Annotated in this window: 47 protein-coding genes and 1 riboswitch; of the genes, 15 read left to right on the top strand and 32 right to left on the bottom strand. The window is 73.0% G+C overall.

Translation table 11 applies throughout. From position 1 onward, the window contains the following. Window positions 1-42: 42 nt before the first annotated feature. Window positions 43-453 (top strand): barstar family protein, encoded by a 411-nt coding sequence (locus ACFU5G_RS08700; RefSeq protein WP_377242784.1) that lies wholly within the window; start codon window positions 43-45, stop codon window positions 451-453. Window positions 454-470: 17 nt separating this feature from the next. On the opposite strand, the gene ACFU5G_RS08695 is transcribed toward ACFU5G_RS08700, so the two are convergent. Beyond that, window positions 471-1,808, bottom strand: coding sequence for a GntP family permease (locus ACFU5G_RS08695; RefSeq protein ID WP_377242782.1), 1,338 nt, complete (start codon window positions 1,806-1,808; stop codon window positions 471-473). Between the two features lie 285 nt (window positions 1,809-2,093). On the opposite strand from ACFU5G_RS08695, the gene ACFU5G_RS08690 reads away from it, so the two are divergent. After that, entirely contained in the window at window positions 2,094-3,263 is a 1,170-nt protein-coding gene (locus ACFU5G_RS08690) for a mandelate racemase/muconate lactonizing enzyme family protein (RefSeq protein ID WP_377242780.1), read from the top strand. Here the strand turns inward: ACFU5G_RS08690 and ACFU5G_RS08685 are convergent. The 14 genes from ACFU5G_RS08685 to ACFU5G_RS08620 form a co-directional block, all read right to left on the bottom strand. Continuing rightward, window positions 3,248-3,973: a FadR/GntR family transcriptional regulator gene (locus ACFU5G_RS08685; protein WP_377242778.1), complete on the bottom strand. Its 726-nt coding sequence runs from the start codon at window positions 3,971-3,973 to the stop codon at window positions 3,248-3,250. The genes ACFU5G_RS08690 and ACFU5G_RS08685 overlap by 16 nt on opposite strands. Window positions 3,974-4,034: 61 nt before the next feature. Continuing rightward, complete coding sequence (locus ACFU5G_RS08680; protein ID WP_377242776.1) at window positions 4,035-5,066, bottom strand: LLM class flavin-dependent oxidoreductase; 1,032 nt, start codon at window positions 5,064-5,066, stop codon at window positions 4,035-4,037. Between the two features lie 23 nt (window positions 5,067-5,089). Then, a complete protein-coding gene (locus tag ACFU5G_RS08675) occupies window positions 5,090-6,244 on the bottom strand; it encodes a YeiH family protein (RefSeq protein ID WP_377242774.1) in 1,155 nt (384 codons plus the stop codon). Continuing rightward, window positions 6,244-6,408 (bottom strand): hypothetical protein, encoded by a 165-nt coding sequence (locus ACFU5G_RS08670; protein WP_377242772.1) that lies wholly within the window; start codon window positions 6,406-6,408, stop codon window positions 6,244-6,246. The genes ACFU5G_RS08675 and ACFU5G_RS08670 overlap by 1 nt, the downstream gene beginning before the upstream one ends. Window positions 6,409-6,507: 99 nt before the next feature. After that, on the bottom strand, window positions 6,508-7,935 hold the full coding sequence (locus tag ACFU5G_RS08665; RefSeq protein WP_377242770.1) for an MFS transporter: 1,428 nt from the start codon (window positions 7,933-7,935) through the stop codon (window positions 6,508-6,510). A 32-nt stretch (window positions 7,936-7,967) separates the two neighbouring features. Continuing rightward, on the bottom strand, window positions 7,968-9,317 hold the full coding sequence (locus tag ACFU5G_RS08660; RefSeq protein ID WP_377242768.1) for an NtaA/DmoA family FMN-dependent monooxygenase: 1,350 nt from the start codon (window positions 9,315-9,317) through the stop codon (window positions 7,968-7,970). Further along, window positions 9,314-10,795 carry an LLM class flavin-dependent oxidoreductase gene (locus ACFU5G_RS08655; RefSeq protein ID WP_377242766.1) on the bottom strand — a complete coding sequence of 494 codons (1,482 nt, stop codon included), beginning with the start codon at window positions 10,793-10,795 and terminating at the stop codon, window positions 9,314-9,316. Before ACFU5G_RS08655 ends, ACFU5G_RS08660 begins: the two co-directional genes overlap by 4 nt. Continuing rightward, window positions 10,792-11,865, bottom strand: a complete 1,074-nt coding sequence (locus ACFU5G_RS08650) for an alpha-hydroxy acid oxidase (protein WP_377242764.1) — start codon at window positions 11,863-11,865, stop codon at window positions 10,792-10,794. The genes ACFU5G_RS08655 and ACFU5G_RS08650 overlap by 4 nt, the downstream gene beginning before the upstream one ends. Then, entirely contained in the window at window positions 11,862-13,562 is a 1,701-nt protein-coding gene (locus ACFU5G_RS08645; RefSeq protein ID WP_377242762.1) for a dipeptide ABC transporter ATP-binding protein, read from the bottom strand. Before ACFU5G_RS08645 ends, ACFU5G_RS08650 begins: the two co-directional genes overlap by 4 nt. Further along, window positions 13,559-14,428 (bottom strand): ABC transporter permease, encoded by an 870-nt coding sequence (locus ACFU5G_RS08640; RefSeq protein WP_377242760.1) that lies wholly within the window; start codon window positions 14,426-14,428, stop codon window positions 13,559-13,561. The genes ACFU5G_RS08645 and ACFU5G_RS08640 overlap by 4 nt, the downstream gene beginning before the upstream one ends. Further along, window positions 14,425-15,426: an ABC transporter permease gene (locus ACFU5G_RS08635; protein WP_377242758.1), complete on the bottom strand. Its 1,002-nt coding sequence runs from the start codon at window positions 15,424-15,426 to the stop codon at window positions 14,425-14,427. The genes ACFU5G_RS08640 and ACFU5G_RS08635 overlap by 4 nt, the downstream gene beginning before the upstream one ends. Then, entirely contained in the window at window positions 15,423-17,072 is a 1,650-nt protein-coding gene (locus ACFU5G_RS08630) for an ABC transporter substrate-binding protein (RefSeq protein WP_377242756.1), read from the bottom strand. The genes ACFU5G_RS08635 and ACFU5G_RS08630 overlap by 4 nt, the downstream gene beginning before the upstream one ends. A gap of 56 nt (window positions 17,073-17,128) precedes the next feature. Next, window positions 17,129-18,298, bottom strand: coding sequence for an LLM class flavin-dependent oxidoreductase (locus ACFU5G_RS08625; protein WP_377242754.1), 1,170 nt, complete (start codon window positions 18,296-18,298; stop codon window positions 17,129-17,131). Between the two features lie 27 nt (window positions 18,299-18,325). Further along, a riboswitch (SAM riboswitch) is annotated at window positions 18,326-18,437 on the bottom strand. Window positions 18,438-18,537: 100 nt separating this feature from the next. Beyond that, a complete protein-coding gene (locus ACFU5G_RS08620) occupies window positions 18,538-20,124 on the bottom strand; it encodes an alpha/beta hydrolase (RefSeq protein ID WP_377242752.1) in 1,587 nt (528 codons plus the stop codon). A 47-nt stretch (window positions 20,125-20,171) separates the two neighbouring features. Here ACFU5G_RS08620 and ACFU5G_RS08615 point away from each other — a divergent pair, with 47 nt between their 5' ends. Genes ACFU5G_RS08615 through ACFU5G_RS08605 form a run of 3 tightly spaced genes read left to right on the top strand, consistent with a single transcriptional unit; the run spans window position 20,172 to window position 22,786 of the window. Further along, a complete protein-coding gene (locus ACFU5G_RS08615; protein WP_377242750.1) occupies window positions 20,172-20,771 on the top strand; it encodes a TetR/AcrR family transcriptional regulator in 600 nt (199 codons plus the stop codon). A gap of 48 nt (window positions 20,772-20,819) precedes the next feature. After that, window positions 20,820-21,845: a proline racemase family protein gene (locus tag ACFU5G_RS08610; RefSeq protein ID WP_377242748.1), complete on the top strand. Its 1,026-nt coding sequence runs from the start codon at window positions 20,820-20,822 to the stop codon at window positions 21,843-21,845. Then, window positions 21,842-22,786: an ornithine cyclodeaminase family protein gene (locus ACFU5G_RS08605; protein WP_377242746.1), complete on the top strand. Its 945-nt coding sequence runs from the start codon at window positions 21,842-21,844 to the stop codon at window positions 22,784-22,786. The genes ACFU5G_RS08610 and ACFU5G_RS08605 overlap by 4 nt, the downstream gene beginning before the upstream one ends. 27 nt (window positions 22,787-22,813) lie before the next feature. On the opposite strand, the gene ACFU5G_RS08600 is transcribed toward ACFU5G_RS08605, so the two are convergent. The 5 genes from ACFU5G_RS08600 to ACFU5G_RS08580 all read right to left on the bottom strand — a co-directional run bounded on the left by ACFU5G_RS08600 (window position 22,814) and on the right by ACFU5G_RS08580 (window position 28,717). After that, window positions 22,814-24,250, bottom strand: coding sequence for a sulfatase-like hydrolase/transferase (locus tag ACFU5G_RS08600; RefSeq protein WP_377242744.1), 1,437 nt, complete (start codon window positions 24,248-24,250; stop codon window positions 22,814-22,816). Window positions 24,251-24,304: 54 nt separating this feature from the next. After that, window positions 24,305-25,192: a carbohydrate ABC transporter permease gene (locus ACFU5G_RS08595; RefSeq protein WP_377242742.1), complete on the bottom strand. Its 888-nt coding sequence runs from the start codon at window positions 25,190-25,192 to the stop codon at window positions 24,305-24,307. Next, complete coding sequence (locus ACFU5G_RS08590) at window positions 25,189-26,139, bottom strand: carbohydrate ABC transporter permease (protein WP_377242740.1); 951 nt, start codon at window positions 26,137-26,139, stop codon at window positions 25,189-25,191. The genes ACFU5G_RS08595 and ACFU5G_RS08590 overlap by 4 nt, the downstream gene beginning before the upstream one ends. Then, window positions 26,136-27,593 (bottom strand): ABC transporter substrate-binding protein, encoded by a 1,458-nt coding sequence (locus tag ACFU5G_RS08585; RefSeq protein ID WP_377242738.1) that lies wholly within the window; start codon window positions 27,591-27,593, stop codon window positions 26,136-26,138. Before ACFU5G_RS08585 ends, ACFU5G_RS08590 begins: the two co-directional genes overlap by 4 nt. Window positions 27,594-27,688: 95 nt before the next feature. Then, entirely contained in the window at window positions 27,689-28,717 is a 1,029-nt protein-coding gene (locus ACFU5G_RS08580; RefSeq protein ID WP_377242735.1) for a LacI family DNA-binding transcriptional regulator, read from the bottom strand. A 117-nt stretch (window positions 28,718-28,834) separates the two neighbouring features. Here ACFU5G_RS08580 and ACFU5G_RS08575 point away from each other — a divergent pair, with 117 nt between their 5' ends. The 9 genes from ACFU5G_RS08575 (at window position 28,835) to ACFU5G_RS08535 (ending at window position 36,186) form a co-directional block, all read left to right on the top strand. After that, window positions 28,835-29,506, top strand: coding sequence for a GntR family transcriptional regulator (locus ACFU5G_RS08575; RefSeq protein ID WP_377242733.1), 672 nt, complete (start codon window positions 28,835-28,837; stop codon window positions 29,504-29,506). After that, on the top strand, window positions 29,503-30,711 hold the full coding sequence (locus tag ACFU5G_RS08570; protein WP_377242731.1) for an MFS transporter: 1,209 nt from the start codon (window positions 29,503-29,505) through the stop codon (window positions 30,709-30,711). The genes ACFU5G_RS08575 and ACFU5G_RS08570 overlap by 4 nt, the downstream gene beginning before the upstream one ends. Before the next feature lie 52 nt (window positions 30,712-30,763). Beyond that, the gene (locus ACFU5G_RS08565; protein ID WP_377242729.1) at window positions 30,764-31,222 is read left to right on the top strand and encodes a hypothetical protein; all 459 of its coding nucleotides are present in this window, start codon (window positions 30,764-30,766) and stop codon (window positions 31,220-31,222) included. A 53-nt stretch (window positions 31,223-31,275) separates the two neighbouring features. Continuing rightward, window positions 31,276-32,121 carry an alpha/beta fold hydrolase gene (locus tag ACFU5G_RS08560; RefSeq protein WP_377242726.1) on the top strand — a complete coding sequence of 282 codons (846 nt, stop codon included), beginning with the start codon at window positions 31,276-31,278 and terminating at the stop codon, window positions 32,119-32,121. Between the two features lie 10 nt (window positions 32,122-32,131). Continuing rightward, on the top strand, window positions 32,132-32,731 hold the full coding sequence (locus ACFU5G_RS08555) for a pyridoxal 5'-phosphate synthase (RefSeq protein WP_377242724.1): 600 nt from the start codon (window positions 32,132-32,134) through the stop codon (window positions 32,729-32,731). Between the two features lie 123 nt (window positions 32,732-32,854). Continuing rightward, complete coding sequence (locus tag ACFU5G_RS08550; protein ID WP_377242722.1) at window positions 32,855-34,147, top strand: prolyl oligopeptidase family serine peptidase; 1,293 nt, start codon at window positions 32,855-32,857, stop codon at window positions 34,145-34,147. A 200-nt stretch (window positions 34,148-34,347) separates the two neighbouring features. After that, complete coding sequence (locus tag ACFU5G_RS08545; protein ID WP_377242720.1) at window positions 34,348-34,581, top strand: hypothetical protein; 234 nt, start codon at window positions 34,348-34,350, stop codon at window positions 34,579-34,581. Between the two features lie 41 nt (window positions 34,582-34,622). Next, a complete protein-coding gene (locus tag ACFU5G_RS08540) occupies window positions 34,623-35,402 on the top strand; it encodes a GNAT family N-acetyltransferase (RefSeq protein WP_377242718.1) in 780 nt (259 codons plus the stop codon). 61 nt (window positions 35,403-35,463) lie between these two features. Beyond that, window positions 35,464-36,186, top strand: a complete 723-nt coding sequence (locus ACFU5G_RS08535) for a PAS and ANTAR domain-containing protein (RefSeq protein ID WP_377242716.1) — start codon at window positions 35,464-35,466, stop codon at window positions 36,184-36,186. 18 nt (window positions 36,187-36,204) lie between these two features. Here ACFU5G_RS08535 and ACFU5G_RS08530 read toward each other — a convergent pair whose 3' ends face one another. From ACFU5G_RS08530 to ACFU5G_RS08485, 10 genes are all read right to left on the bottom strand, one after another. Next, window positions 36,205-37,215, bottom strand: coding sequence for a DNA topoisomerase IB (locus tag ACFU5G_RS08530; protein WP_377242714.1), 1,011 nt, complete (start codon window positions 37,213-37,215; stop codon window positions 36,205-36,207). 45 nt (window positions 37,216-37,260) lie between these two features. Beyond that, entirely contained in the window at window positions 37,261-38,358 is a 1,098-nt protein-coding gene (locus ACFU5G_RS08525; RefSeq protein ID WP_377242712.1) for a substrate-binding domain-containing protein, read from the bottom strand. Between the two features lie 71 nt (window positions 38,359-38,429). Beyond that, entirely contained in the window at window positions 38,430-39,101 is a 672-nt protein-coding gene (locus tag ACFU5G_RS08520) for a rhamnogalacturonan acetylesterase (protein WP_377242710.1), read from the bottom strand. Beyond that, window positions 39,098-40,897 carry a beta-glucuronidase gene (uidA, locus tag ACFU5G_RS08515; RefSeq protein WP_377242708.1) on the bottom strand — a complete coding sequence of 600 codons (1,800 nt, stop codon included), beginning with the start codon at window positions 40,895-40,897 and terminating at the stop codon, window positions 39,098-39,100. The genes ACFU5G_RS08520 and uidA overlap by 4 nt, the downstream gene beginning before the upstream one ends. A 49-nt stretch (window positions 40,898-40,946) precedes the next feature. Next, window positions 40,947-42,041: a hypothetical protein gene (locus ACFU5G_RS08510; RefSeq protein ID WP_377242706.1), complete on the bottom strand. Its 1,095-nt coding sequence runs from the start codon at window positions 42,039-42,041 to the stop codon at window positions 40,947-40,949. Next, complete coding sequence (locus ACFU5G_RS08505; protein ID WP_377242704.1) at window positions 42,038-43,348, bottom strand: ABC transporter substrate-binding protein; 1,311 nt, start codon at window positions 43,346-43,348, stop codon at window positions 42,038-42,040. The genes ACFU5G_RS08510 and ACFU5G_RS08505 overlap by 4 nt, the downstream gene beginning before the upstream one ends. Window positions 43,349-43,397: 49 nt before the next feature. Further along, window positions 43,398-45,671: a rhamnogalacturonan lyase gene (locus ACFU5G_RS08500; RefSeq protein ID WP_377242788.1), complete on the bottom strand. Its 2,274-nt coding sequence runs from the start codon at window positions 45,669-45,671 to the stop codon at window positions 43,398-43,400. A gap of 122 nt (window positions 45,672-45,793) precedes the next feature. Beyond that, window positions 45,794-46,741 (bottom strand): carbohydrate ABC transporter permease, encoded by a 948-nt coding sequence (locus ACFU5G_RS08495; protein WP_377242701.1) that lies wholly within the window; start codon window positions 46,739-46,741, stop codon window positions 45,794-45,796. Then, window positions 46,738-47,673 (bottom strand): carbohydrate ABC transporter permease, encoded by a 936-nt coding sequence (locus ACFU5G_RS08490; protein WP_377242786.1) that lies wholly within the window; start codon window positions 47,671-47,673, stop codon window positions 46,738-46,740. The genes ACFU5G_RS08495 and ACFU5G_RS08490 overlap by 4 nt, the downstream gene beginning before the upstream one ends. 26 nt (window positions 47,674-47,699) lie before the next feature. Next, complete coding sequence (locus ACFU5G_RS08485; protein ID WP_377242699.1) at window positions 47,700-49,010, bottom strand: ABC transporter substrate-binding protein; 1,311 nt, start codon at window positions 49,008-49,010, stop codon at window positions 47,700-47,702. Between the two features lie 190 nt (window positions 49,011-49,200). On the opposite strand from ACFU5G_RS08485, the gene ACFU5G_RS08480 reads away from it, so the two are divergent. Next, a complete protein-coding gene (locus tag ACFU5G_RS08480) occupies window positions 49,201-50,502 on the top strand; it encodes an NAD(P)/FAD-dependent oxidoreductase (protein WP_377242697.1) in 1,302 nt (433 codons plus the stop codon). 5 nt (window positions 50,503-50,507) lie between these two features. Here the strand turns inward: ACFU5G_RS08480 and ACFU5G_RS08475 are convergent, their stop codons facing one another. Both ACFU5G_RS08475 and ACFU5G_RS08470 read right to left on the bottom strand, forming a co-directional pair. Continuing rightward, complete coding sequence (locus ACFU5G_RS08475; protein WP_377242695.1) at window positions 50,508-52,157, bottom strand: FAD-dependent oxidoreductase; 1,650 nt, start codon at window positions 52,155-52,157, stop codon at window positions 50,508-50,510. Window positions 52,158-52,274: 117 nt separating this feature from the next. Continuing rightward, complete coding sequence (locus tag ACFU5G_RS08470; protein ID WP_377242693.1) at window positions 52,275-52,868, bottom strand: TetR/AcrR family transcriptional regulator; 594 nt, start codon at window positions 52,866-52,868, stop codon at window positions 52,275-52,277. Between the last annotated feature and the right edge of the window lie 48 nt (window positions 52,869-52,916).

Below are 52,916 nucleotides of genomic sequence, written 5' to 3'. Positions count from 1 at the left end.
GCGCACGGGTCCGGCCCGGAACGGGACGGATAGCCTCGAGACATGACCCGTGACCTGCCCGTGCTCGTCGTCGACGGATCGCGGTCCGGCGACCTCGACGGCTTCGCCCGCGAGTTCTCCCGCCTGCTGAGCGGGTACGTCTGGCGCGGCAACCTCGACGCCCTCAACGACGTGCTCCGCGGCGGGTACGGGACCCCCGACGGCGGCTGGGTCCTGCGGTGGACCGGCTCCGAGACGTCGCGGACGACGCTCGGGCACCCGGAGACCGCCCGCCGGCTGGAACGGCTGCTGCCCGACGTCGACCCGTCGAACCGCGCGGCCTTCACGGCCCGGCTCGACGCCGCGCGCCGCGGCGAGGGCCCGACGCTGTTCGACGAGATCGTCGCGATCATCCGCGAGCACGGGCCGGGCGGCCGGGAGTCGGCCGACGGGGTGCTGCTCGAGCTGGCCTGAGGGCCGTCCCACCGCCGTCAGACGAAGACGTCGGCGCCCAGTACGGCGAGCAGCGCGATCACCGAGAGCATCGACTGGCCCAGCGTGTACGTCTTGAGCGTGCCGCGGGTGGAGAGGCCGAACAGGCTGCGCAGCATCCAGAACGCGTTGTCGCTGAACTGACCGCCGAAGATGCCGCCCGCACCGGCGGCGAGGACCACGAGCACCGGGCTGAGGCCGAGCCCGTCGACCAGCGGGGCGATGATGCTGATCGCGGTGATGCCCGCCACGGTCTGCCCGCCGATGGCCATGCGCATGACCGCCGCGATGAACCACACGGCCAGCAGCGGGAGCGCCGAGTTCGCCTCGAAGAGGTTCGCCAGGACGTCCTGCATGCCGGTGCCGGCGATGATCTGACCGAGCGAGCCGGACACGGCGGTGACCACGAGGATGGTGCCGACAGTCTCGAGGGCCTTGTTCACCACGTCCGCCTGGCCGGCCAGACCCGACCGGAGCGCCGTGATGACCAGGGCGGTCAGGGCGCCGGCGAGCAGCGCGACGACCGGGCTGCCGACGAACTGCACGACGGCGTTCTCCACACCGGCAAGCGGCGCGGCGATCGCGGCGACGATGAGCACGAGCACCACGAGCACGGGCGCCAGCGCGACCGGCATGGACGGCAGCCGGGTCTCGTCGGGCTCGGCCTCGACCAGGACCTGCTCGTCGACGGCCTCCTCGTCCCGCGCGGGGTTCCACCACCGCAGGCGCTCCATCGCACCGACGTAGAGGAAGATCGCCAGGGCGACCGAGGGGACGGCGACGAGGAAGCCGGGGACCAGCAGGTCGCTCGGCGAGAGGGAGAGGGTGCCGAGGTAGGCGAGCATCGCGGCACCCGGGATCACCAGGGCGTTCCCGGCCGCGAGGCCCATGGAGACCGGCCCTGCCAGGGAGGCGACGGGCCGCCCGGTGATCCGGGCGACCCGGCGGGCGATCGGCGCGACGAGGACCAGCAGGACGTCGAAGTAGATCGCCGGGGTCACGGTCGAGAGCGTCAGACCGAAGGCGTAGGGCGACCCCCGCGTACCGAAGACCTTGAGGATGCCGCCCACGATCCGCTGGACCGCGCCGTAGCTCGACATGAGCAGGCCCATCACGACACCGAGCGAGATGAGCAGGCCGACCTCGGCCATGAGGGACCCGAAGCCCTCGTTGATCCCCGCGACCACGTCGTCGAGGGGGATGCCCGTGGTGATCCCCAGGACGATCGTCCCGAGGAGCAGCGCGAGCGCCGGGTTGAGCTTGAGCCGGACGATCAGCAGCGCGATCGCCACGAAGACCAGAACGAAGTCGATGATCAGCCATGCTGCCGACACCATCGCCACCTGCTTCCGTGGTGGGGGCCGCCCTCGGGCGCCCCGGTTGAGGGATCCGCTGAGGGTCGGGTGACGATGGCTGCCATCGGGCGATCCGCCATTGGACCCTGGTGACTCCTCAGATGACTTGCACCGTAGCCGCCGTCCGGGCAGAGCGTCAACTCACCATAAATCGCCAGATTGCAATGCCTGATGGGCGATTGACTGGCGATCGAAGTCCTCAGATGACCTGTTATCGTCGTTCCCAGGCCGGCGCGACGCCCGTCGGCCTCCGAGCAGAGGAGCGAGATGAAGATCGATCGGGTCGAGACGTTCGTGCTGAAGGTGCCCCTGGGGGCCGACCGCTTCTACTCCTCGCAGGCGGAGTTCCCCGAGCGCAACAGCCTGCTGGTACGCCTGACCACCGACGACGGCGTCGTCGGCTGGGGCGAGGGCGGGCAGTACGGTCCCGCCGAGCCGGTACAGGCGGCGATCGAGTCGGTCCTGGGCCCGCGACTGCTGGAGCTGGGTGTAACGGACCCCGCCGTGGTGTGGGAGCACCTGTACTCCGCCACGCGGGACTTCGGCCAGAAGGGCACCTACGTCGAGGCCATCAGCGCCATCGATATCGCGCTGTGGGATCTGACCGGCAAATACCTGGGGGCACCTGTCTCCACCCTGCTGGGTGGCCGGTTCCGGGAGCGCGTCCCCGCCTACGGCACCGGCGGCTACTACCGGCACACCGAGCTCGACCCCGCCCGCGACCTCTCCGCGCTGCGGGACGAGGTGTCCCGCTACGCGGAGTCCGGGTTCTCGATGCTCAAGATGAAGGTAGGGCTGCTACCTGTGCGCGAGGACGCGCGGCGCGTCGCCGCCGTCCGCGAGGCTCTCGGCGACGACTTCAGCCTGCTGGCCGACGCCAACCACGCCTACACGTCGAGCTCAGCGGTGGCCATGGGCCGTGTGCTGGAGGACGCCGGGTTCGAGTTCTTCGAGGAGCCCGTACCCCCGGAGGACCGTGCCGGGTACGCCCGTGTGCGGGCCGCGATCGACGTCCCCGTTGCGGGCGGCGAGGCCGAGTACACGCGCTTCGGGTTCCGGGACTTCATCGCTGACGGCTGCGTCGACATCGTGCAGCCCGACATCTGCGTGGCCGGCGGCATCTCCGAGGTGCAACGGATCGCCTCGCTGGCCTCCGCGTACAACCTGCGCACCGTGCCGCATGTCTGGGGCAGCGGCGTCGCGCTGAGCGCGGGGCTGCACGTGTGCGCCGCGCTTCCCCTCACCCCGTTCGCCTTCCGCGCCGTCCCGCTGCAGAACGAGCCCGTGATCGAGTTCGACCGTACGCCAAACCCGCTGCGCGACGACCTCCTCGTGGAGCCGTTCATGCTGACCGACGGTCATGTTGCCGTCCCCACCGGACCAGGGCTCGGCATCGAGGTCGACCTGGACGTCGTCGAGCGCTACCGGACGTCCTGAGCGGACGGCCCCTTCGCCTGCGGGGAGCCGGACTTGAGCTCCCGCTGGACGGTGCGGACGTGCTCGCCCGCGAGCCGACCTGCCCGCTCGGGGTCGCGGGCCGCGATGGCCTCCGCGATGGCGACGTGGTCGGCGTGCGCCCGCTCGCGGCGGCCCGGCATGCCGATCACCTTCAGCGAGTACTCCTCGTGCTGGGCCGCGAACGAGTCCCAGACCAGCAGGAGCAGCGGGTTGCCGCTGGCCTCCGCCACCTGCCGGTGGAAGCGGCCGTCGAGCCGGACGAACTCGTCCTGCGTGGTCTCGGGATCCCCCGCCGAGACCAGGATCGACTGCAGCAGCTCGTCGTGGTGGTCGGTCAGCCGGCGGGCCGCCAGCTCCGCGGTGGTGGTCTCGATGGCGATCCGGACCTCGAACAGGTCGCTCATCGTGTACCCGCCGGCCAGCGTCAGGTCGAGCGGACCGACCCGGCTGGACCGGTCGCTCGTGACGTACACGCCACTGCCGTGGGTACTGCGCAGGTAGCCCGCCGCCTCGAGCGTGCGGACCGCCTCGCGCATCGAGCTGCGGCCGACCTCGAAGCGGGCCGCGAGATCCGGCTCGGCCGGCAGCTTGGTGCCGACCGGGAAGTCTCCTGCGACGATCAGCGCCTCCAGCTGGTCCGCCACCCGGTCGGACAGCCTCTTGCGCGGGACCCGTTCACTCGTGGCCAACTCGGTTCGCTCCTGTACTCGACGACGCCTAGGTGAGTTTAGACGTTCCGCCAGGCCGCCGTCAGTCCGACGCCGCCCCCGGCGCCCAGCCCAGCAGCGGTCCCAGCCGCGTGGCCAGGTCGGTGAGGATCTGCACGTAGTCGGGCTCGTCGAAGGTGAACGGCAGCGCGAACGCGACCTCCTCGACCGCCTGGAACCCGGCGTGGGCGCTCAGCCGCTCGGCGAGCTGCTCGGCGGGTCCCACCAGGTCGGGCGCGAAGAGCATGCGCCGCGGCCCGGCCGCGACGGGCGCCTGCGTGCGCGGGAGCCGGGCCGCGGCGTACGCCTCGTAGCGGGCGACCTGCTCCGGCGTCGCGCCGTCGGTGGGGATGACCACGAGGCCCTGCGAGACCCGGGCCTGCTCCCCCGCCGGGTGGGCGGCACGGAACAGGTCGATCTGCTCGCGCTGGAGGGTCGCGAAGTCGGGGTCGGCGGCGTCCCCGGCGTCGAGCACCGAGGAGGTCAGCAGGTTCAGGCCCGCCGTTCCGGCCCACTGCGCCGACGACGCCGAGGCCGCGCCGTACCAGACGCGGTCCCGCAGCCCGGGCGAGTGCGGCTGGATGTGCGTCGAGTACGTCTCGATGCCCTCGGTGCCCTCGAACGTGGAGACCGCGCCGCCTGCGAGGTTGTGCAGCAGCCGCTCGACGCGCGCCTTGGAGAAGTCCTCGTGCTGCCACGTGGTCGGGTACAGGTGGTCGCGCAGGTGCTCCCAGTGGATGGGCGGGCCCACGCTGACGCCGGGGTTGAGGCGGCCGCCGGACAGCACGTCCACCGTGGCGAGGTCCTCGGCCAGCCGGAACGGGTTCTCCAGGCCCAGCGGGGTGACGGCGGTGCCCAGCTCGATGCGGCTGGTCCGCTGCGTCGCGGCGGCCAGCACCGCCACCGGCGAGGAGATGCCGTGCTGCAGGTGGCGGTGCCGCAGCCAGGCGCTGTCTAGGCCGAGCTGCTCCCCCAGCTCGATCAGCCGCAGGGTCGACTCGTGGCCCGCGCGCGGGTCGTCCGGGTCGAACAGGCCGATGGTCAGGAAGCCCAGCTTGCGCAGCGGTCGAGTCACGGGGTCAGTGAACCACGGCCCGCCTACACCTCGACGCCCGCGAACAGCACGCTGGACAGCGCCAGCCCGACCACGAGGTTGAACACCGCGGCGGCCCCGAACACGACCAGCGGGCGCCAGCCCGCCTCGCGCACGGCCGACACCTTGAACTCCAGGCCGATCGACACGAAGGCGATGATGAAGAACACCGTGCTGAGCGACTTCAGGACGGCGATGTTGTCCGCCGACGCGTCGGCGCCGACGGCGTTCACGTAGACGGTCGCCACGATGGACGCGAGGAGGAACCCGAGCACGAACTTCGGGAACCGCGTCCACAGCTCGGAGGCCCGCGGCCGCGGGGCACCCTCGGTGCGGTCCACCCGGTACGCGAACCAGGCGGTCAGTGCGATGGCGACGATCCCGATGAGCGCGTTCTGGGTGGCCTTGACGATCGCCGCCACGGCAAGCACGTCGTCGCCCGCGAGCGCCCCCGCCGCGGTGACCGCCGCCGTGGTGTCGATGTTGCCGCCGATCCAGGCGCCGGCCACCGCCGGGGACAGGTTCAGCGCCTCGGCCAGGGCCGGGAGCACGAAGATCGAGGGCAGCGCGAAGATGATCACGATGCTCGCCGTGTAGGCGAGCTGCTCCTTCTTGGCCTGCACGGCCCCGGCGGCGCTGATCGCCGCGCTCACGCCGCAGATGGAGACCGCGGAGGCCAGCAGGGCGCGCAGCTTCTGGTCGATCCCGAGCCGCCCGCCGAGCCACCAGGTGAACCCGAACACCAGCACGATGAGGCCGAACGCCTGCGCGATGGCCGGGCCGGCCGCCGTGACGATGAGTGCCAGGTTGACGGTGGCGCCGAGCAGCACCAGGCCCGTCTTGATGAAGAACTCGGTGCGGAACGCGGCGGCCAGCCGGTCCCGGACGCCGGTCAGGGACAGCACCAGGTTGCCGAGCAGCCCGAGCGCGATCGCGTAGACCGGGTACTCGACCGACTTGGCGATGCCGCCCAGCGCGGTGTCCTCCAGCCACACGGGGACGTTCTGCTCCAGGAAGCGGGTGAGCCACGCGATCCCGAGCAGGACCACGAGGCCGGCGACGACCCAGAGGGCGCCCTGGCGCCGGCCGGTCTGGACGGGCGAGCCGGCCAGGGCGGCGTCGCCCGGGTCGCTCGCCTCGGGGCGGGCCGTTGCGCTCATCAGGGCACCAGCCCTTCGGGGATGAGGCCGAGGAGGCCGAGGCCGACCAGGGCCAGGCCGACGCCGGTGGCGAGCCAGTCCTCGGACAGGTGGACGCGGCGGACCGACGCCACGGTGACGGGGCTGGTCTCGGGGCCGGGGCCGGGGGTGTTGTTGTCGGACATACGGAGGAGCTCCCTTCGGGAAGGACGACCGTCGCGGGGCGACGTGCCGCGGAAGGTAGCCAGACCCGACAAACCCGACAAGAGTGGTCGGACACCATCTCAGTGGGCGAGACGACGGCGGGCCACGACGGTGTCGGCGGCGCTCGCGGCGAGGGCCGCGGCCCCGAGCCCGACGACGACGGCGGTGGCGACGGCCAGCGCGGCCCGGTGCCCGCCGTCGGCGCCCGCTCCCCCCGGCCCCGACGCCGACAGCAGCACGTACGCGCCGGTCAGCGCCGCGATGCACACCGTGGCGCTGACCCGCTGGACGAGCTGGAGGGCACCGGCCGCGACGCCGTGCTGGCCCGCGGGGGCGTGCTCCAGCGTGAGCGCCTGGTTGGGCGACGCCGTCAGGCCGCTGAGCACGCCGGTCAGCACCTGGGAGGCCACGAGGACCGGCACGAGCGCGGGCTCCGGCACCGTGAGCACGGCGGCGAGCGTGCCGGCGGTCGCGACGAGCTTGACGGTGAAGACAGCGGTCACGCCCGGGCGCCCCCAGCGCCGCAGCAGGCGCCAGGACACCGCGCCGGCCAGGCCGGACAGCAGAGCGCCCGGGGTGACGACCAGCCCGGCCGCCAGGGCGCTGAGCCCGGCGCCGTCCTGCAGGAAGAGCATGAGCACCGCCGAGTAGCCCAGGGCCTGTCCGAACGTGCAGGTCGCGACGAGGCAGCCGAGCACGAACCCGGGCGAGCGCACCAGGGCGGGGGCGAGCACCGGCGTCCGGCCGCGCCGGGCGTAGCCCCGCTCCCAGGCGAGCAGCGCGGGGACCACCACGAGCAGCGGGGCCGCGACCGCCGCGCGCTGCCACCAGGGGACGTCCTGGAGCAGGAACGGCGTGAGCAGCGCGAGGACGGCCAGGGTGATCAGGGTCAGGCCCACCAGGTCCAGGCCCGGGCGGGCGACGCCCGGCGCCCCGGTGGCCCGGCCGCGCCCGGGCGGCACCAGCCACAGGGCCAGCGCGATCACCACCAGCGCGAACGGGATGTTCACGCCGACGACGAGCCGCCAGCCCGTGCCCGGCCCGGCGAGCGCCAGCAAGGCGCCCCCGACCAGCGGCGCGATGACGGCGGCAAAGGCCCCGGCCGTCGCGTACGCGCCGAGCGCCCGGGCCCGGGCCGAACCCGTGAAATGGTCCTGCATCAGGCCGATCACCTGCGGGTTCGCGATCCCCGCACCGACCCCCTGGAGCAGCCGGGTCACCACGAGGGTGTCGGCGTCGTGCGCGGTGGCGCCCAGGATGCTGGAGGCGCTGAACAGCGCGATCCCGGTCACGAGCAGCGTGCGGCGGCCGACGACGTCGCCCAGGCGGCCCGCCGGCACCAGCGCGAGCCCGAACGTGAGCGAGTAGCCCGCGAGGATCCACTGGAGCTGCGCCGTGCCGGCCCCGAGCTCGGCGCGCAGCACGGGGGCGGCCACGGTGAGGATCGCCGAGTCGAGCAGGGTGGTGAAGCCGGTGGCGACGCACACCACCAGGACGGCGCGACGCACCTGCTCGGGGCGCCGCGCGCCGGGCGCACGGGTCAGGCGGATGCCGCCTCCTTCGCGACGTCGGCACGCTCGGGCGTCCGCGAGCCCAGGGTGTCCCGCAGGGTGTCCCCCGCGTACCGGGTGCGGAACACACCCCGCTCCTGCAGCAGCGGGACGACGTCGGTGAACACCTCGTCCAGGCCCGTGGGCGTGATGGTCGGCACGAGCATGAAGCCGTCGCTGGCCCGCGACTGCACGTGCTCGTCGATCTCCGCGGCCAGCTCGGCGGCCGTGCCCACGAGCTGGCTGCCGCGAGTGGTGGCCTCCACGACGACGTCGCGCACGCTGAGGCCCCCGGCCTGCGCGCGCTCGTGCAGGTCGGCGGCCTGCGCCCGGGAGTCGCGGTGCGCCGTGGCCCGGCCGGCGGTCAGCTCGACGCCCTCGACGACGTCGGACAGCGGGGGCAGCTCGCCGTCGACGTCCAGCCCGTCGAACCGGCGGCCCCAGACCGTCTCGACGTACCGGACGGCCGTCGCGGGGCTGACCTGCGCCCGCCGCTCGTGCCGGGAGCGCTCGACCGCCTCCTCGTGGGTGTCCCCCAGCGCGAACGTCGCCGCCGGGAGGATCTTCAGGTCGTCCTCCGCGCGGCCGTGGGCGGCCAGCCGCGCCGTGATATCGGCGTAGAAGTCGCGCCCGGCGTTCGGCTCGGCGAACGGGGAGAAGATGGCGTCGGCGTAGGTCGCGGCGGTCTCCCGCCCTTCAGGCGACACGCCCGCCTGGAGCACCACGGGCCGCCCCTGTGGGGCGCGCGGCGTCGCCGGCCGGGCCTGCACGTCGAAGAACCGGCTGCGGTGCGTCACGGTCTCGCTCGTGGCGGCCGCGTCCCACAGCTCGACGGCGGTGGCGAGGAAGTCCTCGGCGCGCGCGTACCGGTCGGCGTGCGCGAGGTAGCCGCCCCGGCGGAAGTTGGCGCCGAAGAAGGCGTCGTGGCTGGTCACCACGTTCCACCCCGCCCGGCCGTGCGAGACCAGGTCCAGCGACGCGAGCTGCCGTGCCAGCTCGTACGGCTCGTTGTACGTGGTGTTCAGGGTCGCCACCAGGCCGATGTGCTCCGTGACCCCGGCGAGCGCGGCGAGCTGGGTCAGGGAGTCCGGGCGGCCCACGACGTCCAGGTCGTGGATCTCCCCGGCGTGCTCGCGCAGGCGCAGGCCCTCGGCCAGGAAGAAGACGTCGAAGAACACCGCCTCGGCCGCCCGCGCGAGGTACGTGAACGACGCGGGGTCGATCTGGCTGCCCGACCGCGGGTCGGACCAGATCGTGGTGGCGTTGACGCCCGGGAAGTGCGCGCCGAGGTGCACCCGGCGCTTGTCGGTGCGGGTGCCGTCGGGCCGGGTGGCGGTCATCGTGCGGTCTCCTGCTCGGGCTGGGTGGCGTAGCGGCTGGCGGGACGGGGCAGGCCGAGGCGGTCCCGGAGGGTGGGTCCGACGGCGGGTGCGGGGTCCTCAGGCTCCGGAGGCTCGGGCTGGACCTGTGCCGCCACCAGGGCGGCGGCCTCGACGTCGGCGACCGCCCCGGTGAGCACGACGCCGTCGGCGCCGGTCGCGGTGCGCCAGCCCGCGAGCACGCCGGCCAGGCGCTCCCCCGGGTGGGCGGCGTGCGGGGCCGGGGGCTCGGCGGCGGCGAGGGCGGTCACGTCCAGGTCGGCCAGCACGGGCACGTCCGGGCGGCCGGCCGCCTCGAGGGCGGCGCGCACCCTGGTGACGGCGTCGTGAAGGTCGGTTCCGGCGTGCACACGGACGAGGTCGGCGTCCTGGACGGCGACGGCGAGCGCCGGGTCGTCGTCCGCGCCGTTCACCTCGACCACGACCGGTACCTGACCCTGCGGGCTGCGCGGCACGATGGAGGGGCCCTTGACGGAGAACCGCTCGCCCTCGAAGTCGACGTAGTGGATCTTTTCCTTGTCCACGAAGCGGCCGGTGGCCACGTCGCGGATCTCGGCGTCGTCCTCCCACGAGTCCCACAGGCGGCGGGCCACGTCAACGACGTCGCGCGCCTCGGCCCAGGCCTCCGCCGCGTCGGGTGCGGTGCGGCGCCCGAACGCGGCCGCCTCGGCGTCGGACAGGGAGACGCCCACGAGCCAGCCGGCGCGCCCGCCGCTGGTCCAGTCGAGGGTCTGCACCACCTTGGCGACGTGGAACGGCTCGGTGTGCGTGACCCGCACGCGCGGGACCAGGGCGATCCGGGCGGTGCGGGACGCCGCGGCCGCCGCGATGGTGGGCGCGTCGACGGCACCTGCGAGGTAGTCGTCGTCGAGCAGCGCGAGGTCCACCCCGGCGGCGTCGAGCGCGCGCAGGGACGCGATCGCTGCGTCGGTGTCGGTGACGGGCGGCAGGGCGGCCGCGACGAGCAGCGGGGTCAGGGACTTGGCGTAGCAGCGGCTGATCACGGTGTCCTTCTCGTAGGGGCCGAAGGGCGCGACCGGGCGCCAGCCCTCGCGCTCGTACAGTCGGTGGGCGTCGGGCTGGAGGTAGCCCGTCTGCAGGTGGACCTCGGTGTACCCGGCCTCCCGCGCGACCTGCTCGACGGCGGCCAGCAGCCGTGCGCCGAGCCGCCGGTTGCGGCCGGCGGGCGCCACGAAGACGCGCTTGACCTCGGCGTAGGCGCCCGTGCGCTTGAGCGCCGCGGTGCCGACGGGATCGTCGCCGGCGAGCGCCAGCACGGTGGCGACGACGTCGGCGACGTCGACCGGGGGCGGCCCCTCACCGCGCGGGACGTCCACGTACCGGGGCGCCACCTCGGCGTCCATGGCGGCGCGCAGGGCGACGACGCGGGGGTCGTTCCAGCCGGCGCGCACGAAGGTGACAGGCGGTGAGGTGGTCATCTCTCTCCCGGGTAGGTGGTGACGGGACTGCCGAAGGGATCGCCGACGAGGTCGCGCCCCACGGAGTCCAGGGTCGGCGCCCCGCACAGTACGAGCGCCCGCCGCACGTCCTCGATCGTGTCGCGGGCCCAGCGCTCGACGCCGTCGGCGCCGCCCTCGGCGAGCGCGCGGGCCACGGGCCGCCCGGCGAGCACGGCGCGGGCGCCGAGCGCGAGCGCCCGGACCACGTCCTCGCCGCGGCGGATGCCGCCATCGACCAGCACGGGGACACGCCCGTCGACGGCGTCGACCACCTCGGGAAGGGCGTGCGCGGTGGTGACGGATCCGGCGAGCTGGCGGCCGCCGTGGTTGGACACGACGACGGCCGCAACCCCGGCGTCGACGGCGGTGCGGGCGTCGTCGGCGCGGAGCACGCCCTTGACGACGACGGGCAGGCCGGTGCGCGCGGCGAGGCGCGCGACGTCGCGCGGGCCCAGGTCGGTGGCCGTGCCGAGCGGGGTGCCCGGGGCGACGTCGGGGAAGTTCGCGGCGACGCGCGGGCGGCCGTCGGACGGCGCGAGGCGGGCGAGCCCCGCGCGGAACGGCAGCGTGTTGCCGACCGCGGGGTGGTCGACGGTGAGGACCAGGGCCGTGGCCCCGGCGGCGACCGCGCGGTCGAGGAAGCCGTCGATCAGCGTGCGGTCGTCGGGCACGTAGACCTGCTGCCAGAACGGGCCGGAGTGCGCGGCGACGTCGGCGACCGGCACGGACGAGCCGGCGGACTGCACCATCGGCAGCCCGGCCGCGGCCAGCCCCCGGGCGGTGGCGACCTCGCCGTCGGGGTGGACGAGCTGGTGGCCCGCCCAGGGCGCGGCGAGCACCGGCACGGGCGCGCGCAGGCCGAGCAGCTCGATCGCGGTGTCCACGTGCGTGACGTCGCGCAGCACCCGCGGGCGCAGCGGCAGCGCCTCCCAGGCCGCGACGTTGGCGCGCACGGTCGCGCCGTCGCCGGGGCCGCCGTGGACGTACGCCTCGACGGCCTCCCGGACGGCGATCTGGTCGGTGCCGGCCCAGTCCGGTGCGGCCGTCACGCGTCCACCGCCTCGGGCAGGGCGGCCACGAGCTGCCGGGTGTACTCGTGTCTGGGGTTCCGGAAGACGTCGTCGACCTCCCCCTCCTCGACCACGCGCGCGTCGCGCAGCACGAGCACGCGGTCGGCCACGTGGTGCACCACGCCGAGGTCGTGGGAGACGAAGACCAGCGACGTGCCGCGCTCGGCCTGGATCTCGGCGAGCAGGTCGAGCACCTGGGCCTGGACGGAGACGTCGAGCGCGCTGGTCGGCTCGTCGCACACGAGCACCTCGGGCTCGGGCGCCAGCGCGCGGGCGATGGCCACCCGCTGCCGCTGCCCGCCGGACAGCGACCGGGGGTGGCGGCCGAGGATCGTCTCGTCCAGCCCGACGCGGCGCAGCAGCCCGACGGCGCGGCCGCGAGCCTCGTCGGCGGACAGGCCGAGCCGCAGCGTGGACTCGCCGATCACCCGGCCCACGGTCCAGCGCGGGTCGAACGAGCTGAGCGGGTCCTGCGAGATGAGCTGGACGTGGCCGCGCCGGGGCCGGCGCGCCCGTTCGGGGAGCGGCACCCACGGCTCGTCGAGCACGCGCACCTCGCCGGCGTCGGGCTCCAGGAAGCCCAGGACCAGGTTGACCACGGTGCTCTTGCCCGAGCCCGACTCCCCGACGATGCCGAGCGTCTCGCCCGCGCCGAGGCGGAAGGACACGTCGTCCACGGCGAGGGTGCGGCCGTGGCGGCCGCCGCCGAACGACTTCGACAGGCCGCGGGCCTCCAGGACGGTGCGGGCTGGGTCGGCGGTCCGCGCGGGCAGGGCCTCGCGCGCGACGACGACGGCACCGTCAGCAGCCGGACCAGCGTCGGGAACGATGTCCGGCCCGACGCCGGGAACCGGCGCCAGCCGCCGCCCACGCGAGGCCGCCGACGGCACGGCGTCCAGCAAGGCCCGGGTGTACGCCTCGCGCGGGGCGCCCAGCACCTCGCCCGCGGGCCCGGCCTCGACGACGACGCCGTCGCGCATCACGAGCACGTGGTCCGCGATCCCGGCGACCACGGCGAGGTCGTGCGAGATGAGCAGCAGCCCCGAGCCCTGCGCGGCCCGCTCGGCGAGGGTGTCCAGCACCTGGGCCTGGACGGTGACGTCGAGGGCGGTGGTCGGCTCGTCGGCGATGATCAGCCGCGGGTCCGCGGCGATGGCCGACGCGATGAGCGCCCGCTGCCGCAGCCCGCCGGAGAGCTGGTGCGGGTACTGCTCGACGCGCACCTCGGGCCGGGGCACGCCGACGGAGCCGAGCAGCTCGACCGCCCGCTCGCGCGCCGCACCCCGGGGCACCACCCGGTGCGTGTGCAGCACCTCGCCGATCTCCGCGCCGACGGTCCGCAGCGGGTCGAGGGAGACCAGCGCGTCCTGCAGCACCATGCCGATCCGGCCGCCGCGCACCTGCCGCCAGCGCCGCTCGGTGAACCCGGTCGCGTCCTCGCCGTCGATCTCCAGGCGGCGGGCCGTGACGTGCGAGCGGGGCCCGGCCAGGCCGAGCAGCGCCCGGGCCGTGACGCTCTTGCCCGAGCCGGACTCGCCGACGATCGCCACGCACTCCCCGGGCCGCACCGCGAAGGACACGCCGCGCACGGCCGCGGTCCGCGGGGCGCGACGGCCGGGGCCGGTGGCGAAGTCGACGGTGAGGTCCTCGACGGTGACCAGCGGGACGTTGCTCATGACTCCCTCCCGTCCGTGCGGGCCTGGAGCCAGCGCCCGAGCACGGTGAACGCGATGACGGTCCCGGTGATGAACACACCGGGGAAAACACCTGCCCACCAGGCCACGCGCAGCACGTCGCGGGCCTCGGCGAGCATGACGCCCCACTCGGGGATGGGCGGCTGCGGCCCGAGCCCCAGGAAGCTGAGCCCGCTGACCGCCAGCACGGACGTGCCGACGTCGATCGCGGCGAGCACCGGGACGGACGTCAGGGCGTTGGGCAGCACGTGCTCGCGCAGCACCGCCCACCGGCCCCGGCCGTGCACGGCGGCGTGCGCCACGTAGTCGGCGCGCGTGACGACGAACGTCTGGCTGCGCACCACCCGCGCGTACAGCGGGATGCCCGCGATGCCGATGGCGACGGCGACGTTCCAGACCCCCGGGCCGGTGAAGGTGACCACCAGCATGGCCAGCAGGATGGCCGGGAACGACGAGAGCACGTCGAGCAGCCGGGTCAGGCCCTCGTCGAGCACCCGCCCGGCGCGGCCCTGGAGGAACGCCCCGGACAGGCCGGCGGCCACGCCCACCACTGTGCCGGCCACGACGGCGATGGCCGTCGCGGCCAGGCCGATCAGCACGGAGTAGCGCGCGCCGTGCACGACGCGCGTCCACACATCGCGCCCCAGGCGGTCGGTGCCGAACAGGTGCTCGGCCGACGGCGGGCGCAGGCCCGCGGCCGGGTCGCCCGTGAACGGGTCGAGCCGCGTGAACAGACCGGGCGCGATCACCAGCAGCGCGAGGAAGGCGACGACGGCGCCCGCGGCGAGCACCGCGGCCGGGGGCACACGGCGGCGCGACCGCACGACAGGCAGGGTCGGGACACTCATCGAGCACCTCGCAGCCGGGGGTCGACGACGGCGTAGAGCACGTCGAGCAGGGTGGAGACGGCGACGTAGACCGCCGCCGCGAGCAGCACGACCCCGAGCACCACGGGGACGTCCTTGTTGGTCACCGCCAGCAGGGTGACCTGGCCCAGGCCCGGGCGGCCGAAGACCTGTTCGGTGATGACGGCGCCACCCAGCAGGCCGCCGACCAGGCTGCCCGCGACAGTCATACCGGGCAGCAGCGCGTGCTTCAGCGCGTGCCGCCACACCACGAGCGACTCGCGCACGCCGCGGGCGCGCACCGTGATCGCGAACGGCTCCAGCACGGTGCGCTCCATCGACTCGCGCAGCACCTGGCTCAGCAGGCCCGCCGTCGGCAGCGCGAGCGCGACCGTGGGCAGCACGAGCGACTGGGCGCCGGTGCCGCCCGCCACGGGGAAGAGCCCGAGGCCGAACGAGAACACCATCAGCAGCAGGATTCCGGACCAGAACACCGGGACGGAGACGAGGACGAGCTCCGCCGTGGACAGCAAGCCGCGCACCACGCGCGGGCGGCCGACCGTCGCCGTGGACAGCACCACGGCGAGCAGCACGGCGACCACGCCCGCGGTCAGGGTCAGCACGACGGTGGAGCCGAGCTGGTCGCCGATGACGTCCAGCACGGGCTGCCGCTGCACGTAGGACGTGCCGAGGTCGCCCTGCACGAGCCGCCCGAGGAAGTCGAGGTACTGCGCGAACGCGGGCCGGTCGAGCCCCCACTCGGCCACGAGAGCCTGGCGCAGCTCGGGGTCGGCGAGGTCGCCCGCCAGGATGTCGGCGACCGAGCCGGGGACGAGCTGGAGCGTCCAGAACGCGACCGTGGCGGCGGCCCACAGCACCACGACGCCCGTGACGACCCGGGTGACGAGGCGCCGCAGGACGGGGTGCGGGCCCGCAGCAGGAGCGACCGGGCCGGCGCCCGGCCCGGCCGCCTCCTGCACCTCGACGGCGGCGCTCGTCACGGCTGGACCCACACGTCGTACGAGCCGGCCGGGGAGTCGAGCTGCGGCTCGAAGGCCAGCCCGTGCACGGTGTCCTTGGCCGCGACCGTGTACACCGGGTGGTACAGCGGCACGTACCGCGCGTCGTCGACGACGGTCGCCTGGATCTCGTCGAGCGCCTTCTTCCGCTCCGCCGGGTCGAGCGACGCGCGGCTGGCCGCCACCTCGTCGTCGAGCACCAGGTCCGGCTCGGCGGCGGTGTAGAGGAAGCCCTCGCTGGAGAAGATGCTGCGGAACAGGTTGGACGGGTCCGCCGTCGGCAGCGTGTTCGGGTAGACGGTCCAGGTGCCCTTGGCGGTCTGGTCGCTCCACAGGGCGCCGGTGATGATCTGCACGTCCAGGTTCAGCCCGATGTTCTCCTTGAGCTGCGACTTGATGGCCTGGAGCAGCACGTCGCGCTCGTCGCGCACGTACGGCTCGGGGTAGCCGACCTTGATGGTGAGGCGCTCGCCGTCCTTGGTGCGGTAGCCGTCGTCGTCCCGGTCGGTCCAGCCGGCCTCGTCGAGCAGCGCGTTGGCGCCGTCGACGTCGTTGCCCCAGGAGCCCACGAGGTCCTCGTCGAAGTACGGGCTGTCCGGCCCGAGGCTGGAGTACGCGCGCTCGACCGTGCCGAGGTACTGGTTCTCGATCAGGGCGTCGAGGTCGAAGCCGTCGCGCAGGGCCTGGCGCACGCGCACGTCGTCGGCCGGGGCGATGCGGGTGTTGATGTTCAGGCTGAACGCGGTGCCCGTCGTCGGGCCGGTCAGGTACTGGAAGCCGGGGGCGTCCTGGAACACGGTGGTGTCGGTGACCTGGACGTTCTCGATGACGTCGACCTGGCCGGCGGTCAAGGCGCCGGTGCGGACGGTCGCCTCGGGCAGGTACCGGTAGGTGACGTCGTCGAGGTAGGCGGCGCCGGTGTGCTCGGCGTAGCCGGGCGCCCAGTCGTAGTCGTCGCGCCTGTCGAAGCTGATCTCCTGCCCGGCGGTCCAGTCGGCCACGGTGAACGGGCCGGTGCCGACCAGCTCGTCGGTGGGCTGGCACAGGTCGCCGTCCGCCTTCAGGGAGGCGGGCGCCAGCACCGAAGCCCCGATCGAGGCAACGGAGTCGAGGAACGCGGCGTCGGGCTGCGCGAGGGTCACCACGAGCGTGTGGTCGTCCGTGGCCTCGGCGTGGTCGTACGCCGCGAACGCGGCGCGGCTGTTCAGCGTGGAGTCCTCGGCGGTGATGGCGTCGTAGTTCTGCTTGACGACGTCAGCCGTCAGCGGCGTGCCGTCCGAGAAGGTGACGCCGTCGCGCAGCGTGAACGTGTACACGGTCTCGTCGTCCGAGATCTCCCACTCCTCGGCGAGCCACGGCGTGTAGCTGCCGTCGGCCGCCTTGCCCACCAGCGACTCGGCGTAGTTGCGGATGATCGGGTACGAGTTCTGCTGGCCGGAGCGCTGCGGGTTGTAGCAGACGGGCTCGACGCTGACGCCCCAGGTCAGCGACCCGCCGGCGACCGGGTCGCCGGCCGGCGACGCCCCGCCCGTGGAGGCGGCGGAGCCGGTCGAGCAGGCGGCGAGGGACAGGGTCAGGACGACGGCGGCGGCGGGGGCCGCGAGGCGGGCGGAGCGGGTCAAGGGCATGGCTGTGCTTCCTGTTCGTACGGCAGGGAAAAAGGGGGTCGGACGGCGGGCCGCCGTCAGGCGGTGACGAGCTGCGCGGCGGGCTCGGTCCAGGTGCCGCGCCGGCGCAGGGCGGGCACGAGCCCGTCCGCGACCCAGCGGGTCTCCTCGAGGTTGGGGAAGCCCGAGACGATGAACTCCTCCACCCCGAGCCGGCGGTACTCCTCGAAGCGCGCGGCGACGTCGTCGGAGGAGCCGACGAAGCCCAGCGCGGGGCCGCCGGCCACGAGGCCGAAGCCGCCCCAGATGCCCGGCGCGACCCACAGGCTCTCCGGGCGGGTGACGTCCGCGGCGGCCAGGTGGGCCTGGCCGCGCTGCTGGCCGACCGACTGCCGGGCCAGCAGGGACTCTCGGAGCCTGGCCTGCGTGGCGGGGTCCACGCCGTCGAGCAGCGCCAGCGCGGCCCGCTCGGCCTCCTCGTGCGTGTCCCGGACCAGGATCCAGGCGCGGACGCCGAACCGCGCGGTGCGCCCCTGGGCGGCGGCGAGCCCCCGGATCCACTCGATCTTCCCGGCGAGCTGGTCCAGCGGCTCGAGCCAGGACAGGTACACGTCGGCGTGCCGCGCGGCGACGTCGCCCGCGTAGGAGGACGACCCGCCGAACCACACCTCGGGGGTGTCCGGGATGCCGAGGCCGCGCCCGTTCGCGCGCTCCAGCCGGCCCTCCCGGACGGTGTAGTGCCGGCCTTCGTGGTCCACGGTCTCGCCGCGGAACAGGGCCCGGTAGATGTCGAGGAACTCGCCCGTCCGGGCGTACTGGTCCGCCTTGTCGCCCAGGTCGCCGTGCAGCCAGGCCTCGGCCCCGGGCTCGCCGGTGACCACGTTGAGCGCCAGGCGCCCGCCGGAGACCCGCTGCAGCGTGGCCGCACGGTGGGCGGTGTAGGCGGGCGTCGTCGTGCGCGGGTGGAGCGCCACCAGGAACCGCAGGTCCCGGGTGACCGCCGCGAGCGCCGACGCGACGACCCACGGGTCCTCGCAGTAGGAGCCGGTGGGGACCAGCACGGAGTCGAACCCCGCCTCCTCCACGGCCAGGGCGACCTGGGTCAGGTAGGACAGGGTGGGCGGGCGGAAGGGCGAGCGTGGCGCCTCGCCGTCGATCCGGTGGACGTTCGTCCCGCCGCGCAGGACGTCGCGGGACTCCCCCGCCGTCGGCAGGTACCAGTGCAGGCGTGGCGTGCTGGTGCTCATCGTTCTTCCGTCCTCCGAGCCGGGCTCGGTCCGCGCTTGCCGCACGACGAGCGCGCGGCCTGGTCGTCACCCGGAGCACCCCGCCGCGAAGGAGGGTTGCTGCCCGACCAGCCGGGGCTTGTCGTCGGGACTCATGACCACATGACCGTCGGCGTGCCCTGTGGCACGTCGACGGCCGGGAATGTAAGGACGGAACGGACCTTCGTCAACGATTCCGGCGGACGTCTCGGATAGTGGATCTAGGACGGCAGGCTGCACTCCGCGCCGTCCGGCGGCGTCTCGAGGTCGAGCAGGTAGCTCTCGACCGCGTCGTCGACGCAGTCGCTCCCGCCGAGCAGGTAGGCGCCGTGCTGCTTGCCGTGCACGGTGAGCAGGTGGCCGCCCAGCTCGCGGGCCATCGCGACGCCGCCCTCGTGCGGGGTGCCCGGGTCGCCCGTCACCGAGACCACCAGGGTCGGCGGGATCTCGGCGGCGGCCGTGGGCTCCTCCGCCTCGGCCCGCTCGGGCCACCCCTCGCACTCGTGGTGGTGCACCCGCGTGAAGGCGTCGAGGTCGAAGATGGGCGCGACGTCGGCGATGTCGCGAGCCAGGGCCGTCGTCTCCTCGGGGGTGAGCGTCGGCCAGTCCATGCAGCGGGTGGCGACGTTCGAGTCGAAGTCGAGGCCGTAGGCGCCGTCGGCGCCCCTGCCGAAGTACCTGTCGCGCAGCGCCAGCAGCGCGTCCGCCCGGCCCGCCTCGTACTCCTCCAGCGCCGTGAGGACATCGGGCCAGTGCGCCTCGGCGTACAGCGCGCCGACGATGGCGGTGTAGGCGTCGTGGACGCTGACGTCACGCCCCGCCGCGGTGGGCGCGGGGTCGTCGGCGAGGGGCTCCAGGATCGCGCGGAAGCGGTCGGACGCCGACGCCGGGTCGCTGCCGAGCACGCAGTCGGGCGCCTCGGCGCAGGTCGCGGCGAGGTCGTCGAACGAGGCCTGGATGGCCACGTACTGCGACAGCCGGAACTCGGTGGCTGTGAGGTCGGGCGCGATGGCGCCGTCGATCACGACGGCCCGCACCTTCTCCGGGAAGGTCTTCGCGTACAGCTCGCCGAGCTCGGAGCCGTAGCTGTAGCCCAGGAAGCTCAGCTTCTCGTCGCCGAGCGCGGCCCGCATGACGTCCATGTCGCGCACGGTGTTCATCGTGCTGATGCTCGTCAGGGCCTTGGTGCCGCCGGTGCCCTCGACGCAGCGCTGGGCCATGGCCGCCGCCTGGTCCGCGCTCGTGATGTCGTAGACGGCGCCGATGCGGAACCCGGCGCCCTCGTCGTACTCCTTGTCGGTGAAGCACTCCGCACGCGGTGTGGTCGCGCCGACCCCGCGGGGGTCGAAGCCGACGATGTCGTAGTGCTCCGCGACCGCGGTCGCCTGCCACCGCTCCCGGAGCAGCGCGACGAAGTTGTTGCCCGAGCCGCCGGGCCCGCCCGGGTTGACCAGCAGGGACCCCTGGCGCTCGCCCGTGGCCGGCAGGCGCAGCATCGCGATCTGCCCGGTGTCCCCCTGGGGCTCGGCGTAGTCGATCGGCACCTCGACGGTCGCGCACTCCAGGTCCGGATGAGCGAACAGGGCGGCGTCCGCGGCGGTGGTCGCCGTGTCCACGCACGTGCCCCACTCAGGGGCCTGGTCGAGGAACTGGCCGAGATCGCCGCTCGCCGAGGACGACGGCGACCCGGACGGTGGCTGGGCCCCCGGGCCGCACGCGGCGAGGAGGGCGAGCGAGGCCGCGGCCGCGGCGGCGGCCAGCGCGCGCAGTGGAAGTGGTCGGGTCGGAGCTTTATTTAGCATAGCCATGCCAGGAAAGTTAGCATGGCCGTGCCAGAAAGTGCTAGAAAGGGGTCATGCCCAAGAGAGTGGACCCGGAAGCCCGGCGCCAGCAGGTGGCCGACGCCGTGATCGACGAGATCGTCGAGCACGGCCTGCGGGCGGTGACCCTGGCCCGGATCTCGGCGCGCACGGGCCTCGCGATCGGGAGCATCCGGCACTTCTTCGGCGACAACATCCGCGAGGTCATGCGCTTCACGCTGGGCGTGCTGACGCAGCGGCTCACCCGCAGCGCCCTGCCCAGGTCCGACGACCCGCTGGACCGGATCGCGGACGTGCTGATGTTCGCCGCCCCGACCAGCGAGCAGGAGCTGCGCGAGCACACCGCGTTCATCGAGTACCGGGTGCTCGCGCGCACCGACCCGGAGTTCGCGGCAGACATCGCCGCGACGTCGGTGACGGGCGCCGAGGCGGTACGCACGCTGCTGCGCGACGCCCTCACCGGCCGGACCGTCGACGAGGAGACGTTCGAGCGCGAGACGCTCCAGCTGTTCACCCTGATCGAGGGCTTCTCGTTCAGCGCGGCACAGCGGGCCGCTCCCCTGCGCGAGGCGGACGTCCGGGCGATCGCGACGGCGACCGTCGACCGGCTGCGCGCCGCCCATCCCCTCACCTGAGCGCCGCCCGCTATCGTCGCCGCAGCACCACGCGACCAAGGAGAACCAGTGAGCACCGAGCGCTACGAGGCCGTCGACTACCACACGGGCGGTGAGCCGTTCCGGATCGTCACCACCCTGCCCGTGCCCGTCGAGGGCGACGACGTCGCCTCGAAGCGGATGTTCGCGATCGGGTCGCCCGAGATCCAGCGGATCCGGCAGATCCTCTGCCACGAGCCGCGCGGCCACGCCGACATGTACGGCGGGTTCGTGGTCGAGCCCGACGACGACGGCGCGCACCTCGGCGTGCTGTTCTGGCACAAGGACGGCTTCTCGACCGCGTGCGGGCACGGCACCATCGCGCTGGGCGCCTGGGCGGTCGAGACGGGCCTGGTGGCGCCGGACCCCTCGGGCACCACCGACGTCGTCATCGACGTACCCTCCGGCCGGGTGACCGCCCGGGTGCACACCGACGCCGACGGGACGGTGACGGCGGTCGACTTCGTCAACGTCCCCGGCTACGTGCTCGCGCTCGACGTCCCGGTCGCCACGTCGCGGGGCGACGTCACCGTGGACGTGAGCTTCGGCGGCGCGATCTACGCGCAGCTCGACGCCCGCAGCGTGGGGCTGACCGTGGCGCCGGAGCACACGGACGAGATCATCGCGATCGGCCGCGAGATCAAGTGGGCGCTCGACGAGTCCGTCCACGCCGTCCATCCGACCGACGACCGGCTGGGCGGGATCTACGGGACGATCGTCTTCGAGGACCTGGGCCCCGGCGACGACGAATCCGGGCCGCGGCAGCGCAACGCCACGATCTTCGCCGACGGCGAGCTGGACCGCTCCCCCTGCGGCTCCGGGACGTGCGCCCGGCTGGCCACGCTCACGGAGCGGGGCACCCTGCCGGACGGCGCCGCGCTGCGGCACGAGTCGATCGTCGGCTCCCGCTTCACCGGGATGGTCCTGGACCGGGTCGACGTCGCGGGACGGGCGGCCGTCGTCCCGCAGGTCACCGGCACCGCCTACCGGACCGCCGAGCACGTCTTCGTCGTCGACCCCCGCGACGACCTCGTCCCCGGGTTCGTGCTGCGATGACCGCGCAGCCCGGGACGATCCCCTACCTCACCGCGGACGACGTCCGGCACCGGCTGGCGCCCGCCGGGGCCGTCGAGGCGCTGCGCGCGGCGCTCCGGGCCGGCCTGCGGCCCGAGGCCGACCACGCGCGCATCGCCGAGCCGCTGACGAACGGCGAGCTGCTCCTCATGCCCGCCGAGGCCGGCGCGGACGCCGGGATCAAGGTGCTCAGCCTCGCGCCGGGCAACCCGGCGCGCGGCCTGGCCCGCATCCAGGGCCTGTACATCCTGTTCGACGCCGAGACGCTGACGCCCCGCTGCCTGGTCGACGGCCCGGCGCTGACCGACCTGCGCACGCCCGCCGTCTCCGTCGCCGCCACCCTCGACGCCCTGCGGCGCTCCACCGCGCCGCTCGACGTGGTGCTCTACGGCGCCGGGCACCAGGGCATCGGCCACCTGGACACGCTGCGCGACGCGCTCGCCGGGCACCGCCCGCTCGGCACCGTCACCGCGGTGGTCCGCCGGCCCGACCGGGTCGCCGCGGGCGGCCCACTCACGCGCGTGGTGGCCACGGGCAGCGCCGAGGCGGTCCGCGCCACGGCCGCCGCGGGCGTCGTCGTCTGCGCCACCACCGCCCGGGAGCCGCTGTTCGACGGCGCCCTGGTGCGCGACGACGCCGTGGTGATCGCCGTGGGCTCCCACGAGCCCGACGCGCGCGAGCTCACCGCCGACCTGCTGGGCCGCGCCACCGTCGTCGTCGAGGACGTCGCGACCGCGCTGCGGGAGTGCGGGGACGTCGTCCTGGCGGTCGCCGAGGGCGCGATCACGGCGACGGACCTCGTGCCGATGGCGGACGTCGTCACCGGGGCAGTCGCGCTCCCGGCCGACCGGCCCGTCGTGTTCAAGAGCTCCGGGATGTCCTGGGAGGACCTCGTGGTCGCCACGGCGGTCGCGGGCAGGTAGGCGCGGGGCGGGGCCGGAGCAGCCCGCCTAGAAGTCCGCGAGCCGCCGCCGGCTGCGGTCCTCCGTCGCGACGAGCACGTCCAGGAGCTGCTCCTGCATACCCACGCGCCGGTCCCGGAACCGCGCGTCGTCCCAGAGGTTGGTGACCTCCTGCGGGTCGTTGACCAGGTCGTACAGCTCCCCGGTCCGCTCGCGGTCGGTGCTCGGCGCGCCGTGGTGCACCACGACCTTCCAGTCGTCGGTGCGCAGCATCGTGGTGTGCACGGGCACGTCGTAGGGGATGCAGCTGTTGCGGTACTCGGACAGCGCCCAGCCCCGCGCGTCGTCCCACTGCCCCGACCTCGCGAGACCCAGCAGGCTTGAGCCCTGCGCCCGCGGGAGGGCGTCGACGCCGGCCGCCTCCAGCAGTGTGGGCGCGAGGTCGATCCACTGCACCAGGTCGTCGCGGACCTCGCCCTCGGGCAGCTCCCCGGGCCAGCGCACGATGAGCGGCACGCGCACCGAGCTCTCGAACATCATGGGGCCCTTGAGCAGCATCTGGTGGTCACCGAGCAGCTCGCCGTGGTCGCTCGTGAAGACCACCAGCGTGTCGTCGGCCAGCCCCTCGTCCTCCAGCGCGGCCAGGATGCGCCCCACCTCGTCGTCCACCAGGGAGACCATGGCGTAGTAGTCGGCGACGATCCCCTGGATCTCGTCGGCCGTGTAGTCCTGGAAGCCCGGCAGGCTGCCCGCGTACGACCGCGCCGAGGCCTCCCGGTAGATCGCGGGCTTGTCGTCGAGGTCGTCCGGGCCCCCGACCGGGCGGGGCAGCGCCTGGGCGTCGTAGCGCTCGCGGTACTCGGGCGGCGCGCCGAAGCCGTGGTGCGGGTCGAAGAAGTTCACGACGAAGCAGAACGGCTTGGCCTTGTCCCGGCCTGTTGTCAGGTAGTCGATCGCCTCCTCGCCGATCCAGTGGCTGTAGTGCGCCTCGGTGGGCAGCCGGTCGATCGCGTCGCCGCCCTGGGCCAGGGTCTCGTCGAGCAGGCCGGGGAACCGCTCCTCGAGCCAGGTGTGATAGCTGTTTTCGGGGCTGCGCACGTACGGGTCGTGCGACCAGCGGAACACCCGGAAGCCGTCGTCGAGGCGCGGCTCGGTGCGCCCGCCCCAGGCCGAGCCGAGGTGGAACTTGCCCACCAGGCCGCAGTCGTAGCCGTCGGCCGCGAGCGCCGCGGTGAAGAGCTGCTCGCTCCCGGCGATGTCGACGCCGTTGGCCCACAGGCCGTGGTTGCGCGGGTAACGGCTGGTCATCAGGCTGGCGCGGGACGGCGCGCACACGGGCGACTGCACGATGCAGCGGTCGAAGCGGACGCCGTGGGCGGCGAGGCGGTCGAGGTTCGGGGTCCGGATGGCGCTGTTGCCGGCGGCGGCGAGGGCGTCCCAGCGCTGCTGGTCGGTGCAGATGAGCAGAATGTTGGGCCTGGTCATGGTGGTGCGGGACTCCTTGGTGGTGAGCGGGTCGGGGCGTCGGGAGGCGCCGGGTCAGTTCTTCACGGCGCCGGCGATGCCCTCGACGAAGTAGCGCTGCAGCAGCACGAACACGAGCAGGACCGGGACGAGCGACATGGTCGCGCCGGCGGCGAGGCCGGTCCAGTCGGTGGAGTTGGTGCCCTGGAAGGCGAGCATGCCGACGGCGAGGGTGCGGCGGTCGGGGTCGCTGAACGTGAACACGAGCGGGACGAAGAAGTTGCTCCAGGTCCCGATGAACGTGACGACGGCGACGGTCGCGGTGATGGGCCCGGACAGCGGCAGCATGACGCTGAAGAAGGTGCGCAGGAACCCGGCGCCGTCCACGTGGGCGGCCTGCTCGAGCTCGTCGGGGATCTGGGCGAAGAACCCCGTGTACAGCAGGACACCGGCCACGTTGCCGCCGGCGGAGAGCGCGAGGATCAGCCCGAGGGTGCTGTCGAGGATGCCGAGCTCGGTGCTGAGCCGCACGACCGGGATGATGGCGAGGCCGGTGGGGATGAAGCTGGCGGCGAGCAGCACGCCGAGCACGACGCGTCGTCCGCGGAACCGGTACCGGCCGATCACGTAGCCGGCGGTGGCGCACCGCAGGATGACGACGACGACCGAGCCGATCGTGACGATCAGCGAGTTGAGGGTGTAGCGGGCGAACCCGGCGGTCTGCCAGGCGTCCACGTAGTTCTGCCAGTTCCACTGGTGCGGGATCAGGCTGAGGCCGTCGGTGAAGATCGAGGCGTCGTCCTTGAGGGAGGCCGCGAAGATCCACAGCAGCGGGTAGACCCAGGCCAGGGCGAGCACGGCGAGGACGGCGAACTGGACCCAGCCGGCCGCCCGCCGGCGGGTCATGGCGGCCAGTCCCCTGGTCGTGGTGGTGGTCATGGTGGTGGTCATGGTTCCGGTCACCGGACCGCTCCCTTCCGGCCGATGAGCCGCGAGACGATCGCGGCGACACCGACCACGACGAGGGTGAGGACGCCGAGCAGCACGCCGATGGCGGAGGCGTACCCGTACTCGGGCCGGGCCGTCTCGAACGCCTGCTGGTAGATGTAGACCTCGGTGACGAGGGTGGAGAAGAACGGCCCGCCGCCGGTCATGGTCTGCACCAGGTCGAAGATCTGCATGGTCTCGACGATGGTGAGCATGGTGATGATGGCGACGAACGGCGCGAGCATCGGCAGGGTGATGTGCGTGAAGCGCTGCCGGGCGGTGGCGCCGTCGACCCGGGCGGCCTCCTGGACGTCGTTCGGGATGGTCTGCAGCGCGGCCAGCCAGTACATGAGGGTCAGGCCGAGCCACTTCCAGAAGTGGACGCCCATCACGGTCCAGAGCGCGGCCGAGGAGTCGCCCAGGAAGTCGACCGGGCCGATCCCGAGGTTGCCGAGCACGTGGTTGACGGGCCCGCCCGCCGGGTCGAGCACGAAGTTCATGACGATGCCGATGATCGCCGTCGTCGCCACGACGGGGACGAAGAACGCGGTGCGCAGCACGCGGGCGAACGGCAGGCGCGGGTCGTTCAGGAAGATCGCAAGCACGAGCGCCAGCAGTACCCGCAGCGGCACGGTGACCACGATGATCAGCAGCGTGACGCCGATCGACCTCCAGAACAGGGGGTCGGAGAACGCGAGCTGGTAGTTGGCCCAGCCGGCGAACGGCCGCTCGGGGCCGTAGCCGGACCAGTTGAGGAACGAGTACCAGATGCTGGCCAGCGCGGGCCACACCGTGTACGCCCCGAAGAGCACGATGGTGGGCAGCAGGAACAGCCAGATCCAGGGTCCGTGCCGGCGTCCTCGGCCCTGCTCGGGCGCGGGCGCGACGGCCTGCCGGGTGGGTGGGGTGCTGACGAGGGTCATGAGCGGGGGCTCCCGGTGGTCTGGTCGGCGCTCTCGTCGAAGATCCAGTCGTCGAGCGAGACCTCCTGGCCGCGCGAGCGGACCACCTCGATGGCGCGGTCGCGCTCGGTCGCCAGGCGGCTGCGGTAGCGCGTGAGCTCGGCGCCGACGTCGTCGACGTTGCCGCCGAGGTAGCCCTGCGCGATCTCGCCGAGGTTGGGCCGGATCTGCTTCATCTCGGACAGCACCGCGCCGACGACGGGGTTCTTCGCCACGGGGCTGGGCGCGAGCCGGACGCTGTCCCGCATGAGCGAGACGGCCCGCACGTAGGCCTCCGGGACGTCGGCCTCGGCGACCGCGCCGACGTCGGCCGGCGGCTGGTCCATGGCGGCGGCCAGGCCCCGCGCGTAGTCCGTGGTGGTCATCCGCGACAGGATCTCGCTCGCGGCCGCGGCGTCCGACGACGTCCGCGACAGCCAGAACGAGCCGCCGACCGGGCCGTTCATCGCCCGGGCGACGCCGTCGGGCGTGGGCATGTCCGCCAGGCCGAGCGTGGCGAGCGCGTCGGGGAACTGCCCCGCCAGGACGCCGACGTTCCAGGGCCCGTCGAAGAACAGCCCGGCCGAGCCGCCCACCCAGCGGGCGCGCGCCGTGCGCACGTCGAGCGACGTCGAGGACGGGAACATGACGCCGTCGCGCACCAGCGAGCCCAGGAACTCGAACACGTCGCGGAACTCGGCGGAGTCGAAGGGGTACTCCCCGGTGCGCGCGTCGGCGACGCCGGGGGCGTCGGCGCCGTTGCCCGCGAAGCTGAGCACCGCGCCCGCGCCGGTCGCGAGGTCGATCACGTGCTGGCGCAGCCGGTCGAGCAGCGCGAGCCCCTCGATCCAGCCGGACGAGGTGCCCGCGGACGTGAGCGCGCCGGCCAGGGACCGGAACTCGTCCCAGGTGCGCGGCCCGTGCTCCGGGTCGCCCCCGGCCGCCTCGACGGCCCGCTGGTCGAACCAGGTCAGGGTGGCGTGCTGGTGCGGCGTGAACAGCGGGAAGGAGTACAGCTCGCCGCCGAACGTGTGCAGGCCCTCCACGAGGGTGCCCTCGGGGAACCGGGCGCGGGCCTCGGGGCTCAGCTCGATCGGCCGCACCCAGCCGTTCTCGACCAGGACCAGCTCGGGCACGCCGTACCCGTTGGTGAACACGTCGGGCACCTGGCCGCTCTGCTGCGCGAGCTGCAGGGCCTGGCCGAGGCCCGCCGGGTCGTAGACGGTGTGGTCGACGGTGACGCCGAGCCGGCTCGCCACGGCGTCGAAGGTCTCGCGCTGCAGGGCCTCCAGCGGCTGGAACTGGTCCCACCAGGTGATCGTGCCGGCGACGTCGCGCGCCGGGCCGGAGCGGCCGCAGCCCGCGAGCCCGAGTGCGCCGGCCAGGCCGGCGGCACCACCGAGGGCCAGGAAGGTGCGGCGGTCGAGGTTCCTCATCCATCCTCCGTGCAACGTTGCATCTGCGCCGTGCAACGTTACACGGCTGCGTTCGAACGTAGGGGGCCGGGCCGCGCGGTGTCAATGCGTGAGCGTCAGACCGCGCGCGTCGAGTCGCGCACCACGAGCCGGTGCGGCGAGACGTGCCGGCCGGGGCGGCGTGCGGGATCGGCCCGGCGCGCGGTGACGAAGCCGAGGGCCGCGGCGGCGAGGTCGTCGAGGTCGTGCGCCACGGTCGTGAGCGACGGCGTGACGTACCGGCTCTCGGGCGCGTCGTCCCAGCCGGTGACCGCGACGTCCCGCGGCACCTCGATGCCGCGGCCCGTGAGCGCGTGCAGTACGCCCACGGCCAGCTCGTCGGTGGCGCAGACCACGGCGTCGTACCCCGACTCCCCCGCCGGAAGCCGCTCGCCGACGGCGACGCCGGTCTCGCGCCCGAAGTCGGGCGTGCCGAGCACCGCCGAGTCGGGCAGGTCCAGCCCCTCGGCGCGCAGCACGTCGCGCACACCCTCCAGCCGCAGCGCCCCCGGGCCGGTGCCCTTGCCGTGCTCGGTGCCGACGAAGGCGAACCGTCTGCGGCCGGTCGCCACGAGGTGGGTCGCGACGTCGCGCGCGGCGGCGCGGCTGTCGATGAACACCTGGTCGAACGCGTCGCCCCGCGTGTGCTCGCCGAGCAGCACGGTCGGCAGCTCGGGGCGCAGCTCGGCCAGGTCGTCGCTCGTGAGTGACATCGGGCAGATGAGCGTGCCGCCGACGCCCCGGTGCGGGTGGCTGCTCGCCACCCGCTGCTCCTGCTCGACGACGCCGCCCGTCTCCTCGATGACCACCGTCATCCCGAGGCCGCGGGCCCGCTGGATGACCGTGTGGGCCAGGGCCGAGTAGTAGGGCGAGCGGATGTCGGGCAGGGCGAGCTGGATCACCTCGGACGTGCCGCTGCGCAGCAGCCGGCCGGCGGCCGACGGGACGTACCCGACCTCGGCGATGGCGGCCTCGACGCGGGCGCGGATCTCGCCGGCCACGCTGGAGCGGCCGTGGAGCACGTTCGACACGGTGCTCGCCGAGACCCCGGCACGGCGTGCGACGTCCTTCACCGTCGCGGGCCGGCCGCGGACCAGGGACGTCATGGCCCCATGATCACACGAGCGCCGCGCGGCAGGAGCCACCCGGCGCGCACCCAGCCGGCCGACCACATGCTGGTCGCCCGCTCGCCACCACGTACGCGCTGATGTATGCATGGTTGCATGCAACAGGATCTCAACCTGCCCTGGACCACGCCGTCCCGGTCCATCGCGGAGCGGCTGGCGGGCGAGCTCGCCCAGCAGATCGTCAGTGCCGGGATCGCCCCGGGCACCTGGCTGACCGAGGTGGACGTCGCCGCCGAGCACGGCGTCAGCCGCACGCCGGTCCGCGAGGCGCTGCTCGCGCTCCAGGTCTGGGGGCTCGTGGCGCTCGCGCCGAAGAAGGGCGCGCTGGTCACGGTGCCGACCGCCACGGAGCGGGACGAGCTGCTGTCGGTCCGCTCCATGCTGGAGACGAACGTGGTGCGGCGGCTGGAGTCCGCGGACCCGGGCTCACGGGAGCGGCTGACCGCCGGGCTGCGGGCGATCCTGGACCGGCAGCGCGACGCCGTCGCCCGGCCCACGGACTTCGCCGTCCTGGACTACGCGTTCCACGCCGCGATCATCCACCACGAGCGCAGCGGCGTCGTCGACGAGGTCTCGCGGCTGCTGGGCCCCCGGCTGATCCGCCTCACCTACCTCGCCGTCGGCGCGACGGCCGGCCGCCTGGACGTGTTCGCGGACGAGCACGCCGCCCTGCTGGACGCGATCGAGGCCGCCGACACCGACGGGTTCGTCCGGCAGATCGAACGCCACCTCGCCCAGGGGCACAGCGGGTACGAGGTGGCGCGGTGAGCCTGCGGCACACGGGCCGGTCCTGGCTGTTGACGGCGCCCGCGGTGTTCGTCGTCGCGTGGGGCGGCAACCATTTCACACCGCTGCTGCACGTCTACGAGACGCTCGGCGGCTACGCGCCGTGGCAGGCGAACCTGCTCCTGGGCATGTACGTGTTCGGCCTGATCCCCGGCCTGCTCGTCGCCGCGGCGCTGTCCGACCAGCACGGGCGCAAGCCGGTCGCGATCGCCGGGCTGGTCAGCGCCATCGCGGCGAGCGTGCTGCTCGCCTGCGGCATGGACTCGTTCGTGCTGCTGTGCGCCGGGCGGCTGCTGGCCGGGATCGGCGTCGGCATCGGCATGTCGGTGGGGTCGAGCTGGATCAAGGAGCTCTCGGCGTCGCCATGGGACCTGCACGCGGGCAGCGCGGCGGGCGCCTGGCGCTCGTCGCTGACCCTGACGCTGGGGTTCGCGCTCGGCGCCGGGGTCACGGGGGCGATCGCCCAGTGGGCGCCCTGGCCCGGGCAGTCGCCCTACGTGGTGCACGTGGCGCTGTGCCTCCTGGCGCTCGGCCCGCTGCTCCGGGCGCCGGAGAGCCTGCCGGTCGAGCTGCGCGCGCAGCGGCCCTGGTGGCGTGACCTGCGGGTGCCGTCGGCCGGGCAGCGCGCGTTCCGGCTGCTGATCCTCCCGGCCGCGCCGTGGGTGTTCGCCGCCGCCGGGGTGGCCTACGCGATCATGCCCGCCGTCGTCGAGGACCGCCTCGGGTCCTGGGCGACGCTGTACGCGACGGGCCTGACCGTCGTGACCCTGGGCACCGGGGCGCTGACCCAGACCACCGTCGGGTACCTCAACCGCGTGACGCACGGGCACGCGCTGGTCGTCGGGCTGTCCGGGATGACGGCGGGCATGGTGCTGGCCGCCGTCGCGGCGGCGGTGGGCCAGCCGGCCCTCGCGTTCGCGGTCGCGGCGCTGCTCGGCGGCTCGTACGGGGTGTGCGTGGTCTCCGGCCTGCTGATCGCACAGTCGATGGCCACCCCGCGGGACCTCGCCGGGATGACCGGCGTGTACTACTCGCTCGCCTACACGGGGTTCCTGCTGCCCACGCTGCTGGCCGCTCTCGCGCCAGGGGTGTCCTACGTGCTGGCGCTGGCCGTGGTCGCGGTGCTCTGCGCCTGCTGCCTGGGCGTCGTGAGCGTGGCGCTGCCGCGGCACCGGCGCTGGGAGTAGCCCTTCGACGCTACTTGACACTTTTCGTCAATTACTTGCTAGAGTCTGTCAAGTGACGACGGAAGAGCATGTCGAGCTGGCAGGCGAGCTGCTGACCCTGGTCCACCGGCGGATCGTCGATCCCCTGGAGATCCTGCTCGGCTCCGCCGACCTGGTGGGGCCGGTCGGCGACCGCCTGCGGATCGAGAGCGAGGTGTGGGCGGCCCAGCTGCTGGGGCCCGACCAGGCCCTGGCCGTGCGCGCCTGCGCACGACTGATCGCGGCGCTCTTTCCCGGGGACGCGGTGTTCGACCCGCCCGAGGACTGGTGGGGCACCGCGTTCGGGCGGGTGGTGGCCAGGCGGGTGGGCCACCCCGGCCGCGACTCGGTCACGTTCGCCGTGGCCGGGGCGATGCTCGGCATCACCCGGCAGGGTGTCCACGACCTGGTCAAGCGCGCCAAGCTCGACCGCCACCCCGACGGCGGCGTGACGACGACGTCCGTCCACGCCCGACTGAACCAGGCCGGGTGACCGGCCGGATGCCCGCCCCGATCGAGCCGGCCCGCACCGACGGAGGAGAGACCATGCCGCAGGACCTCGTCATCACCGGCCACGAGATCCCCCTCGCCGTCCGGGACCACGGGGGGACGGGACCCGCCGTGGTGCTGCTCCACGGCCTCGGCGGGACGCTGGAGGCCTGGGACCCGTTGGACCTCGACGGGCAGGGGCTCGACGGGCACCGCACCGTGGCGATGGACCTGCGCGGCCACGGCCTGTCGGGAGACGGTCCCTGGGACTGGGCGAAGGCACTGGACGACGTCGAGGCCGTGGTGCGCCACCTCGACCTCGGCAACCCCACGGTGGTCGGACACTCGCTCGGCGGGATGCTCGCCACGCAGTGGGCGCTGCGCCACCGGGAGTGCCCGGGCATCGTCAACCTCGACGGGCTCCGGTCCGCCGAGAGTGACCCCGGCAACTACCCCGGCATGGACCCCGCCGCACGCGACCAGGAGCTGGCGCGGCTCCGGGCGACGTTCGACGCGCAGGCCGCGGGCGTGAGCCGTCCGCTGCCGGACGAGCTGCGGGCCATGATGCCGCCCCGGTCGCTCACCGAGCGGGACGGGCAGGTCTACGCCCGGCCCTCGGCGGAGCTCCTCGCGGCGGTGCGGTACACACCCGAGTTCCGCGACACCGTCCCGCTGCTGCGGCGGATCGACTGCCCCGCGCTCGTGGTGGTGCCGACCCAGGACCCGCCCGGCATGCCCGGCGGCGAGCTGATGGCGGCGTTCCGCCGCGGCGTCCGCCGCGACCTGGCCGGACTCCCCGCGAACGTCCGGGTCGAGGAGCTGGAGGCCAGCCACGCGATGCTCACCGAGCGGCCCGCCGCAGTGGCGGAGCTGGTCACCGCCTTCCTCCGGGCTCCTCGGTAGCCTGGTTCGGGTGGACGCCCACGACCGGCTCGTCCAGGACGGCCGTTGCCCGCCTGACCCGTTCGCCCTGCTGCGGCTCTGGGCGCCCGCCGACGACGACCCCGAACGACCGCTCGCGACCCTGGCGACGGTCGACGCCGACGGCCTGCCGGACGCGCGCACGGTGGTGCTGACCTCCGTCGGCGACGACGCGGTGACGTTCCACACCGACGCGCGCAGCCGGAAGGCGGACCAGCTTCGGGCGCACCCGCGCGCCGCGCTCGTCGTCCGCTGGGCGGAGCGGGAGCGACAGGTCGTGCTGCGCGGCGCGGCGGCGGAGGTCTCGACGGAGGCGTGCCGGGCCGTGTTCGCCCGCCAGTCGCGCTACCTGCAGCTCCTCGCGTGGCTCAACACGCCGGAGCTCGCCGCCCTGCCCCGGGCCGAGCGGGAGCGGCGGTGGGCGGCCTTCGACGCGAGCCATCCCGTGCTGGAGCCGCCGCCGACCTGGGCCGGGTTCGCGGTGCGGCCCGTCGACGTCCTGTTCTGGGAGGGGACGGGCGACGGCCCGAGCCGGCGGGTCCGGTACCGCCGCTCCGCCCGCGGGTGGACCCAGGAGGCGCTGCCGGGCTGAGCGGGTGGCCGCGGCCGGCGACCCGTTGACGTGCGCCGACACCGCTCACTAGCCTCCCGGATGGCTGGTGGTGCGCATCGTCGCGCGGGCCGGCCCCTTGGCCCCGAACGAAGGAGTTCTGCCATGCGCACCCCGATCACCCGCCGCACCCTGCTCGTCACCGGCGCCGCCGTCGGCGCCTCGGCCGTGCTGGGCGCACCGGCCGCGAACGCCGCGAACGCCGCGGGCGCCCCCGTCGCCACCACAGGCAAGGGGCACCGCGCCGCCCTGGTCACACCGGTCGCCGAGGTGCTCGACGGCGGCGAGCAGGTCACCTCGCTCGTCGTCTCCGCCGCCGCGCTGGACCGCGTGGAGCGGTCGTCGCTCACGTCGTCGACGTTCGCCGTGCACGTCGTGGCGACCAACCCGCTCACGGGCGACGTCGCCTACGAGCAGGACCGCGTGGTCACCGGGGCGCGGTGGACCGGCCGCGGCGAGGTCACGCTCGACCTGGAGCACGGGTGGGGCGTCGACGGCGGCGGCACCCTGCAGTACATGGGCGCGTTCGGCCGCAACGTGCTGCTGGACCTGGACCACACGGTCACGCAGGCGGAGCCGCTGCGCGGCCCGGGTCCGGGCGGCGTCGTCGTGCTCGACTCGTTCCGGCAGGGCGACCTGTCCGACCCGGAGGTCGACGCGTTCACCTACCACGCGACGGCGTCGCGCCTGAACTACCGGCTGTTCTCCCCCGAGCGCCGGCACCGGGGCGGCCGCCGCGGCGCGGCGCTCGTCGTCTGGCTGCACGGCGGCGGCGAGGGCGGGCTGCTGACCGGCGGGTACGACTACTACGACAACGAGGCGCAGCTGCGGGCCAACCGGGGCGCGCTCGGCTTCGCCACCCGGGAGGCGCAGGACCTCTTCGGCGGCGCGTACGTGCTCGCGCCGCAGGCGACGTCGGCCTGGATGCAGGACGGCGACGGCTTCGCGCCCCAGATCCTGGAGGCGATCGAGGAGGTCGCGGCGGCGCACCGGATCGACGCGAGCCGCGTCCACGTGGTCGGCTGCTCCAACGGCGGGTACATGTCGCTCAAGATGGTCGCCGAGCACCCGGACCGGTTCGCGACGTCCACGCCGATCTGCTGCGGCATCGGGCCGCGGGACGGCTCGGGCGGCTACTTCATCTCGGACGCCGAGCTCTCGGCGATGACGACGCCGACGTGGCTGGTCGCCTCGGCCGACGACACGACGCTGGACCCGGAGGACAACACCGTCTACGCCCACGAACGGATCGCCGGCTCGATCATGAGCCTGTACGACGGCGTCACGTGGGACGGGAACACGTACCCCGGGCACTGGTCGTGGATCTACGTGGCCCGCAACGACCCGCGGCACGCGGGCCGGAGCGTCTGGGAGTGGATGGCGCGCACGCGGCGCTGACGCCGGTGACGGGTGCCGACGGCGTGCGAGTGGTCGCCGCCGGCACCTGGCCGCGCTCCGCGGCGGAGGGGCCGAACCTGGTGGTGACGAGGCCCGATGGCCTAGGGTCAATAGTTCGGGGTCATGGAGCGGCTCTCGATCCTTGCCGGATCCGGAGGTTCCGCATGTCATCCATGAGCCGAGACAACGTCATCGGACAGGTGGCTATCGAACGGGCGAAGTGCATCATCGCCGTCGCGCGGGACGTCCAGGACGACGAGGCCCGGCAGGTGCTGCGGGACGCGGCCGACGACGCCCACGTCCCTGAGAGCGTCGCGGCGGCCCAGATCATCTCGGAGCTCCAGGCCGACGGCGCCGGTGTCGGCACGGAGACGACCGTCGAGATGCTGGAGCGAGGGCTCACCGCCGTCCGGCCGGTGCAGCCCGCCGCCTGACCAGCGCACTCCCCGCGTCGGGCGCGGTTACCGTGTCAGGCATGCCGACGCCCGATGACGACACGATCCGGTTCTGGGGTCTCGCCAGCACGCACCGGCAGCTCGCCGGTTCGGCGCTCGCCCACCGTGCGGCGGCGCCGTCGCTCGGCCTGGCCAACTTCCTGTACGCCGTGGTGCCCGCGGACGCCGACACCCTGCGGCACGACCTCGCCGAGGCGGCGCGGGACGGTTGCACGCGGGTCGTCGTCGAGCGCCGTACGCCGCCCTGGGTCGAGGCGGAGCTGCTGCTCGACGGCTGGCAGGCGGAGGACGAGCTGCGGCTCGTCCTGCCCGCCGGCCACGACCTGACCAGGGCCGCGCCGTCGCACGAGGTCCGGCGGGCGGACGACGCCGATCCCGGCTGGGCGGCGCGCGCCGCGATGCTGCGCACCGACCACGTCGAGGAGGACGTGCGCCACGGCGTGCCGGTCCGGCCGCCGGCCCGGACGGACGCGACGGTCGCCCACCGCCAGGACCTGGAGCGCCACGCCACGTACTACTGCGTGCTCCGGCGCGGCGAGGTCGCGGGCTTCGTCTGCGGGTGGCTCGCGCCGTCGGGGCAGGGCGTGGTGGAGGACGTGTTCGTCGCGCCGGACCACCGCGGCCACGGCGTCGCCACCGCGCTGATCCACCACGCGGTGGCGCGGCTTCGCGACGCCGGCGCCGGTCCCGTGAGCATCGCGGCGGAGGTCGGCGACACGCCCGGCCACCTCTACTCCCGTCTCGGATTCCGGCCGCACCACACGGCGCGGTCCCTGACCGCGCTGGCCGTCGGCGGGTGAAAGGGCTAACGTGGCGCGAGGAGTCAAGCCACGGCGCCGCACCGCGATGACGGAGGCCCCGATGGCAACGACGACTACCGGCGACACCACGCCGCAGACCCCCTTCCTTCGCGACACGGTCAAGAACCTCGCGGTCGGCACGCCCGTGCTCGCGGGTCAGTACCGGGTCGATCTGGCCGCCGGCACCTGGTGGTGGTCCGACGAGGTGTACCGCATGTACGGCTACGAGCCCGCCCAGGTCGCCCCCGGACCGGAGATACTGCGCGCCCGCCGCCACCCGGACGACCAGGACCGGGTGATCCGCGAGGCCGTGCGCGCGCTCCGGTCCGGGCACTCCTTCACCTGCGCGCAGCGCGTCGTGGACGTGCACGGCAGGGCCCGCACCCTGCTCGTGACCGGGCAGGCCGTCCGGTCCGAGCGCGGCCCGGTCCTGGTCGGGCAGGTCGCCGACGTGACGCCCCTGCAGCACGAGGCCATCGCCCGCGCCGCCCAGCGGTCGGTCGACGGCGCGATGGCGACGACGGCCACGATCGAGCAGGCCCGCGGCGTGCTCATGGCCGTGCACGGCGTGAGCGAGGAGGAGGCGCTGACGATGCTCACCGAGCGGGCCAGCGCCGCCGGCGTCGACCTGCGGACCACCACCGCGCAGCTGCTCGCCGGCCTGTCCGGCAAGGCGCGGCTCGGTGGCGCGGCGGCCACCCGCGTCGGCCGGATCCTGGCGGCCGTGGTCCCGGTCAAGAAGACCCGCACGAACGACCCGCTGCTCACCAGGCGGGCGGCCTGACCCGGCCGGGCGGCGCGCTCAGGCGGTCAGGAGCCTGAGCAGCGCCCGCTCGTCCGCCGTCATCCAGCGCGACGAGCGGACGGCGTCAGCGCCCGAGCGGGCGATCAGCCGGTAGAGGTCGGCGCGGTCGTCGGTCAGGATCGCGGGGTGCACGTAGCTCTTGCGGCACACCGCCGGGGTGTTGCGCAGGTACTCGGCGGCGACCCGGACCGCCTCGACCCGTTGCGCGTCGTGCTCGGCCTGGTCCGCGGGTCGAAGCCCGCGCAGGTGGCCCAGCGCGATCGTGCTGGCGCCCCAGGTCCGGAAGGTCTTGGCCGTGTGGTCGGCCCCCGTCACCCGGGCGAGGTAGTCGTTGACGTCGCCCGAGCCGACGTCGCGGACCTCGTCCCCGTCCACGTACCGCAGCAGCTGCCGGCCGGGCAGCTCCTTGCACCGCCGGACGATGTTCGCGACCCGCCGGTCGTGCACGGCGACGTCGTGGGGCTCCCCCGACTTGCCCTGGAACCGGAACCGCACCTCGGCTCCCCCGACGGTGGCGTGCCGGTTGCGCAGCGTCGTCAGCCCGTAGGACTCGCCCGAGCGCACGTACTCGTCGTTGCCCACCCGGATCAGCGTCTCGTCGAGCAGCCGGACGACGGTGGCCACCACCCGGTCCAGGCTCAGCCTGGAGGCGCCCATGTCGGCGTCGACCTGCTTGCGCAGCGCCACGAGCGCCTCACCGAACCCCGCCAGCTCCTCGAACTTCGCGGCGTCCCGGTACCGGCGCCACCCGGGGTGATAGAGGTACTGCTTGCGGTTCTTGGCGTCGCGGCCCGTCGCCTGGACGTGTCCCGTCGCGTCGGCGCAGATCCACACGTCGGTCCATGCCGGCGGGATGACGAGCGAGCGGATCCGGTCCAGCGTCTCCTGGTCGGTGACCCGGTCGCCGTCGTCGTCGGTGTAGCTGAACCCGCGCCCGCGGCGTCGGCGGCGGATGCCGGGGTCGGCGTCGCGGGTGTGGGTGAGTCCGTTACGGACCGGCTCCTCCATGGGTCACCTCACCACGACGCGCCTGCGGCCGCTTCTCGACCTCGGTCAACCTAACCGACCGGGGCCCGGGAGGCTCGCGGACGACGCCCCGCAGGACGCGCGGACGGTCAGCCTGGGCAGCAGGCTGAGATGCCGGGGCGGACGACGGCCGTCTCCGTCCTCGTGCATGCGGTCGACCAGGATCCGGAGCGACTCCTCGCCGATCTCGCGGCGCGGGGGGCTGATCGTGGTCAGGGGGACGACGGCGAGCTCGGCGTTCTCGTCGTCGTAGGCCACGATCGCGAGGTCGTCGGGCACGCGCATGCCGCGGTCGATCGCGACCTCGACGAGCCGCGCGGCGTGATGGTCCGTGTGCACCACGATGCCCGTCGCACCGGCCTGCCGACACCGGTCGAACAGCTCCTCGATCTCGGCGGCGAGCGCCAGCGGGTCGCCGTCCTCGCCGGTGCGCAGGGCGACGTCGGGCCCGGGTTCGATGCCGAGCCGGTCCACGGCGGTGGCGAACCCCTGACGCAGGCGCGGCGCGGTCGGGGTCCGTTCGAAGACGGCGAGCGCGATGCGCCGGTGGCCGAGGCCGTGCAGGTGCTCGACGGCGAGCACGGCCCCCTGCACGTGGTCCGTGTGCGCGAGGTCGAGCTCGCTGAGCCTGGATTCCCCCTCGATCTGCCGTTCGACGAGCACCAGGGGCACCGGGATCGCCCGGAGCCAGGAGGCGAGCTCCGCGGGCGTCCGGTCCCAGGCCGTCGGGGCGATGGCGAGGCCCGAGACGCCTAGTCCGATCAGGCGGTCGACCTGCGCGACCTCCGCCTCGTGCCGGTACTGCGACACGCCCAGCACGAGGCGCACCCGGAGCCGGGGCGCGACGGCCTCCATGCCGCGCACGACCGACGGGAAGTACGAGGTCGCGTTCGGCACGACGAGCCCCACGAGCACGCGCGCGGCCCGGGGCGCGGGCGTCGATCCCACGGCGATCGCGCCGCCGTGCACGCGGCGGAGCCGCCCAGCGCGCTCGAGCTCGAGGAGGTCCCGGCGCATCGTCACCTCGGAGATCCCGAGGTGCGCCGCCATCTCGGCCGAGCGGAGGCTGCCGCGCAGCTCCAGCTCCCGCAGCACCAGCTCGTGCCGCCGGCGGGCAAGATGCATCGTCGCCGCTCCTCGTCGATCCCGTCCTGGTCCGCACAGTATCGCGCGGCGGGACGGCGACGACGGAGCGGTCAGCCCATGAGCTCGAGTCCCCGGGCCGGGAGGTTCCCGTCGGCGCGCTCGATCGCGCGGACCGCGCGTGCGACGTAGGCCGCGATCCGCGTGGCGCCGCGTTCGTGGAAGTGGGTGTCGTCCTCCTTGCCCGCGGGCCATACCGGATGCTCGCCGGGCGCGAAGTGGCAGAACAGGTCCTTGGACGCCGCCGGCCCCAGGTCCTCGTACAGCCAGGTGGTGAGCACGGTCAGGTCGATCAGCGGCACACCGAGCTGCTCCGCCAGGTCGCGGACGGCGTCGGGGTAGTCGCCGTGCGTCGGCGTGATGCGCTCGCCGTCGAACCAGCGGCGTTCCGGCGACGTGCACAGGATCGCGTGCGCGTCCCGGGACCGGACGTCCTCGACCATGCCGCGCAGCCGCGCCGTGTAGCCGCCGCGCGCCGCGAGCAGCTCGGGTTCCTTCTGGTCGTTGTGCCCGAACTGGATGAGTACGGTGTCGCCCGGCTCGACGCCGTCGAGGAGCGGCAGCCAGCGCTCCGCGAGGAACGTCTCGGTCGTGGCGCCGCCGAACGCGTGGTTGCGCACCGCGTCCTCGACGTAGCGGCCGAGGAAGCCGCCCCACCCGGACAGGGGCAGCTCGTCCGGCTTGGGATCGGCCACGGTGGAGTCGCCGGCAAGGTGGTAGGTCATGCGTCCGTCCCGTTCGTCGTCGTCAGTCCGTGCCATCGTGCCCGCAGAGCGTACGCGGCTGCCTTCGGCTGCCGGTCGCGGGTGAAGACGCCCTTGCGGTTGCCGCCCACCCGCATGGGCCCGGGCGTCGTCACGAAGTCGGCGAAGCACCAGACCTGCTCGCCGACGACCGCGTCGACACGGTCGAACACCCGGTGGTAGGTCGCCAGGAACTCCGTCTGGAACTCCTCGGTCCACGGGAGCGCCGCGGTGCCGTGCAGCCCGGGCATCGTGTCCGACCCGTACTCGGTCATGATGATCGGCTTGCCGTCGGACGCCCAGGCACGCAGCTCGGCCTCCAGCGCGGCCTCGGCCTGCTCCAGGTCGCCGGGCTCGAGATACCAGCCGTAATAACGGTTGATCATCAGTACGTCGCTGTACTTCGACAGCAGGCACTCGCCGTGCGGTGCCAGCACCACGTTGGCGAACCCGACGGGCCGTGTGGGGTCGCACCGGCGGGTGAGCTCGAACAGTGGCCGGAAGTACTCCTCGGCCTCCGGGGTCTGGGACTCCGGCTCGTTGGCGATGCTCCACAGCACCACGCTCGGGTGGTTCTTGTCGCGGGCAACGAGTTCCTCGATCGCGGCGGCGTGCACCGCCTGCGTCTGCTCGTTGATGGTGTCCTCGGAGTAGGTCACGTAGCCCTGCGCGCCGAAGACCCCGCCCCCGATGGCCATGTTCATACCGACGGCCGCGGTCTCGTCGATGACGACGATCCCGAGCCGGTCAGCGAGGTCGAGCACGTCCTCGGAGTACGGGTAGTGCGACGTCCGGATCGAGTTGCCGCCCGTCCAGCGCACCAGCTCCAGGTCGTGCAGGCTGAACGCGTCGTGGTGCCCCTTGCCGAGCACGGGGACGTCCTCGTGCATCGCGAAGCCCGTGAAGTAGAACGGCTCGCCGTTGATCAGGAAGCGCGTGCCGTCCACCCGCACGGTGCGCACGCCGACGGGCTGCCGGTACTCGTCGACCACGCCGGCGTCGTCGACGAGCCGGACCCTCAGCTCGTAGAGGTAGCCCTCCCCCGGCCGCCACGGGCGCACATTTGCCACGCGCAGCTCGCCGTCGGCCCCCGCACCGTCGGCTACAAGTCGGCCGGCGCCGTCGTGAAGGGCCGCGACCACACGCGTCCTTTCCGCGTCCTGAGTGCGTGCCGCGTACCGGACGACGCCGGCGGCGCTGTCCAGGTCGGTGACCACCGTGAGGTCGGTCAGGTGGGCGGCCGGCGTCGAGGAGAGCCAGACCGAGCGGTGGATGCCCGCGTAGTTGAAGAAGTCGTGCCAGTACTTCTGGCGCTTGCCGTGCGGTGTGTCCAGGACGACGCCCGGCGGCACGGACTGGAAGGTCAGCGTGTTGTCGACCTCCACCGTGACCCGCGCGGCGGTGCCTGGTTCGACGTGCTCGGAGATGTCCGCCTCGAACGGGAGGTAGCCGCCCTCGTGCCGCACGACCTCGATGCCGTTCACCCAGACGGTCGCTCGGTGCGTGGCCGACTCGAAGTACAGGACGGTGCGCTGGCCGGCCCACCCGCGTGGGACCCAGACGTCGGTCTCGTACCAGACCGAGCCGATGTGGTCGTGCACCGCGGCGTCGACGACCACGTCGTTGTAGCTGGCTGGCACGGCCATCGGCCGTGTCCCCTCCAGCGGGCCGTCGAACCAGCGGTCGTGGCGGCCTGCCCCGTCGGCGTCGACGCGGAAGCGCCAGATCCCGTCCAGGCGCTTGCGTTCACGTGTCTCGTTGTCCTGGGGGCGCAGCATCCTCGGGCAGCTCCTTCGCGGTCGTGAACAGGTGTCGTTCGTGTGCTGGTCATGCTTGGAACCGGTCGGCCCAGCCGTCCGGTATCGACAACGCCGGTGCAGCGACTCCCGCGAGCCGGTAGAGGGTCGGTCGCACCGTCGTGACGAACTGATGGGTGGCGTTGAGGTCGCCCTCGTCCAGGCCGAAGCCGAGCCGGACCTCGTTCGGTGCCTCGAGCGAGTGTCCGAGATGGCGGGAGAAGCCTCCGTCGTCACGTGCGAAGCCCCGGGAGTTGGCCGTCGTGATGCGGACGAGCTCTGCGACGTCGCGCTCGCCGACGCCGCCGAGCTGTGCTCCGACGACGTCGATGAGCTCGACCGGGTTGCGCAGCCAGCACGCGTCGGTGCACTCCTGCGTGCGGATCACCTCGAACGCTGCGTCGTAGATCTCACGTGCCCGAGGCACCGCGTGGCCTACCTGCCGGCAGAAGAGCGCGAACTTGAAGGCTCCCGACAGGCGGTTGTAGGGCACCCCCTCACCGGCGAACCCCGTTACCGGGTCCTGCCGGGCCGACACGTATCGGATCGCCGTCCCGACGAGCGCGTCCCGCCGGCTGTCGGGCAGCAGCATGAGCAGCGCTGCCTGCGCCTGGATGTTGTCCTGCGCGAGCCAGGAGTTCTCCCACGGTCGCTGGTCCAGCCACTCCTCGAACGCGTCGACCGACTCCACATGCCGGGTGTATGCCGTCGCGCCCGTTCCGGGGTCAGGCAGTGGATACAGCGGTTCGGCTCCCAGCCTGGCGAGGGCGCTGGTCGCCATGTCCAGGGCGCGCCCGCGTAGCCGCTCGATCTCGCGCATCTCGTTCTGCGGGTCGAGGAAGTAGCCCGACCGTCGGTCCTGCCTGTCCTGGAAAAAACGCACCAGGGCGGTCCGCACCGCCCGCGGAAGTGATCCAAGGAGTCCGGCCCGGGCGATGATGTTCACGGCGAAGGCCGTGGACTCGATGTCCGCCTCGAACTCGGACGCCCCGGTCGAGCTCAGCGCGTAGTAGAAGCCGCCGCGCTCCCGGTCCCACAGACCGGGCAGCCAGTCGAGGACGTTCACGAACAGGTGGTCGAACTCGGCGAGTTCCCCGTCCAGAGTGCCGGCCGTGGTCCCGGTCATGGCTGCCCCACGATGCTCTCGGCGACGGTGAACCATTCGTCGACCAGCTGGTCCACGGTGACGTTCCCGTACTGGAGCTCCTCGGTGAGCCGCTCGTACTCGACCTCGAGCTGGCCGATGTCCTCGATCGGGATCGGCGGGGCCTCGGTCACCACGTCGGCTACCTCCTCCTCGTAGCGCAGCACCTGCTCGTCGACGGAGCCAGGCTCGATGTCCATCGCGTCGATCTGTGCCCGCACGGCGGGCACGCCTTTGGAGGTGCCGAAGATCGTGCCGACCTCGGGTTCGTTGACCAGGAAGTCGATGAGTGCCGCGGCCGCCTCGGGCTCGGCGGTGTTGGCCGAGGCGGACAGCAGTTGGGACGGCTTCCAGAACTGTTGCGGACCGTCGTCCCCCGAGGGCATCGGGAGCATCCTGATGTCCTGCCCGGTGTCGGCCGAGTAGCCGGCCAGGAAGTTGTCCCACGCGAAGTCGGCCGCGACCTCGCTCTGGCTGAAGCCGGTCAGGGGCTCGATCTGCTTGGCTCGCTGTGTGGGGTAGAACGCGCCCGCCTCGCGCAGGCTTTGCCCGGACTCCAGCCACCGGGCCATGTCGTCGCGATCGAAGTTGAGCCCGCCGTCGACCGTGAAGGGCTCGACGCCCTGCTGGATGAGCCACTGCAGGAAGAACCAGAACGTTCCGGTGAAGTCGGCCGCGCCGAATACGGCCGGTTCGTCGTCGCCGCCGGATCGGGAGACGGTGACGATCCAGTCGTTCAGCTCGTCCCAGGTGTATCCCTTGGCGAGGGGCTCGATGTCGAGGCGCTCCAGGACGTCCGCGTTGTAGAACAGAGCGAGTGTGTTCGTGCTGGTCGGGATCCCGAACTGCCCGCCGTCGATCTGCGCCGATGACAGCAGGGTCTGGTCGATCCCGCCCAGATCCAGGTTGACGCCCTCCTGCGCCCGCAGATCGAGGAGCTGGCCGGTCGCGCCGTACTTGCGCAGATAGGTCAGGTCCATCTGGACGACGTCGGGCAGGGCGCCGCCGGCAGCCTCGGTGGCGCGGGCGGGCCAGTAGTCCTCGCCCGACTGGAACTGGGTCTGCACGGTGATGTTCGGGTACTTCTCCTCGAACAGGTCGACCGCTTGCTCGTACCGGGCGGCGCGGTCGTCGTCGCCCCACCAGGCGAGCGAGATCGTGATGTCGCGGTCGGTGTCGAGCCGCTCGCCCGAGCCGGGCTCCGTGGTAGCCGCTCCTGCGCCGCAGGCGGTCAGGGTCAGGGCGATGGCGATCATCGCTGCGCCGGCGGCGCTGCCTGTGGGTTTCATGCCGTGCCTCCTTGCTGGTCTGTCATGGCCTTCGCCCCCGGGCGAGGTCTCACCTTCCGACCCGCGGGATCGGGACCCGCGACCAGTCGGTGTCGGACGCGAGGTAGAAGCCCGGGTAGGACGGCTGGTTGTAGGCCGTCTGCTGCCGGGCCACCTCGGCGCGGTACTGGGGGTCGTGCATGAGGGTGTACATCTTGATGCCGGTGAGCTCGGTGGCCGTGTACAGCCGCAGCGCGGACGAGTCGGCCGTGCGGACGAGCACCTCCTCGCGCCAGTCGCCCAGGACGTCGGCCACGAGCGACGGGGTGCCCTTGGTGGAGTTGTTCGTGAGCGTGCCGTCGAGGGTCGCGAGGACGCCGCGGGTCGCGTCGACGATCGTCGGCGTCTCCTCGCCCGAGCCCTTCACGGTCTGCGTCGTCCCGTCGGCGGCCCAACGGACGGAGAAGTTGGAGCCCTGCGGCGGCACCGGGAGCCGTCGCCCGTCCGCGCTGAGCGTTCCGGAGGCCGCGGTGCCGGCCGGCATAGCCGCCCAGACCTCGATGCCCGGGGTGGTCGGGTCGACGTCGCCGATCATCGCCCGACCGGTGTCGCGCCCGGAGTACGCGCCGAAGAGCACCTCGCCGGTCGCGGCGTCGCGCATCGCGGCTCCGTACGGTGCGCCGGTGCCGTTCTCGTGGCAGGTCCAGATCTCCAGACCCGGCCGCGCCGGGTCGATGTCCGTGACGTGCAGGGCGTCCCCGTGCCCGAGGCGGGCCAGTGCCCCGGGGTCCTTGCTCCCCTCCGGGAGGTAGTCGTGCGAGGAGTAGAGCAGGGACCCGTCGTCGTCGAGCGTCGCGGAGCCGTAGACGACCTCCTGCCTGCCGTCGGCGTCGACGTCCGCCACGGACAGCGAGTGGAAGCCCTGTCCCGCGAACGTTCCCAGCTCCGGATCCGTACCCACCCGGTCCATCTGGGCGAACGGGTTGGTCGACGGCGTCCAGCCGCTGTCCGCGAGCCATCGCTGCCGGAGCTGGCGACCGTCCCAGTCGTAGGCAGCGACCACGGACCTGCTGTAGTAGCCGCGGGCGAAGATCACGGACGGGTGCTGCCCGTCGAGGTAGGCGACTCCGGAGAGAAAGCGGTCCACGCGGTTCCCGGGCTCGATCCGCGCGGCCGCGTAGTCGCCCCAGCGCAGACCATCGTCGGTCCGCCCTGGCTCGTAGTCGACGGTCTCCAGCTCGCGGCCGGTCCGACCGTCGAACACCGAGAGGTACTCCGGCCCGGAGAGCACGAAGCCCTCGAACGTGCGCAGGTCGTTCGCGGTGTTGCGGCTGGGCGCGTAGACGTCCATGAAGTGGTCCGCGAGCGCCCGCGCGTCGGCGTCGGACAGCGGATAGTCGTACCGGGGCTCGATGCCGAAGGCCTCCTCCAGGGTGGCGGGCCACTGCCCGCTCGCCACCTCGGGGTTGTCCGTCCAGGCCCGGAACATGTCCACGACGTGCTCGTAGTAGTCGGCGGCGCTGTAGCGGTAGTCCGCGCCGTGGGTGACGCCCGCCGCACGGTCGTCGCGTGGGATGGTCACGTGGGTCGTGCGGTGCGGCCGGCCGTCGCGGTAGGTGGTGACAGCCGTGCCGGGGGCGGACTTGACCATGAGCTCGGCCCGGCCGTCGCCGTCGAAGTCGTACACGGGGAACTGGGTGTAGTGGGATCCGGCGCGGATGTTGACGCCGAGGTCGATGCGCCAGAGCTGGGTGCCGTCCAGCTCGTAGGCGTCGAGGATCTCGGTGCCGGTGTATCCCTTCTGGGAGACATCCTTGGAGTTGGTCGGGTCCCACTTCAGGACGATCTCGTAGGCGCCGTCGCCGTCGAGGTCGGCGACGCTCGCGTCGTTGGCGCGGTAGGTGTAACTCTCTCCCGCCGGGGTGACCCCGCCGGCCGGCTTGTTCAGCGGGATGTCCAGGTGGCCCTGGTCCCAGGCGGTGACCGAGGCGGAGCGGGGTCCGGCCGGGGTCTGCTTCTTGCCGGTGACCGGGGCGACGGCGTAGCGCGCCCGGGCGCTTCCTTGGCTGTCCAGGTAGTTGGTCGAGTCGGTGACGGTCGCGATGCGACGCCCGTCGCGGTAGACGGCGAACGCCGGGCCGGTCAGGCCGGAGCGCGTGTGCCCGGTGGCCTCGTTGCCGAGGAGGCGCCAGGAGAGGAAGACGCCTTCGCTGGTTTGAGCAGCGACCAGGCCGCGGTCCAGGTCTTCCAGCTGGACGGTACGGGTTGTCGGCTTGTTCGTGCCGGTGGTGGCCGCAGCCCAGGCGGTGGTGCTCGTGGCAGCGAGTACTCCCGCCGCCAGCATCGCTACGGCGCATGCCGCTGCTCTCGGTGTTCTCACTTGGATCCTCCGTTGCGTCGTTGCACGGGTGGTTTCGTCAGCCCCGTCGTTGGGGGTGGTCGTGTTGCGGGGCGCGGCTTCGGGCGTCAGCCCTTGAGACCCTGCGTGGCTACGCCGTCGACGATGTAGCGCTGGAAGAGGGCGAAGAAGATCATCACCGGCACCAGGGCGAGTACCGCCATGGCCATCTGCGCGCCGTAGTCGGACACCGAGGTCTGGTCTACGTAGAGGCGCAGGGCGATGGGCAGGGGGTACAGGTCTGGCTTCTTCAGGTAGAGCAGGGGCCCGAGGAAGTCGTTCCAGGACCAGATGAACGCGAAGATGCTGCTGGTGATGATCGCGGGCCGCATAAGCGGCAGCATGATCGAGCGGAAGATCCGCACGTGCCCTGCGCCGTCGATGCGTGCGGCCTCGTCGAGCTCGCGAGGCAGGTTGCGCATGAACTGCACCATGAGGAACACGAAGAACGCCTCGCCGGCGAGGAACTTGGCCGCCAGGATCGGGATGTACGTATTCACCATCCCGAGCTGGTTGAACATGATGTATTGCGGGATGATCACGACGTGGAACGGCAGCAGGAGCGTGCCGATCATGATGGCGAAGAAGACCTTCCGGCCGGGAAAGTCGATGCGCGCGAACGCGTACGCGCTGATCGTCGAGGACAGGACGACTCCGACGACGGACAGGACCGCGAGGATCATCGAGTTGCCGAAGAACGTCCAGAATCCGACTCCGCCGATGCCGGAGAGGGCGGTGGCGAAGTTGTCCAGGGACAGGTTGTCCGACCAGAGACTGATGTTGCCGATGATCTCGTTCGACGGTTTGAAGCTGCTCATCAGCATCCAGACGCCGGGGTAGAGCACGACGACGGTCAGCGCAATCATGAGCAGGTGGAACACGATCGAGCGGACGCTCCGGCGGCGCCGGGCCGCCTGACGTGTCCCGGGGACGGCCTGGTTCCGACGGGACGTCGTGCCGAGCTGGTCCTGGGTCTGCTGGACGTTCGCAGGCGTTACGGTCTGGATGACGCTCATCGGTTGTCTCCCGAGTAGTGGACCCAGGCGTTGGAGGTCTTGAACAGGATCGCGGTGATCACGCCGACCACAGCAACCAGGACCCACGCCATGGCCGAGGCGTAGCCCATGTCGAACTGGGCGAACCCGCGGATGTACAGGTAGAGCGTGTAGAAGAGGGTCGAGTCGGCCGGCCCTCCGGTGCCGCCGGAGATGATGAACGCCGAGCCGAAGACCTGGAACGCTCCGATGGTCTCCAGAAGCAGGTTGAAGAAGAGCACCGGGGAGAGCATCGGGATCGTGATCTGCCAGAACTTGCGGACGGGGCCGGCGCCGTCGACCGATGCGGCCTCGTACAGCTCGGTCGGGACCTGCTTGAGGCCGGCCAGGAAGATCACGGTGGGTGCCCCGAAGGTCCACACCGCCAGCAGGATGAACATCGGCATGGTCTTGTCGGGGTCACCGACCCATCCCCCGGCCGGAAACCCGAAGAGCTGCTGGGCCTGGTCGGCGATGCCGCCGTCGATGAACATCGCCTTCCAGACGATGGCGATCGACACGCTCGCCCCGATCAGTGACGGGGCGTAGAAGATGGACCGGTAGACACCCTGGCCCCGCTGCTTCAGGTTGAGCAGGAGCGCCACGGCCAACGACGCGGCCAGCTTGATCGGTGTGCCGACGAGGACGTAGACGGCGGTCACCTTGGCCGACGCCCAGAACCTGCGGTCCTCGAACAGGGCGGTGAAGTTGTCCAGGCCGACCCATCGTGGGGCACGGAACAGGTCGTAGTCCGTGAACGCGAGGTAGAGCGAGGCCACCATCGGAAATGCTGTCAGCAGGACGAAGCCCAGCAGCCACGGCGACAGGAACGCATAGCCGGCACCGGCATTCTTGCACCGCTGGACGCTTCCTGGAGCTGGCGTCGCCTTCCGCGGGGCGCGTCGACTGTCCAGGCCCGATCCTGTCGGCGTGGCGATGCTCACGACTGGCCCACGGTGCTGTCGGCGATCGAGAACCACTCGGCCACGAACTCGTCGACCGTGATGTTCCCGTACTGCAGCTCCTCGCTCAGGCGCTTGAACTCGGCTTCGAGCGCTCCGACGCCCTCGACGGGCACCGGGACCTGCTCGGTGACGACGTCCGCGACGTCCTCCTCGTACTGCACCACCCGCTCGTCGACCGAGCCGGGCTCGACGTCCATGGCGTCGATCTGCGCCTGAGTGGCGGGCACGCCCTTCGAGGTCCCGAAGATCTCACCGACCTCGGGCGCGTTGGTGAGGAAGTCGATGAGCGCTGCAGCGGCCTCGGGCTCGGCGGTGCTGCTGGATGCGGACAGCAACATCCCCGGCTTCCAGAACTGCTGGGGGCCGTTCTCGCCCGACGGCATCGGGAGCATCTTGACCTCCTGCCCCGTCTCGGCCTCGTAGCTGCCCAGGAAGTTGTCCCAGGTCATCCCCGCTGCCTGCTCACCGACGGTGAACCCTTCGAGCGGCTCGATCTGCTTGGTCCGCTTGATCGGGTAGAAGGCTTCGGCGTCACGCAGGTCCTGGCCACGGTTGAGCCACTCGGTCATCTGGGCCTCGTCGAAGTTCAGCTGACCGTCCTCGGTGAAGGGCTCCACTCCCTGCTGGATCAGCCACGACAGGAAGAACCAGAGCTGACCCGTGTAGTCACTGAACCCGTAGACCACCGGGTCGTGGCCAGCGCCCGCCTGCGAGACCTGCTCGGTCCACTCGTTGAGGTCGTCCCAGGTGTATCCCTCGGCCGGCGGATCGATGCCGAGCTCCTCGAGGAGGTCGGCGTTGTAGAACAACGCGAGCGTGTTGGTGCTGATGGGGATGCCGAACTGACCGCCGTCGATCTGGCCCGAAGAGATCAGGGAATCGTCGATCCCGTCGACGTCGAGGTTGACCCCGACCTGGCCGTTGAGGTCGAGCAGTTGCCCGGTCGCGCCGTACTGCCGCAGGTAGGACAGGTCCATCTGGACGACGTCCGGCAGCGCGCTGCCCGCGGCTTCTGTCGCACGGGCGGTCCAGTAGTCGTCGAACGCCTGGAACTGCGTCTGCACGGTGATGTTGGGGTGGGCCTCCTCGAACAGGTCGATGGCCTCCTCGTACATGACGGCGCGGTCGTCGTTGCCCCACCAGGCCATGGAGAGCGTGATGTCCCGGTCGGTGCTCAGCGCCTCGGCAGAACCTGGCTCGGTGTTCTCGACCCCGCCGCCGCACGCGGTGAGGGAGAGGGTGACCACGGCCGCGGCCGCGCCGGCCGCCATACGCGTGAACCTCATGTGAGCCTCCTTGCTCGTTCCAAATGTCTCGTCCGGCGACGTCGCCGGCGCGGAATGAAACGTTACAAAGCAAGGAGGCGATCACCCTCGGCACGGCCGAGAACCGATCATTTCCGGTCGGCGCGCGGGTCCTTTTGCTCGATCGGCAGCAGCATGGACGGGACACGACGAACGGAAGCGAGGCTGGACGATGAGCGAACGCACCCAGCGGGTGGTGATCGTCGGCGGCGGGTTCGCCGGCTACAACGCGGCCAAGGCCCTGCTCCGCGCCCTGCCGCGCACGGCCGACGTCGAGATCGTGCTGGTGAACCGGACCGACTACTTCCTCTACCTGCCGCTGCTGCCGGAGGTGGCAGCGGCCGTGATCGACCCGCGGCGGGTGACGGTCTCGATCCCGGCGACCCTGCGCGGCGTCCGCCTCGCGCTGGGCGACGTGACGGCGATCGACCCGGAGCGGGAGGTCGTCGCGTACACCGACCCCGAGGGCGCGGCGCACGAGCTGCGGTACGACCGGCTGATCCTGGCGGCGGGCAGCGTCACCCGGCTGCTGCCCGTTCCCGGCGTCGCCGAGCACGCGCACGGGTTCCGCGGCGTCGCCGAGGCCCTGTACCTGCGCGACCACGTGATCCGCCAGGTGGAGCTCGCCGCCGCGACCGACGACCCGGCCGAGCGGGACGCGCGCTGCACGTTCGTCGTCGTCGGTGCCGGCTACACCGGTACCGAGGTGGCCGCGCAGGGGCCGCTGCTCACCCGGGCGCTGCTCCGCCGGCACCCCGTGCTGGCGCGGCAGCGGGTGCGCTGGCTGCTGCTGGACCTCGCGCCCAAGGTGCTCCCGGAGCTCGACCCGCGGCTGTCGCGCACCGCCGCCCGGGTGCTGCGCGAGCGCGGCGTCAAGGTGCTCACCGGCGTCTCGGTCCAGGAGGCGACGCCCGACGGCGTCCGGCTCACCACGGGCGCGGACGTCGCCGCCCGCACTCTGGTCTGGTGCGTCGGCGTCCGGCCCGACCCGCTGGTGAGCGGCACCGGGCTCGAGACGCAGAAGGGTCGCCTGGTCGTCGACAGGACGCTCGCCGTGCCCGGGCACCCGCGGATGTTCGCCTGCGGGGACGCCGCGGCCGTGCCGGACGTCACCCGTCCCGGCGAGGTCACGGCGATGACGGCGCAGCACGCCACCCGACAGGGCACGCTGGCGGGCCGCAACGTCGCGGCGTCGCTGGGTTACGGGGAGAAGGGCGCGTACAAGCACCACGACCTGGGGTTCGTCGTGGACCTCGGCGGCCTCCAGGCAGCGGCCAACCCGCTGCAGGTCCCGCTGTCGGGGTTCCCCGCGAAGGTCGTCACGCGCGGCTACCACCTGATCTCGATGCCCGGGAACCGGGCCCGGACCGCCGTCGACTGGCTGCTCGACGCCGTGCTGGGCCGCCAGTCGGTCCAGCTCGGGATCGTGCGGGGCGCCGCCGTGCCGCTCGACACGACGCCGCCCCAGGCCTGACCGGCTCAGGCGACCGGCGCACCCAGCACCTGGTGCACCGAGGCGACGGCGCTCGACCCCTCGCCGACGGCGGCCGCCACGCGCTTCATCGAGCCGCGCCGCACGTCGCCGACCGCGAACACGCGCGGGACCGACGTCTCGAACGGGAGCGGGCCGCGCCCGAGCCCCGACCACTGCGTCAGGGCCTCGGGCGACACGTCGACGCCGGTGCGGATGAAGCCCGCCGGGTCCCGGTCGAGCGCCTGCAGCCAGGTCGTGGCGGGCTCGGCCCCGATGAAGCAGAACAGGCCCCGCGCCTCGACCTGCCCGGCGGTGTCGATCGAGACGGACTCGAGGTGCCCGTTGCCGCCCAGCCCGACGATGTTCGACTCGCGGTGGATGTGGATCCGCGGGTCCTCGGTGAGCCGGTTGACCAGGTACGACGACATCCGGGCGCCCAGGTCGCCGCCGCGCACCACGAGGTGCACCGGGCAGCCGTTCGCCGCGAGGTAGAGCGCGGCCTGGCCCGCGGAGTTGGCGCCGCCCACGACCACCACGGGCGACTCGGTGACCTGCTTGAGCTCCAGGGGCGTGGCCGCGTAGTGGATGCCGGACCCCTCGTACTCCGCCCAGCGGTCCAGGTGCAGCCGCCGGTAGGCCGCACCGGAGGCGACGATGGCCGCGCGGGCCCGGATGGTCCGGCCGTCGGTCAGGGTCAGCTCGAGCTCGTCCCCGACCGGGCGCAGCGCCGCCGTCTCGCACGGCGCGCAGACGCGCACCCCGAACTTGATGGCCTGCAGCGTCGCCTGCCCGATCAGGGCGCCGCCGCTCACGCCGAACGGGAAGCCCAGGAAGTTCTCGATCCGGGACGTCGACGCCGCCTGCCCGCCAGGCGCGATCGCCTCCAGCAGCAGGGTGCTGAGCCCCTCGGAGGCGGCGTAGATCGACGCCGCGAGGCCGGCGGGCCCACCGCCGATCACGACGAGGTCCACGACGTCGTCGTCGGTGGCCTCGTAGCTCAGGCCGAGGCGCTCGGCGATGATCCCGGGCGTGGCCCGCACGATCGGCTCGCCCTGCACGAACGCGATGGGCAGGTCCTCGGGGGCGTAGTCGTGCAGCGGGTGCGACAGGCTGCCGTCCGCCGGCATGGGGACGGCGGTGTGGACCAGGTCGAGCCGCTCGGCGAACCGGCGCAGCGCGAGGTACTCCCCCGACGACTCCTGCCCGACGAACTTCAGGGTGAGCGCCGCCGGGCCCCGCCGGAGCAGCTCCCGCCGGGCCCAGAGCGCGTGCAGGATGGCGTCGCCGAGCTCGTCCTCCTGCGCCAGGATGCGGCGCAGCTCCGGCCGGGCGAGGAACCAGACCCGGCCCGGACCCGTGGCCCGGGCCGACAGGAACGCGCTCTGGCCGTTGAGCAGCCCCAGCTCGCCCGCGAACGAGCGCGGCCCCATGGTGGCGACGACCTCCTCGCCGATCCAGCGCAGCGCGTCCCGCACCACCTCGACCTCGCCGGACTCGACCAGGACCATGGGGTAGTCCCGCTCGCCGGTCCGGAACACGTAGTCGCCCGCTACGACGTCGCGCGGGGTCGCCCGGGCGAGCAGCTTCTCCCACTGCGCGTCGGTGAACCGCGGGGTGAGCTCGGGGTCGGTGAACTGCTGCTGCGTGGTGGTCATCTCCGCCCTCCTCCGGGGTGGCCCATCGTATCGCCGGGGCAGGCGGCGGTCCCGGGATCGTGGCGGGCGGAGCGCCCGGCTACGGCCCGGTGACCAGCAGGACCGTCGTGGCCGTGGTCATCTCGCGGCGAGGCCGTTCTCGAACAGGTCGACGAGCGCGGAGGCGAACCGGTCGGCGTCGAGCCCCGGGTCGTCCTGCAGCGCCTGCTGGTAGCCCTCGACGGCGCACAGGATCGCGTGCGCGGCCTGTTCCAGCGGGACCGGGCGCAGCGCGCCGGCCGCGTGTGCCGCCCGGAGCACGCGCAGCAGCGGCTCCCGGAGCAGCGCCTCGTCGAACGCCGCGGGCTCGCCCGGCCGCTTCCACCCCGCGGACAGGCGCCACAGCGCGCCGACGTCGTCACGGTGCGTGTCCTGCCAGTGCACGAAGCCGTGTAGGTAGGCCGCCAGCCCCTGCTCGGGCGACCCCGCCGCGGCGACGGCCGCGTCGATCGCCGCCAGGCAGTCGCCGAGCACCGTGTCGGTGAGGACCGTGAGCAGCTCGTCCTTGTCCGCGAAGTGGTAGCTGATCATCCCCGGGCTGGACAGGCCGGCCTCGGTGGCGATGCGCCCGAACGAGGCCTTGGACAGTCCCTCGCGCGCGATCACCCGCACGGCGGCCTCGACGATCTGGGCGCGCCGCGCCGTCGTCGTGAAGGACGGTCTTACTTGCACGAACAGACCTTAGCGCGCGAACAGCGAAGCGCCGGTGCCACCGAGAGG

Origin of the sequence: Promicromonospora sp. NPDC057488 (assembly GCF_042802395.1) — a bacterium.
Classification (GTDB): Bacteria; Actinomycetota; Actinomycetes; order Actinomycetales; family Cellulomonadaceae; genus Promicromonospora.
This window is presented reverse-complemented; position numbering and strand designations above follow the sequence as displayed.

Excerpts from the sequence above, each read along its gene's own strand:
- ACFU5G_RS08700 (WP_377242784.1), top strand. The coding sequence starts at position 43 with ATGACCCGTGACCTGCCCGTGCTCGTCGTCGACGGATCGCGGTCCGGC.
- ACFU5G_RS08695 (WP_377242782.1), bottom strand. The coding sequence starts at position 1,808 with ATGGTGTCGGCAGCATGGCTGATCATCGACTTCGTTCTGGTCTTCGTG.
- ACFU5G_RS08690 (WP_377242780.1), top strand. The coding sequence starts at position 2,094 with ATGAAGATCGATCGGGTCGAGACGTTCGTGCTGAAGGTGCCCCTGGGG.
- ACFU5G_RS08675 (WP_377242774.1), bottom strand. The coding sequence starts at position 6,244 with ATGAGCGCAACGGCCCGCCCCGAGGCGAGCGACCCGGGCGACGCCGCC.
- ACFU5G_RS08670 (WP_377242772.1), bottom strand. The coding sequence starts at position 6,408 with ATGTCCGACAACAACACCCCCGGCCCCGGCCCCGAGACCAGCCCCGTC.
- ACFU5G_RS08660 (WP_377242768.1), bottom strand. The coding sequence starts at position 9,317 with ATGACCGCCACCCGGCCCGACGGCACCCGCACCGACAAGCGCCGGGTG.
- ACFU5G_RS08655 (WP_377242766.1), bottom strand. The coding sequence starts at position 10,795 with ATGACCACCTCACCGCCTGTCACCTTCGTGCGCGCCGGCTGGAACGAC.
- ACFU5G_RS08645 (WP_377242762.1), bottom strand. The coding sequence starts at position 13,562 with ATGAGCAACGTCCCGCTGGTCACCGTCGAGGACCTCACCGTCGACTTC.
- ACFU5G_RS08640 (WP_377242760.1), bottom strand. The coding sequence starts at position 14,428 with ATGAGTGTCCCGACCCTGCCTGTCGTGCGGTCGCGCCGCCGTGTGCCC.
- ACFU5G_RS08630 (WP_377242756.1), bottom strand. The coding sequence starts at position 17,072 with ATGCCCTTGACCCGCTCCGCCCGCCTCGCGGCCCCCGCCGCCGCCGTC.
- ACFU5G_RS08625 (WP_377242754.1), bottom strand. The coding sequence starts at position 18,298 with ATGAGCACCAGCACGCCACGCCTGCACTGGTACCTGCCGACGGCGGGG.
- ACFU5G_RS08620 (WP_377242752.1), bottom strand. The coding sequence starts at position 20,124 with ATGGCTATGCTAAATAAAGCTCCGACCCGACCACTTCCACTGCGCGCG.
- ACFU5G_RS08615 (WP_377242750.1), top strand. The coding sequence starts at position 20,172 with ATGCCCAAGAGAGTGGACCCGGAAGCCCGGCGCCAGCAGGTGGCCGAC.
- ACFU5G_RS08605 (WP_377242746.1), top strand. The coding sequence starts at position 21,842 with ATGACCGCGCAGCCCGGGACGATCCCCTACCTCACCGCGGACGACGTC.
- ACFU5G_RS08600 (WP_377242744.1), bottom strand. The coding sequence starts at position 24,250 with ATGACCAGGCCCAACATTCTGCTCATCTGCACCGACCAGCAGCGCTGG.
- ACFU5G_RS08590 (WP_377242740.1), bottom strand. The coding sequence starts at position 26,139 with ATGACCCTCGTCAGCACCCCACCCACCCGGCAGGCCGTCGCGCCCGCG.
- ACFU5G_RS08585 (WP_377242738.1), bottom strand. The coding sequence starts at position 27,593 with ATGAGGAACCTCGACCGCCGCACCTTCCTGGCCCTCGGTGGTGCCGCC.
- ACFU5G_RS08580 (WP_377242735.1), bottom strand. The coding sequence starts at position 28,717 with ATGACGTCCCTGGTCCGCGGCCGGCCCGCGACGGTGAAGGACGTCGCA.
- ACFU5G_RS08575 (WP_377242733.1), top strand. The coding sequence starts at position 28,835 with ATGCAACAGGATCTCAACCTGCCCTGGACCACGCCGTCCCGGTCCATC.
- ACFU5G_RS08560 (WP_377242726.1), top strand. The coding sequence starts at position 31,276 with ATGCCGCAGGACCTCGTCATCACCGGCCACGAGATCCCCCTCGCCGTC.
- ACFU5G_RS08550 (WP_377242722.1), top strand. The coding sequence starts at position 32,855 with ATGCGCACCCCGATCACCCGCCGCACCCTGCTCGTCACCGGCGCCGCC.
- ACFU5G_RS08540 (WP_377242718.1), top strand. The coding sequence starts at position 34,623 with ATGCCGACGCCCGATGACGACACGATCCGGTTCTGGGGTCTCGCCAGC.
- ACFU5G_RS08535 (WP_377242716.1), top strand. The coding sequence starts at position 35,464 with ATGGCAACGACGACTACCGGCGACACCACGCCGCAGACCCCCTTCCTT.
- ACFU5G_RS08530 (WP_377242714.1), bottom strand. The coding sequence starts at position 37,215 with ATGGAGGAGCCGGTCCGTAACGGACTCACCCACACCCGCGACGCCGAC.
- ACFU5G_RS08525 (WP_377242712.1), bottom strand. The coding sequence starts at position 38,358 with ATGCATCTTGCCCGCCGGCGGCACGAGCTGGTGCTGCGGGAGCTGGAG.
- ACFU5G_RS08520 (WP_377242710.1), bottom strand. The coding sequence starts at position 39,101 with ATGACCTACCACCTTGCCGGCGACTCCACCGTGGCCGATCCCAAGCCG.
- uidA (WP_377242708.1), bottom strand. The coding sequence starts at position 40,897 with ATGCTGCGCCCCCAGGACAACGAGACACGTGAACGCAAGCGCCTGGAC.
- ACFU5G_RS08510 (WP_377242706.1), bottom strand. The coding sequence starts at position 42,041 with ATGACCGGGACCACGGCCGGCACTCTGGACGGGGAACTCGCCGAGTTC.
- ACFU5G_RS08505 (WP_377242704.1), bottom strand. The coding sequence starts at position 43,348 with ATGAAACCCACAGGCAGCGCCGCCGGCGCAGCGATGATCGCCATCGCC.
- ACFU5G_RS08500 (WP_377242788.1), bottom strand. The coding sequence starts at position 45,671 with ATGCTGGCGGCGGGAGTACTCGCTGCCACGAGCACCACCGCCTGGGCT.
- ACFU5G_RS08495 (WP_377242701.1), bottom strand. The coding sequence starts at position 46,741 with ATGAGCGTCATCCAGACCGTAACGCCTGCGAACGTCCAGCAGACCCAG.
- ACFU5G_RS08485 (WP_377242699.1), bottom strand. The coding sequence starts at position 49,010 with ATGAGGTTCACGCGTATGGCGGCCGGCGCGGCCGCGGCCGTGGTCACC.
- ACFU5G_RS08480 (WP_377242697.1), top strand. The coding sequence starts at position 49,201 with ATGAGCGAACGCACCCAGCGGGTGGTGATCGTCGGCGGCGGGTTCGCC.
- ACFU5G_RS08475 (WP_377242695.1), bottom strand. The coding sequence starts at position 52,157 with ATGACCACCACGCAGCAGCAGTTCACCGACCCCGAGCTCACCCCGCGG.